Below are 52,753 nucleotides of genomic sequence, written 5' to 3'. Positions count from 1 at the left end.
CCGGAATCCCACCGGCTTGACTACACACCCTTAGCTGGGCGCACAACTGGAATTTTCAAATTAGTCTTTGCAAATAACCTTTGAACCTTCACCGTCAATTACAATTCCCTGACGGTTGTTAATTGGGCATAGATTCAAATCCGAAAACTCAGTCATTATTTTCTCGGTAACTTTCTTAAATGGTGCTGTAAGATAATGCGGAAGAACATAGAAATCAATCAAATCAAGCCCTGCATCATCTTCTTGTGAGTAGTCCTCCGGCTTTTCATCCATTTGCTGGATATATTGGATGCTTGGAGCGCATATAATTGCGCCTGCCGACTCGCCGATCATCAATTTTCCATTTGCCAATTCCTTTTTCAGCAGCCCATCAGTTCCCGTTTTACGGAGTCGGTCCATAAGAAAAAAAGAATTTCCGCCGGTAAAATATATCACATCTGCATCTTCAAAAACAGACTGTATCGTTGAATAAGCCTCCGTTGAAATATCAATTTCAGTTACGATTGCTCCCAACTTTTTGAATAATTTTCGAGCCGAGCCGACATAACCGGTGTAGCCTTCACGCAGCGAAGCTGTTGGAATAAATGCGACTTTCTTATTTTCAATTTCTTCCTTTATCAGACTTCCTACACTTGAAAAATGCGAACATAAAAATAGTTTCATCAATATTCTCCTTTATAAATTCCGATTTGATGCTCCCATTATACCATCTCCCTACATCTCCTTCAACGTAAAACTAACCGTCCACAATCCCTTATAACTGGTATCCTTTTTCAGCTTCGCCTTATACCCCGTCACATACATCTCTGCCAGTTTCAGTTCCGCTGTCTCCACATCAAAATACTGCACACTGATCTTATCCTTCTTCGCATACCCTGACAGCTTCACATCCCCGGTCAGGTTCGTCATGATGGAACGCATGGAAGTACCGGCCTGGGAAGCCTTGATACCGGCATTGCCCATCAGACCGATTGCTTCTGCCGTATCCTCAACCGAAAATCCCAGCGCCCCCGCAACCGGCGCACAATACTTGAACGTCTCGCCCATCATGGACACATTGGTATTGGCATTACTGGAAGCAGCCGCCAGCACATCTGCAAAATGTCCCGAATCCGCTGCAGTCAGCCCAAAAGCTGTCAGCGCATCCGTCACAATATCAGAAGTCGTTGCCAGATCTTCCCCGGATGCCGCAGCCAGGTACATGACACCCTCAATACCGGACAGCATATCCTCCGTCTTCCATCCGGCCATTGCCATATAATTCATGGCATCTGCCGCCTCAGTCGCAGAGAACTTTGTCTTGGCACCCATCTCCCTGGCCTTGTCCCGGAGGCTGTCAAAATCAGATCCCGTTGCCCCGGACACAGCCGCCACCTTACTCATTGCAGAGTCAAAATCAGCGGCAGTTTTCACCGCCGCCGTTCCAAGCCCTGTCACCACTCCCGTCACTGGAAGCAGCTTCTGTCCCACAGAAGAAATCTTGTTTCCAACTGTCTGCAGCTTCTCACCGGTCGCCCCGATTTTCTGCAAAGCAGTCGCAGACTGGTTCGCCTGCTCTTCCAGACTCCGTAGTCTCTGTTCCGTCTCAACGATTTCCCTCTGCAGGGCATCATACTGATCCTGGGAAATCGTTCCGTTCCGCAGTGCCTCATCCGCCTGCTGCTGTGCAGTCTTCAAAGTTTCTAGCTTCTCCCTGGTCTCAGAAACCGCCTGTGCCAGCAGCCTGTGCTTCTGTGCGATCAGCTCCGTATTCCCCGGATCCAGCTTCAGAAGCTTCTCCACATCTTTCAGCTGGCTCTGCGTATTCCTGATCTCCGTATTAACCCCTTTCAGGGCAGTCTGCAATTTCGTGGTATCGCCGCCAATCTCGACAGTGATCCCCCTGATTCTGTTCCCTGCCATACGGCTCACCCCCTAAGTCCCATAAAAAAGGCACAAAAATACCCGGATCACTCCGGGCACAAAAAAAGCACCTGCCATCCCTGACAAATGCTTTCATTATCGTCTTCATTTTTTTATCAACAAAACTGGAAGTTTACAATTTCTTTATAGGATGCCTAATGACCGTTTTCCATTTTTCTGGGGCAACCTTTCTTGCATCAGACAGATATATTTCATGATGTAATCTTTCCATATTCATATCATTAACATATCCATTCTGCTCCAAATAAGCATCCATAAGTGCAACAGTTGCAGGTTCATCATCAAATGCCCCCAAGTGCATTATTTGAACACACAATCCCTCATTAATAGTCAAAAACTCTGCCGATGAACAGTCTATTTTTTTCTTTTTAGCTGCTGTTTCAACAGCCCATTCAAAATCTTTTTGATTCACAAAATCAGGCAGGCGGATAACTGAAATCCAATTAAATGAATCTTTATCTGCATAATTTACACCATGTATATTTTCCTGCCACCAGAATCCTTCAAGTGGTGGAACTACATATTCAAAAAATCCTGCAATTTTATAATCTGTCTTGTAACTCATTCTCAAAGTATATGCAACCGCATATAATACACTAATTGCCTGCTGATATGCCCCGCCTTCTTCGTTTGGATTACCCTTTCCTCTGACTGCAATATAATTTGCTTTTGGGACTGTTACAATCGCTGGTTTATTTTTAGGCATATAAAACTCTTTATATTCTTTCTTAAAATCAAAAGCCATAACTACCTCCTTAAACTTAAGTTGTTACTTTCTGCATAGCGTATTTCCCAAAATGATAATCACCACGACATCAACCATAATGATTCCCACTGCAATATATATAAAAAATGCAGAAAGAAAGTTTTCAAACAAACCCATAATTAACATAAGAATTGCTATAATAGACATTCCAATTCCCGTTGTTCTGCATAACTTCTTTTCATCATACTTTTCCTTTTCTTCTTTTGAAGCCATATTGTATCCAGAAATAAACCAACTTCCGTGCCCAGAAAGTAAAATTATAGAAAGTACAGCAAATACCACAAAGACAGTCCATATTATCCAGTCTGGACCCGTAGCTAAATCTGCTAATTTCATATAAATGCCCTCCTTAACTTCCGATTTGAGGAAAAGCCCAAGGGACTTTAATGTCCCTTATGCTTTTCTCTTTTCTTTTGCTGTTTCAATTCAAACATTCGCTGTTCTTCCGCCTCTTTTTTCTTGCGGCTTCTCTCTTTATGCTCCTGTTTGTTCTGTTCCTGCTGTAATTTCAATACCTGCTGCGATTTTGTACCAATGCCGGTTTCCAGCATCTGCTTTTTTGCTTCTCGCTGCATCCGTTTCGGATTTCTTTTGATATCCTTTACAATAGTTTCAACAGCCGGACTGAATTTCAAACTGAAATAGTATTTTTGAATATATTCCTGTACTTCGTAATCTTTTGGTTCTGCACCAAATGTTGCCTTCGCCACAGATAGTTTACCATCTTCAATACGCTCAAATACGCCTACCCAAAATGGTTCTTCAAAATATACCGTCAGTTTTCCATTTACTTTGTCCATAAGAATCCCTCCTAAAATAAAATGAACAAAGAATGGACAACCCGGAGGGGCAGGTTACTTACCCTATTTACATAGGACGGCTGGGCTACCTACCAGCTCTAATACATTTTTAATGTACATTGCGTTTTTATCTTTGTATTTATAATCAAGCCATATGGCACGATTAACTTAATTCAGTAAATATTGATTTGATAAAACCCATTATACCCTTTCTGAATCATCCTGTCACCACATTTCATCAGATCAGAACCTGTCGAAATCCTCCTGTGTGGCAACCTTTCTCCACCCTTTGTACTCATCGTTCCTGCTCTCCACAAATATATCATTCACCATCCCGATAGTCAGCAGATCCAGATCCCGGATGGAAATCCCCAGCTGCACACACCGGAGAAGAAACAGGGGAGTTGTCATTTCACGGTCTGTTGCATGAAGTTTTTTTTAGCCTCAACATCTGTCTTAATGTTCATTCCCCACAGTTCAATCAGCTTCGGCAGAACCTGATAAATACTGAATGTATTAAATTCATCCAGCCATTCCTCCGGATTATCCGGAATAGACGGATCCGCATGCTTCGCCATCACATACGCAATGTTCTCAAACATCTCAAGGGAAAACAGATCCAGGGAAGACTTTTCCGGATCCCCGTCCCCGATACTCTTTTCCAGCACAGATAAATCCTTTTTCCCATCTCGCCAGTGAATAAGCCAGGTTCCAGGAGCTGGCAGTCTTGCCAACTCCCCCTTTAAATGATCCGCACATGATAATTCTTGCCATACTTTCTCCCCCTCTCATGCTTTCTTTCCATAACAGCCGGTACTCTGCTTTGCCACATATTTTGCAGTAATTTCTTCTTTTTCATTCTGGTATCTGATTTTCAGTTTCTTAATCTTCTCATCCATAAATGCTGTCTTTGCTTCCTGCTCCTGTGCTTTATTCACATCCGGCGTGATAATCAGCTGATCATTTTCACATTTCACCTGCACATAATCCCCAAGATGAAAGCCCAGTTCTTCCAGCCACTTTCCTTTTAATGTAATCGCCGGAACTGTCTCATATTTATAACCGCTCTGTCCACAAACCTTCATATTTCTTACATTTTTCTTTGCCATAGAATTGACTCCTTTCAGACTTGACTAATAGATTTTTAGATAAAAAGAAAAAGCCGCTGACACGTTATCTTCTAACGCATCAACAGCTTCTGTCTTGCTTTGTTTCAGTGTATTATTCGGTTTTATTTAGGCTCTTTACCATCTTTAATACGGTAGTAATCATCCATATCCACGCTGAGTTTTACCGTGGTATCTGGTTTTCGGTTGCTCAAGAGGCACACAGTTTCCACATGGGCGGTGCAAGAGAACAAATCCATAATTATGGAAAGAAAACTTTTAATTTTGAAGTGTAGTAGTCACCTGGTAGAACCAGATTAACGATTATCAGCAAGGGGTGCATACAATATATACCCGATTAACGATTGCCCCTACATTCCCGAATTTAAAGTCGTTTATTTGTAGTCTCCTGGTAGTCTCACCCCCGGCGGACGCCAAATTATGCCCCAGTTTGCCCCATTATTCCGAGGATTGCGAGTAGTCATGGAGTTCTGCCGTGGCAGATGAAAAATATTTTTATCATTGTTTTATTTCTCCTTGATTTGCCCGGAAATGCCCTGTTTTGCAATGGATTTCGGGGATTTGTGAAATGTGTGTTTTAGCTGCCAGCTTGGCAAAATGGGGCAATATTAAGCAAGTTATTGCAAACTGCGTGCTCTTATCATTTCCAAGCAGAATACCAAACAAAGCATATCCCAGCATTCCAGCCTCATATCCTGTCAGTGTAAAGGGAAAATAGACATCTTTTTCTTTTACAAGTTTACAAAGCAGCCTTCCTGCAAAAATCCCACCTGCGGTCACTACGAAGAAGGTAACCGGAAATATCACAGTATCTGCTTTAATACTTGCCCGATAAAAAGTATAAAACAATGAGATTGGAAGTGTAAAATTCATAACCAATGCCTGAAGTCCTTCAATTCCCTCTGGGCGGATCAGTTTTTTCTCTCTGCAGATCATCCCAATAATAAGCATTATGATCACAGGTAAAATTACTTGTAATAAACTTACTATTGTTCAGCCTCCCGTACCTGTTTCTCAGCATTCCACTGCTACTTTAATCACACCATCTCTCTTATTTTCGAACAATTCATATGCCTCTTCAATCCTGTTTAACGGATAGGTATGCGTAATCAGCGGTTCCGTGTTGATCTTACCTTCTGATATCAGCTTCAGAGTTTCTTCGCAATCGCAGCCATCCACTCCACCTGTTTTAAAAGTAAGATTTTTACCATACATATCTGGGAGTGGTAACATCTGCGCTTTATCGTAAAGCGCAACCACTGTCACGATTGCATTTGGTCGGGCACATTCCCACGCCAGTTTAAATGTCGATTCTGCTCCGGCAACTTCAAGGACTGCATCAGCTCCACCATGCTCACTATTAGTCTTAACAAACTCTTTACAGTCTTCCGGTGAAACAGTAAGAGTCTCCGGATAATGCTCATTAATAAAGCGAATACGTGTCTCGTCCTTTTCACATATAATGATCTTCGCTGGATTTTTCAGCATAACACTAAGTAAAGTACATATTCCTGTTGGACCGGCTCCAATGATCAGTACAGTATCTTCCTCTGTGATTTCAGAAATACGTGCTGCCCAATAACCAGTAGCAAGAACATCTCCTACCAGTAAAGCCTGTCTGTCCGTAACACCTTCCGGGATTTTATTCAATCCCTGATCTGCAAAAGGAACCCGGACATATTCTGCCTGTCCCCCATCGATACGACAGCCAAGTGCCCAGCCACCATTCTTGTCGGTACAATTGTTTACATATCCTTTCTTACAGAAAAAACACTCTCCGCAAAAGGTTTCTACATTTACAGTCACCCGGTCTCCCGGTTTTACATGCGTCACCTTAGAACCGACTGCCTCAACAATACCTACCATCTCATGGCCAACTGTAATTCCCGGGACTGCACGCGGAACACTTCCGTGTTTAATATGCAGGTCACTGGAACAGATGCTGGCCAGTGTCACCTTTACAATGGCATCTCGTTCATGCATGAGCACTGGTTTCGGTTTTTCCATCAGTTCAAATTTTCCCTTTGAAACATATGTATAAGTCAGCATTATTTTGCCCCCATCTATTAGAATATATGCTAGTAAAATATCCGGTACGGAACACATCTGTTCTTATACCGGATATTTCTAATTCTATTTTGTATACACTGTTTTACCTCTTGCTATTACCTCAACAAGCTGCAGGTCCTGATCCAGGATACAAAGATCCGCATCATAGCCCTCTTCAATCTTTCCTTTTCCATTAAGGCGAAGGATTTCTGCCGGATTGGATGTTATTGTTGAAAGTGCAATTTCCAACGGGATATCCGCTTTAAACACACACTCTTTAACTTCCTTCAGAAGGCAGCTGGACTGTCCAACGCCCATTCCAAGGAATTCGCCATCACTACTGTACATCGGAAGGCTTCCCTGTCCATCAGAAGAAATTGTCATGCGGTTAGGATTTACTCCTGCATCTAACATCCGTTTGATACCATTACATACTCGTACCTCATCACAGATAGTTTCCCAATAGTCAATATCTTCATTTCCGGTAAAATCTACTGCTCCGCCTTTCAGCGCATATTCCATTGACTTGCAGAAAAGCAGCTCATTTCGATTGATATGTGTTGGCAGTATTTGAGAAGTCGGTATCTCTGTCTCATCTACCACCCGTTCAATAAGATCTAAGCATCTCGGACTGTCACCAAGATGAACATTTACAATACCAGCTTTCCCGGAAAGAACACCACCAAGTCTTGTATCCGCAACGACACGTACAAATTCCTCAAAAGTCGGCTGTGAAGACCGATGATCAGAGATTGCGATTTCTCCAGTTCCAATGATTTCCTGAATCATCATAATATCTTTCACAATACTGTCAGTCAACGTACGAACCGGAATCTGATAACTGCCTGTATAACAGTATGCAGATATTCCCTGCTCATTCAATCCTTTTGTCTTTGCAACCAGTGCACATATATCACGACCGATTCCATCTGTTCCAAGGCAGCCAACAACTGTTGTTACTCCAAACTTCGTAAGTCCTTCCATAGTTGCTTCCGGAGTACGATTGGCGAATCCACCTTCGCCACCGCCTCCGAGTACATGAACATGACTATCAATGAATCCCGGAGTTAAAAGTAACCCCTCTCCATTGATCATTTCTGCCTCAGAAAGAAATCCGTCTGCGGATATAGAACCTGCATCTTTAATCTTAACAATCTTATCATTGATCATAAGTACATCTTTTTTCCCCAGATGCTGTGGAGCATAAACATCAATATTCTGAATTAATTTCATCATAAATCACTCCCAATTATCCAATGCATGTTTTAGAATCCAATCCCAACTGCAATAAGAACTGTAATGATTGCACCAATCATTAAGACGCCAAGGAATTTCCACATGAATTTAATCCAGTTAGACCACTCGATCTTTGCAATTGCAAGAGATCCGATCAGACATCCGGATGTAGGAACAATCAGATTTGTAAATGCATCACCAAGCTGGAATGCAACTACAGCTGTCTGTCGTGAAACACCTAACAGGTCTGACAGTGGAGCCATGATCGGCATTGTGATCGCAGCCTGTCCTGTTCCGGATACAACAAAGAAGTTAAATACGGACTGGAACAGATACATAAGTACTGCTGCAACCGCTCCGGAAACTCCAGACAATGCATTTGAAATATTATACATAATTGTATTGATAACTGTAGGTGTGGTCGGATCAGATCCACCAAGAACCTGCATAATACCCTGTGCCATAGCAACAACAAGTGCAGCACCAATCAGATCTTTTGCTCCATCTTTGAATGATATTGCAATATCATTTAGTTTCATATCGTTCAGTTTAAAGATAACTCCGATCACACCGGAAACAATTCCCATAATAAAGAACTGTGTAGCAATCTCCGGCATGTAGTATCCTTGAGTCATAACTCCCCAAACTACCCATACTACTGTAGCAGCCAGTGTCAGAAGAACTAAAATGTGTCCAAGACCAAATGAATGTCCTTCGTCAATTCCTGTTTTTTCATTCTGCTCACGGAAATATGAATCAGTCTTATATGCGATTGAGATTGTCGGAGTCTTTTTGATCTTTGATGCATAGAACATAGTCATTCCACAGCCGAGTGCTGTAAATACTACCCACATTACCATACGGAATCCTGCTCCGGAGAATACGTCAATACCTGCAATACCCTGTGCAATACCTACAGAGAATGGATTCATCCAAGATGAACCAAAACCAATCTGTGTTGCAACATAAGTAACAAGAACTGCGATAACTGAATCATATCCAACTGCTACAAACAACGGACAAAGAATCATAGTAAACGGAAGCGCTTCTTCTCCCATCCCGAAAACTGCTCCACCAAGAGAAAACAGTACGAAAAGTATCGGAATCAGTAGTTTTTCTGCTCCCTCTGCCTTACGGATCAATCCGATCAATCCGGATTCAATCGCACCTGTACGGATCATGATACCGAATGCACCACCTACTACCATAAGAAATGCGATAATCTCGATTGCAGAACTATTTACGATTCCGTTATACATATAGTTAAAAAATCCTGTTCCACCATCTCCACTAAAGAGTGCTACTCCTTCTGTTACTACATTTCCTGTATCATCTGTCAGATACTGGAAACTTCCGTCTTTGATTACTGTACGGGTTTTCTCAACACCATTGATCATATATGAAATATCCTGTGTTTCGTAAAATCCCTTTGGTACAAGAAATGTCATAAGTGCTGCGAAAACAACTACAAAAAAGATGATAATGTAGGTATCAGGCACTTGGAATCCCTTGTTAAAAGACTTTAACCCTTTTCCTTCGTTTTTGCTCATTTTTGAATCTCCCTCCCATTTTTCATTAAACCTGTCAATATTATTTTTCAAAAAAACTGCTCTTATTTCCTGCAGCGTCCAAGTCTGCCTTTAAAATCTTCATACCCAAAATCAGTAAGACGTTCCATGGTTTTATCGCCATGTCTCAGCCATATATCAGGCAAAGGCATTCCATTAAAGGTATTGTTCTTGCAGGTTGTATAAATGGCCATATCACCAAACATGAGAATGTCTCCATACTTCAACGGCTCTGAAAAGCTGTAATCTCCTATGATATCTCCTGACAGGCAGGTTGGTCCTCCGAGCCGGATTGTGACTGCATTTTCTCCCGGTTCATCTGCTCCAAGAAGAGGAGGACGATAAGGCATTTCCAGAACATCCGGCATATGACAGGCAGCACTTCCATCCAAAATTGCAAGCCGGGTATCACCATTTTGCAGCACATCCAGAACAGTTGTCAAAAAAAATCCTGCATTTAAGGCCCATGCCTCTCCGGGCTCCAGATAAACATCTACTTTCCATTCTTCCTTTGCTGCGCTGATGCACTTCTCAAGCCGTGCAATATCATAGCCTGGTCTTGTAATATGATGTCCACCTCCCAGGTTCAGCCATTTCATCTGAGAAATCAGATCTCCGAATTTCGTCTTTACTGCTGTAAGAGTAGTTTCCAGATCAGAAGAGTCCTGCTCACAAAGGGTGTGAAAATGAATACCATCCAATAATCCGATCAGCTCCGGATGCTTTCTCACAGCAGTCTCCCACTGTGCCCTTGTGGTACCCATGCGGCTGCCTGGGGCACAGGGATCATAAATAGCATGTCCCTCCTGGGTAGAGCATTCCGGATTGATCCGAAGCCCTGCACTTTTCCCGGCCTCCTTCACTCTTTTTCCAAAGCGAAGAAGCTGAGAAGGAGAGTTAAACACTATATGATCTGCAAAGCTAAGCAGCTCCTCAAATTCATCCTCACGATATCCGGCGCAAAATACATGTACCTCTTTTCCGGGCATCTCCTGGGCACCAAGCCTGGCTTCGTACAGTCCGCTTGCTTCTGTTCCTGTCAAATATGGTTCCAAAAGATGATAGCAGTCATAATTACTGAAAGCCTTCTGTGCCAGGAGCATTTTGCAGCCTGTTCTCTTGGCAATATTCCCCATTAATTCTGCATTTTTTATAAGCGCCGCTTCGTCGAGAACATAACAAGGTGTTTTGATCTTCCGCAGCTCCGGCGGAATAATTCCGCCGGACGCTGCAAAGGGTGGTCTTGTATCTGTTCTTTCCATTAATCCACCAGCTCCGGATCATGATTTTCGCTGCGTGGAAGTCCATATTTGTCAAGTGCTTCCAGGAACGGATCCGGGTCAAATTCTTCTACTGTGTACACTCCCGGGCGGATCCATTTTCCGGTAAGCATCATTAATGCTCCGCACATAGCCGGAACGCCTGTCGTATAGCTGATTGCCTGACTTCCAACCTCTTTATAACATTCCTGGTGGTCACAAACATTGTAAATATAATAGGTTTTCTCTTTTCCATCCTTTACCCCGGTGAAAATGCAGCCAATATTAGTTTTTCCCTTAGTACGTGGACCCAGGCTGGCCGGATCCGGGAGAAGAGCCTTCAAAAACTGGATAGGAACGATTTCCTGTCCATTATAGTTGATCGGAGTAGTAGAAAGCATTCCCACATCCTCCAGACAGCGCATGTGATCCAGATAGCTCTGTCCGAAGGTCATAAAGAAACGAATTCTCTTTACACCCGGAATTGTCTGGGCAAGGGACTCGATCTCCTCATGATGCAGAAGATACATATCTTTATCGCCGACCTGATCAAAATCATATTCCCGCTTGATCGCCATCGGAGGAATTTCCACCCAGTGTCCATTCTCCCAGTAGCTTCCGGGCGCACTTACCTCACGAAGATTGATTTCCGGATTAAAGTTGGTTGCAAATGCATATCCGTGGTCTCCTCCATTGCAGTCCAGAATATCAATGGTATCGATCTGGTCAAACTCATGCTTTAATGCATATGCACAATATGCCTGGGTAACACCCGGGTCAAAGCCGCAGCCAAGAAGTGCTGTAAGTCCTGCCTCTTCAAATTTCTTCCGGTATGCCCACTGCCAGGAATAATCAAAATATGCGGAAAATCCCGCTTCCTTGCAGCGTTTTTCGTAAATAGCACGCCATTTGGGATCATCCGTATCCTCCGGCTCATAGTTTGCCGTATCCATATAGTTTACACCACATGCCAGACATGCATCCATGATGGTCAGATCCTGGTACGGAAGCGCAATGTTCATTACCAGATCCGGTTTGTAACTATTGATCAGCTGGATCAGCTGGTTTACATCATCCGCATCCACCTTTGCGGTGGTAATAACTGTTTTTGTTTTTCCTTCCAGTTTCCGGGCAAGTGCATCACATTTTTCTTTTGTCCTGCTTGCTATACACAGTTCTGTAAATACAGTATCTGCCTGACAACACTTCTGAATTGCTACACTGGCTACTCCGCCGCAGCCGATTACAAGTACTCTGCTCATGTTTTTTGTCTCCTTTTTTATACTCAATTCTCGTAACTGTTTTTATTTTGCCACCGCCAGCAGCAGTTCCCTGACCACTTTACATGCTGTAGCTGTGGAAACACCGCTTGGATCCAGCATAGGTGCCAGCTCATTGACATCTGCTCCCACAATATTTAATTCTGATACCTTCCGGATAGCAGCGAGCAATTCAAGGAAGCTTACGCCTCCTGCCTCCGGTGTACCGGTTCCCGGAAATACAGATGGATCCAGACAGTCCAGATCAATGGTAAAATATACCGGAACCTGCTTCCTGGCCAATTCCTGTACGGTTTCTTCCAGGCCTTCAAAAGTAAAGGGATGAAAATCTGTATGCTCTTTTGCAAACCGGAATTCTTCTCTTTCCCCGCTTCGGATACAAAACTGATGTATCCGCCCATCTCCCAGAATATCATAGCATCTGCGGATAACACACGCATGACTTAAATGGGCTCCAAGATAATCGTCTCTTAAATCTGCGTGCGCATCAAAATGAATAATATGAAGTCCCGGATATCTCCCGGCGACAGCTCTCACAGCAGCCAGTGTCACCAGATGCTCTCCCCCCAGAAGCAGCGGCATTTTTCCCTCTTTCAGGATTTCCTCTGCACGATCCTGTATATCAGCAAGCGCCTTTTCACTGCTGCCGAAGCAAAGCTCTAGATCTCCACTGTCAAATACCCGGATATCCATAAGGTCACGATCCTGATAAGGGCTGTAGGTTTCCAGTCCAAAGCTTTCATGACGAATGGCAGAAGGACCGAACCTGGCTCCCGGACGAAAGCTTGTGGTCGAATCAAAGGGAGCTCCGTAAAGAACAATTTCTGCTTCCTCAAAGCTGCTGTCACAACCGATAAAATTTTCAATATTTGGTAAGATCATAAATCAGTCCTCCACCTCCTGAAGCATTTCCTCCAGAAAAGCCGGAAGATAAAATGCACCTTTGTGAAGCCTTGTAGTATAGTAACGGGTGCGAAGATTCAGTGAATTCCATGCCTTCGAATCCAGGTCATCCACAGGATGATATTTTTTACTTGCAAAGCCAAACAGCCAGTAGCCGGCAGCAAAGGTAGGAATATGAGCCTGGTAAACACGGCTGATCTGGAAAGTACTGGCAATTCTTTTGTGACTGCGCTGCATGGCATGCGCATCCTCGGAATAAAAAGGACTTCCCTGCTGATTAACCATGATTCCATCCGCCTTCAGCGCATTATAGCAGTTTCCGTAAAATTCACGGGTAAATAATCCCTCCGATGGGCCAAAGGGATCCGAGGAATCTACAATAATAAGATCATATTTATTTTCGCAGCGGCGTATATATTTCAACGCATTTTCGTAATGAAGGTGCACTCTCCTGTCATCCAGCCTGCAGGCATTTCCCGGAAGATATGCGCGACAGGCTTCTACTACCATAGGATCCATCTCTACCAGATCAATATGGCTGACACGGTCATACCTGGTCAGTTCACGTACAACTCCGCCGTCTCCTGCTCCGATCACAAGAATATCTTTAGCTTCTTTGTGAATAGCCATAGGTACATGCGTGATCATTTCGTCATAAATAAATTCGTCACGCTCTGTGAGCATTACATTACCGTCCAGTGTGAGCACCCTGCCAAATTCCGGTGTCTCAAAAATATCAATTCTCTGATAGTCACTCTGCTTTGAATAAAGCTGACGGTTTACCCGGATACTATGCTTCACATCCGGTGTATGAAATTCCGAAAACCACATTTCCATTTTCTTTACCTCCCTGCCAGTACATTTAAACGCAATATATCCGGATCTTCAGGGCCTGTCATATTGCATCCTTTTGCCTTAGCATATTCAATATAATCCAGGATTTCCGGAGTGATTCGTTCCCCCGGAGCCAAAATCGGGATTCCCGGAGGATAACACATTACAAACTCGCTGCATACTTTGCCTTCGGTTTCTCTGAGAGGAAGGCTGCATTTTTCTGCATAAAAAGCTTCCTGAGGACTTGTCACTACCTGAGGATCGATATATTCCTGATCCAGCAATCCTGATTTATCCTTCTGGAATCGCCTGCGGATCTCCGCAAGAGCACTTACCAGCCGCTCTATTTCCTGGACACGATCTCCGATCGACAGATAGGCCAGAATATTTCCGATATCACCAAATTCGATCTGAATATCATATTCATCTCTCAGTATATCGTAAACCTCAATCCCTGCAAGTCCGATATCCAGGGTATGTACACTTAATTTCGTAATGTCAAAATCAAAAACCGAATCTCCATTCACCAGTTCTTTTCCAAATGCGTAATAGCCGCCAATAGCATTGATCTCTTCCCTTGCATACTCTGCCATATCTGCTACCTGATGAAAAATCTGGCGTCCTCGCTGTGCAAGATTCCGGCGCGAAATGTCAAGACTTGACATCAGAAGATAGCTGCCTGAAGTAGTCTGAGTCAGATTGATGATCTGACGGACATAACCGGCATGAACACCTGGTCCTGTAAGAAGAAGGCTGGACTGGGTCAGGCTTCCGCCGCTTTTATGCATAGATACAGACGCCATATCTGCACCAGCTGCCATTGCCGAAACCGGCAGACCTCCGCCAAAATAAAAATGGGTTCCATGTGCCTCATCTGCCAGACACAGCATTCCTGCTTCATGAGCCATGCGTACAATTGCGCGAAGATCACTGCAGATTCCATAATAGGTGGGATTGTTCACCAGCACAGCCACCGCATTTGGGTGCTCCTTAATTGCCTTTGCCACCTGTTCACGTCGCATTCCAAGAGAAATTCCAAGTCTCTGATCCACCTCCGGATTCACATAGACCGGGATTGCTCCGCACAGAACCAGCGCATTCAGCACACTTCTGTGGACATTTCGTGGAAGAATGATCTCATCTCCCCTCTTACAGGCAGTTAGCACCATAGTCTGCACTGAGCTTGTAGTTCCTCCAACCATAAGAAATGCATGAGCTGCTCCAAAGGCATCTGCTGCCAGCTCTTCCGCCTCACGGATCACAGATACGGGATGACAGAGATTATCAAGCGGCTTCATGCTGTTTACATCCACACCTACACATTTTTGTCCCAGAAATTCTGTAAGCTCCGGATTTCCTCTTCCTCTTTTATGTCCCGGCACATCGAAAGGTACTACTCTCATACGCAGGAATTTTTCCAGAGCTTCATGAATTGGCGCATGATTCTGGTCCAGTTTAAAACGACTTCTGTTCATTGCTTCTCCATTTCCAGTTCCTTTATCCGCACAAAAAAAGCAGGCCGATACAAAACCGTAAACCTGCTTAGATCATTCTTCCTGATTTTATTTTCATCGCATATAAATATGAGAATCCCCATATTTACATGAGATCAGAATCCGGATGATATATGTCAGAGTCTATATAGCAATCATACTTTTACTACTCTTATTGACCGTTTCACAAGTCTGCGCAACAGGCGCATGACGGTTATCAAAGGAACCAACTTATAAAATTTGAGCTTCTAACTCAATCAATAAGGCAACCAAAGTTACCATCAGCGGCAGTGGACCCGGCTGTCCGTATGGCCTTGACCCCAAAATGGAGTGGTCCAAAATAATTGCTTTGAAAAGACTCTTTCTTGTCCTTCAAAATCTCCATAAGCATAGCATATCTGAAAATTCATGTCAACTATCAAAATCGTTTAAATACTTATAGTATGAACCATTTATAATAATGTCAGAAGGATATTCTTTTCTTGAATCCCTCATATTTTCATGCTAATATGTATAATTAGGTCAAAAACTACAAAATACAAAATGGAGGAAATATGAATCAAAAAAGTACATCTGCTCCCATAGCAGAAAACAAAATGGGGACCATGCCCGTAGGAAGGCTTGTACTAAACATGTCTCTGCCAATGATGATCTCCATGCTGGTGCAGGCATTGTACAATATTGTAGACAGTGTTTTCGTTGCCATGCTTTCCGAAAATGCTCTGACGGCAGTTTCCATGGCTTTTCCACTGCAGACACTTCTGATCGCAGTAGGTGCAGGTACCGGTGTGGGTATGAACGCACTGCTTTCCAAATCCCTTGGAGAAAAGAATTTTGAAAAAGCTGATCGGACAGCCAGCAATGCTGCTTTCCTGTATGGCTTAAGCTATCTGGTTTTCCTGATCCTTGGATTTACAGTAGTAAAACCATTTTATGCCAGCCAGGTACATAACGCAGACCCTGAGATCCTTAAATTTGGGATTGAATATCTGAGCACAGTTATGATATTCTCCTTTGGTCTGCTTGGACAGTTTTTCTTTGAACGTCTGCTCACATCCACAGGAAAAACCATATTCAGCATGACTTCTCAGCTGTGCGGTGCCATCACCAACATCATCCTTGACCCGATCCTGATCTTTGGTCTGTTCGGTGCTCCGAAAATGGGTGTTACCGGAGCTGCTGTAGCTACTGTGATCGGACAGTGTGTAGCCTGCATCGTTGCAGGAATCTGCAACCATAAATTTAATCATGAAGTCCGGCTCAGCTTCAGGGGCTTCCGTCCTGACCTTAAGATCATCGGCCATATTTATGCAGTAGGTATTCCATCGATCATCATGCAGTCCATCAGTTCTATCATGACCTACTGCATGAATCTGATCCTGGTACAGTTTACAGTCACTGCAACTGCAGTATTTGGTGTTTACTTCAAATTGCAGAGTTTTTTCTTCATGCCTGTATTTGGACTTAACAACGGCATTACACCGATCATTGCCTATAATTATGGTGCACGCCACAGAAAGCGTATGCTTAAAACTGTCAAAGTCAGCATGTTCATCGCATTCTGTTTTACATTCATTGGTTTTCTTGCCTTTGAATTTATTCCGAAAACACTGCTGGGGCTGTTCAGTGCTTCCGAAGATATGCTTACCATCGGAATCCCTGCACTTCGTATCATAGGAATCCACTATCTGATCGCATGGTTCTGTATCATTGCGGGAACTGTATTCCAGGCACTCGGAAAAGCTGTATTCAGTATGATCGTATCTATCATGCGTCAGCTGTTTGTCCTGGTACCTGCTGCTTATATCCTTGCTTCCATCGGCGGACTTCACGCAGTATGGTGGTCTTTCCCCATTGCGGAGATCATTTCTCTGATCGTGTCCGTAGCTTTCCTGGTTGTCATAAACAGAACGATCATTCAAAAAATTCCGGAAGCCTAAGGACATCAAAGCTTCCCATTCCAATTTATACAAAAAGAAGACAGAAGATTTCCTTTTTTCTCTTCAGGATATCTTCTGTCTTTTTTATTGTTATTTATAGATCCGGTAGCCATCCCTTCCGGAGCGTTTTACCTGATAAAGGGCAAAATCTGCTTTTTGATACAGTTCCATAAAGGTATCTCCATCCTGTGGTGCAAAAGCAATTCCTGCACTAAAAGTAAATGTATGCTCTCCCATGCCTTCCATACGGATCTCCCTGAGCTTTTCATGAAGTTTTTTTATTCTGCTCTCCATATTTTCCCGTGAACCGATATTACAGAGCAGGATCACAAACTCATCCCCGCCGATACGCCCGATCACATCCTGTTCCCGGAACTGCTCTTTAAGAAAACCTCCCAGCATTTTTAATACATTATCTCCCATGACATGTCCGTAAACATCATTCACTTCTTTAAAATGATCCATATCCAGGATCAGGAAGCCATGAAAGCCTTCCGGAGCTTTTTCTCTCAGAATAGCATCGATCACCTTCTGCGTATTCTCTCTGTTATAAACGCCTGTAAGCGCATCCTTCTGGGCAGAACGTACCAATTCCGCTTTCTCCTGATTATTTCTTACAACAATATACAGGAGCAGGAGCAGCACCAGAATACAGAAGCTTCCCATAAATAGGATTTCATAACCAGAAATGAATTCATAAGCCTGCTGTGCACTTTTTACAGGAATTGCATAACAGATCATCCAGTCATTGTATCCAAGAGGCATATATGCCAGATACCGGTCCTCTTCTTTTCTCTCTTTGAGACTAAACTTCACCAGACCACTTTCGCCAACTTTAAAATCTTCCTGAATATCCTGAAGAGCATGCTTTCCTTTGAGATTTTTTTCTCCGTAATATTTAAAAAGATTGATTCCATATGTGATCTCCGTACCAGACGCCGAACCACTGTCAAAGGCAATGATCTCTCCATCACTTGTGGCCAGAAGACTGTTTCCCGCTCCATCAAAAAGATCATTAAAAAGCATATGGCTCAGCGCTGTAACATTACAGGATCCGCCCAACACACCGATCACTTTATGGTCTTTGTATACCGGCACACCTAAAACCACCCGCACCTTATTGTCCACACTGCTTTCCAGGGGATCGCTGATGGTCTGCTCTCCACTGATAGCCTCCTGAAAATATCTGCGATGAGAAACATTCTTGGTTACTCCATTGTCGTAGTATGCATCTCCATTCTTATCAATAAGAGCAGCCCTCTCCAGGTCTGTCTTTTCATAAATAGATATCAGTTGTTCTTTATTTTCTTCTGAAAAAAGTTCTTCTGATTTTCCCATTGCAGAGGCAATCTCATTCAGATATTGATAATTAATATCCAGTATCGTCCGCAAATGTTCACTTTGTCTCTGCACATTTATCTTCAATGTATTCTGAGAATTCACCTGTACAGCCCTCTGCACACACTCGAAAAAAATAAGAATCCCTGCTATAACCGCCAAGATAAAAACGCCGGTTGCCATAACATAATTTTTTAATTCAAAGTGATTCTTTTTCATACGTTTTCTCCTGATCTAACCTTTTTTGTCCTGCATTTTTATTTTACCATGATTTTTGTTTTTTCTCTATAACAAAAAATCTGCAGATTCCAATCATAAGATTGAAAAATGCAGATTTTTTACAACGATATCTGATTATTATGCCTTATTATGCCGCCTTCCGCTACTCACGTCCGGCTTATATTGCTGCAATAAGAACAACGTTATTTATTTTTCTTTGTGTTTACGATCAGCGGAACAATTTCTCCTTTTTTTACATCCACCAGTCCCTTATCAGTCAGCTTCAGTGCCGGGCTTACCGGTAATCCAAGTGTTGCCACTGACATGATCGGATTATTATGCACATATCCCAGATCTGTAAGGCTTTTTCTTACCGCCTTCAATGCAAGGCCATTCTCCCTGATTGATTTTTCGGATAAAAGCCCACATACCGGAAGTGCAAGTTCAGAAAGGATCCTTCCATCTTTTACTGTCAGAAATCCCCCCTGCAGTTCCCGGATCCTGTTTACAGCAAATAACATATCATCCGGAGAGCTTCCTGCCACAAAGAGATTATGATGATCATGAAAATATGTTGTTGCCACAGTTCCCTTTTTCAAGCAGGAGCCTGTAAGAAATCCATAGCCGATATTTCCGTTCTTCCCATGACGTTCCACCACCATAGCCAGAAGACATCCGCTGTTTTCCCAGCAGATCTTTCCGGCTTTCACCGGCATTTCCACCAGTTTTTCAGTAGTATGGGTACGATCCGGATTGATCTCTATCACACGAACCGTTGCATATCCTTCCTGAAAAGGAGCATTCACCTGAAAATCCTTCAGAAAAATATCCGGAAGCTGTACACTCCGGTAAAAATCTGCCGGAAATTCATATGTGGAAGCAGACAGCGGCAACTGCGGTTCATCCTTTGCATAAATCGGAACACCATTTTTGAATACAGCTTCCGGTTTAAGAACGGACGGATCTTTAAGCAGCATAAAGTCCGCAAGTTTTCCCGGTGCGATAGCTCCTCTGTCATAAAAATGCATCCGCTGACACGGTGTATATGTGGCACAGTAGATTGCCTGTTCCATCGGAAATCCCATATCGATCGCTTTCTGTACCACTGCATTCAGCGGTCCCTGCTCATACAAAACATCTGCCATAGTATCATCTGTTACAAAGGAACAATACTCGTAGAGCTGGTTCTGGCAGATATATTCCAGGATTTCCGGTTTCAGCATTTTATCCTGGATCTCAAAAAACATTCCGTTTTCGATCCGCTGCTTTACTTCCTCAAGAGTATGTTCTGTATGATCACCATTAATACCCAGATAAAGAAACTTTGCAAGATCCAGATCCAGTAATGACGGACAGTGTCCCTCGATCACATATCCCGGATGATCTTTTTTCAGATATTCCAGAAACCGGCTGATCTCCAGATCATTTTCCCGGATGATCTGCCGGTAATTCATGATTTCGCCTACACATACCACATCTTTTTCTTCCAGCAGATGCTTCATTGCACTGCAGTCAATGATCCCGCCTGTTGTTTCCAGCTTTTCACTGGTTGACGGAACGCTGCTTGGAATCCCGTAAAAAATATCAATAGGTGCATTCTTTGCCGCCGAGATCATTTCCAGAATCCCTCGGATCCCTTTGACATTGGCCATTTCGTGAGGCTCTGAAACCACCGTCGTCACACCATTTTCTCCTGCACATTTTCCAAAAAAAGCCGGTGTGGCCATAGAACTCTCAATATGCATGTGAATATCTGTCAGTCCTGGAATCATGTATGATCCCTTTGCATCGATCACATTGTCAGTCTGAAGATCCGTATCCTGTTTTCTGTCTATGTAATAAAATTTTCCATCTTTCACCGCAACATTGGCAGATATGAATTTCTTAAGATAGGAATTAAATACCTTTGCGTTTTTGATCAGCAGATGAACCTGCTCCATACCATTTCACCATCCTTAGATAATTGAATAAAAATACAACAGACAGACTGCTACCAGTACATACATGACCGGTTCAACCTTTTTGATCTTTCCTGCTGCGATCTTCATAACGAGATAAGCCGGAAGCGCCACGCAGATACCATTTGCGATATTATTTGCAAAAATCGTAAAGGTTACACATAAAAATGCCGGAATATACTCTGTAATATCCGAATAATCAATATTTCTCATAGCACCAAGCATATTGATGCCGATATAGATCAGCACCGGACCGGTTGCCGCAGATGGGATCACAAGAGCCAGTGGTGCCAGAAACAGCGAAAGTCCGAAGAAAATGCTTGTAAAAATAACCGTAAGTCCCGTTTTTCCTCCTGCTTCTACGCCTGCAGATGACTCCAGATAAGTAGTAAGACTCGGCATTCCAAACAATGCTCCAAAGCTTGTTGCAATCGCATCTACCTTAAAGCATTTATCAATACCCGGAAGATTTCCATCCTTATCCAGATAGCCTGCCTTTGCTCCCACTCCCAGAACTGTTCCGAATGTAGAAAAGAAATCCGGTACAAACAGAGCGATCAGAAATGGAATATAAGCAAAATTCAGCGCTCCCATAAAATCAACTTTCAGGAACTGATGGCCGATACCTGCCGGAAATGCAAAAATGGATTCCGGAGCATGTGTAACACCGAAAGGAATTCCTGCCAGAGTGGTCAGCAGGATCGCAAGAATCATACCACCCGGTATATTTCGTACCTTGATCACCAGAAGGATCAGAAATCCGATCACTGCTACGATCACAGATGGAGATGCAAGATCTCCAAAGGAAAGACAGTTTTTTGCATCATTTGCCACGATCAATCCACAGTTTTTTGCACCAAGAAGTGCGATAAACAGACCAATACCGGCACTAACCGCTTGTTTCAGGCTTACCGGGATCACACGTACCACGGCTTCTCTCAGACCAAAGAATGAAATTATGATAAAAAGAACACCACTCCAGAATATCACACCTGCTGCGATCGGCATACTTACGCCTTCATTGGTAATCATAGACGCAATAATTCCAACGCTTCCAAGTCCCGGAGCCAGAGCAAACGGTCGATTGGTAACCAATGCCATTGCACAGCTGGTCACAATGATCAGAATGATCATAGCTGTCAGAGTCGTGTGTTTATCATAACCGGCGCCTGCCAGAATATTTGGGATCGTGGCAAGCACATATGCCATAGTTACAAAAGTTGTCAGTCCTGCCAGAAGTTCTGTTTTTATATTTGTATTGAACTCAGACAGTCTGAACTGTTTTTCCAGCCAGTTTTTCATTTATTTTTTCCCCCTTGATATGATGATAGGATGTATTGTAAAATATGCATATCAGGAAGTCAAATTCATATTATACATAAAAATTATGCCAAAATGGAATAATTGGAGGAAAACATGAACTATCATGAACTGAAGTACATTCTCTGCATTGCCAAATATCAGAATCTTACAAAAGCCGCACAGGAGCTTTATATTTCCCAGCCAACCCTGACCAAGCATCTCCAGAAACTGGAACGAGAAATGGGGACCAAGCTGTTCAGCCGCAGCGGAAACAGCTATACACCTACCTTTGCGGGCCGCAAATATATGGAGTATACCCGAAAGATCCTGCAGATACAACAGGACTGGGAAAAAGAGCTGAAAGATCTTACAGAAAATAATGAAGGAGAACTGAACGTTGCTTTCCCACTGATGAGGAGTACCTGTATGGTTCCTCAGATCATGACCTCTTTTTTTCAAAAATATCCTAAAGTAAAGGTCAATATCCTGGAAGAGGCATATTCTATCCAGGAAAAACTTCTGCTCAATGATCAGCTTGATTTTGGCATTTTCAATGAAGTACATAAACACCCCAAGCTGGAATACGAACTGCTGAAAAAAGAAGAAATCCTTCTGATCATGCCTCCGGAGCACCCATTGGCTGCTGCCGGCAGTGTATCCACTCACGGCATATACCCGAAGCTTGATCTCTCACTTCTGGCAGAAGAGCCTTTTATCCTGCATTTTCCAGAACAGACTACCGGACAGCTTTCGCTGGAAGCACTGAAAGCTGCCCATATCAAGCCTTATGTGCCAATACAGAGCCGCAACACAGAAACCTGTGTCAAACTCTGCATGCAAGGACTTGGTATGTGTTTCACCCCGGAAACCTATGTCCAAAATATGGACCTCCCTGTAAAACCAGCCTGTTTTTCCATTGGGGAAGATGGCGTCTTCAGCACACTGACAATTGCATACCGAAGAGGCACCTATCTCCCACAGTACGCCCGGGATTTTATATGTACTGCGAGGAAGGTCCTGTAGAATTTTGATCAACATATATTGAAGCAAAAAATCTTCTGTTCAGAGGGAATATTTTTGTTGCATTATTCTGAATATTCCTGTATAATTAGCACAATAATCAAAACTTAAGAGCGTAACGTACAAGGGCGTACAGCACATATTTCCTGTGTCTGTACGCCTTTGTGTTATTTCTGCAGTCCTGCGGATATTTCGCTTTGAGAAAGGGAGGAGATTTCTATGATGAATGCAATCGGAAGTGTGATAAACCAGATCGACAGTCTGGTGTGGGGCTGGTGGATGATCATTTTACTTCTGGGCACCCATATTTTCATGACCATCCGTACCGGTGTGATCCAGCGTAAGATTGGTACCGCCATTCGCCTGTCTATCACCAAAGATACCAATGCGGAAGGTGAAGTCAGCCAGTTTGGCGCCCTGACAACAGCCCTTGCTTCCACTATTGGAACCGGAAATATCATCGGTGTCGGTACTGCCATTGCTCTTGGCGGTCCCGGTGCAGTCCTCTGGTGCTGGCTTACCGGTGTCTTCGGAATCGCCACCAAATACAGTGAGTCTCTCATCGCTGTAAAATACCGCGTCAAAACCAAAGACGGCCGTATGCAGGGTGGTGCTATGTATGCCCTAGAGCGCGGATTAAATATGCGCTGGCTTGGTCTGATCTTTGCCTTTTTCGGTGGCTTTGCTTCCTTTGGAATCGGATGTGCTACCCAGGTCAATGCCATTGCAACGGTATGTAATGAGAACCTTCATATTTCGCCGGCAGCGATCGGCATTGCTGTGGCAGTTCTTACTGCCCTTGTTATTTTCGGCGGGATCAAATCCATCGCCAATGTATGTGAACGTCTTGTTCCGTTTATGGCATTTTTCTATGTGATCGGATGTATCATCATCCTGGGGATCAATTTCGATTTTATCATTCCCGCAGTAAAAACCATCTGCAAATTTGCTTTTACCCCTGGTGCTGCTGCAGGAGGTCTTGTAGGACGTGGTATCATGATGGCCATGCAGTATGGAATCGCAAGAGGACTTTTTTCCAATGAATCCGGTATGGGTTCTGCCCCCATCGCCGCTGCTGCCGCACAGACAAGAAATCCGGTTCGTCAGGCTCTCGTTTCCAGCACCGGTACATTCTGGGATACCGTTGTGGTATGTCTGATGACCGGTCTTGTTCTGGTAACCAGTATTATGAAAAATCCTTCGATCGACATGGGAAATATCACTGATGGCGGTGTTCTTACTACACTGGCTTTTCAGCAGATCCCGGTTCTTGGTCCTGTGATCCTTGTAGTGGGTATCATTTCCTTCGCATATTCTACAGTCCTTGGATGGGCATATTATGGCGAGCGGTGCGTGGAGTATTTCTCCGGCAAAAAGGGACTCATCCCCTATCGTGTGCTGTATATTGCGGTAGCTGCCATCTCCCCTGTTATTTCTCTGAACCTGGTATGGACCGTAGCGGATATCCTGAATGCACTGATGGCTATTCCAAACCTGATCGCAGTACTACTGCTTTCCAATGTGATCGTAAAAGAGACCAAAAAATATATCAACGATCTGGATGCACGGGATGACACACCGGTGGAAGTGATCGATAAATAAAAAAACGATAAATATAAGCATTTTATATAACAAAGTTACAGCTCCGACTGCTTCTCATATTACAAAGCAGTCGGAGCTGTCCGTTTACAAATGTCTTCTTCACTTTTTTATAATACATCCTGTGCTTTCATCTCTTCGGACACAGCAAGATATTCTTTGCTGTTTTCCACGATACCAAGCTTCTCTTCCCAGGTAAGATTTCGTTTGATCCTGGCCGGACTTCCCATTACCAGAGAACCATCCGGGATCACCGCATTTTTAGTCACAAGACTGCCGGCTCCTATGATACAGTCGTTTCCGATCTTTGCACCATCCAGGATCACGGCTCCCATTCCGATCAATGTCCGGTCTCCGATGGTACATCCATGGATCACCGCATTATGTCCCACAGTAACGTTGTTTCCGATATGGACCGGCATGTTGTGGCTCACATGAATGGTACAGTTTTCCTGGATATTTGTTTCTTCTCCGATCACTACCGGCGCATCATCCCCGCGGATCACCGCATAATATAATACACAGCTGTCACGGCCGATCGTTACATTTCCAAGGATCACAGACTGCTTTGCGATCCTGGCACCTTCTGCGATCTTTACATTTTTATAATTCATTTTTCCTCCTGAATCTGCTTTCCCTGTACAGGATTCTGCCATATGATATTTCTGATCATGGGTTCTATACGCAACAGCAATTCCTTTTTAACCCATATTATATTTCGTCCGGATCACAATATCTGTATACTGGTATTCCTTTTCCGGTGCCTTGCTGTCAAAGAGAAGCTGGAACAAAATAATCACCGGAGAATGTCCCTGTACAGCCGCATCCTGACCGATAAGGAAATTGATCGTCCCCTCTTTCAGCCATTTCAGATTTTCTTCCAGGAAATCATTGGCGATCACATGCATGGTTTTATCCTTTCCAAGCTTCTGCAAGGTCTGGCAGACACCCTTTACGCCATGACCCGTAATATAGATCCCGGTCAGCTCCGGATATAGCTCCAGAAATTCTTCCACGATCTTGGATGCCACCCATTCGTCATCATAAGAATACCTTATATCCACGATCTCGATTCCCGGAAAGCTTTCTTTAATCTCTGTCGTAAATCCTTTCTGCCTGCTGATCAGACCAGGATTGGCAACCTGTCCGGAAATTATGGCAACCTGCCCGTTTCCGCCTGTCATCTCCCCCATCAGGCCTGCTGCCGTACGACCGGCCTGAAAGGTATCCTGTCCCACAAAGCATAACCTTTTTGTATCTTCCAGATCCGCATTAAAGGTAACTACCGGAATTCCATACTCTTCCTGATACTGATTGATCCTCGCTCTCAAAAGCTGATCTTCTGATGGAGTCAGCGCGATTCCATTAAAGCCCTCTTCCCGGAGTTCTTCCATTGCAGCCATTACTTTTTCTGGTTCCACGCCCTCGATCTCATAGATCTTTACTGTTCCGCCAAAGCTCTCCACTTCTTCTTTTGCTTCCAGGACCCCATTTAAAACCTGCTGCATAAAAGGAGTCTCCATATACTGAAGGATCACACCGATACGGATTTTCCTCTTTGCCATGGCAAGGGCACGACCGGCACGGCTGGGCTGATATCCCATCTCCCGGGCGATCCTTTTGATCCTTTCCTCTACTTCCGGGCGGATACGGCCTCTGTTGTTCAGTGCCCTGTCCACAGTGCCTCTTGAAACTCCTGCTGCTTCCGCAATCTGTTGTAATGTTACTGCCATATTTTACCCTCCAAAACCTCTCCTGTGTGCTTTGTGTTCACGTGCACGCTCTTTTATCCCATTATACACATTTACACTTTCTCAGGCAATCCCTGATTTCATTATTTTTATAATTTTCCTTTACGATCAGACAGGCCCGGCATAAACAGGTGCATTCCCTCAGCCAAAAATGCTTCCGAAAAAATCTCCGGAAGCATTTTTATCATTGCAAAACAGATCCCTTTGTCAGTCCAGAAGCTCCTGTACCATCTCGGGGGTAAAGGTTACAGCCTTCACATGATCCACCTCGATCTGATACAGGGCATTGGCCGCAATATGCTCCGCAGCCTGCTCCAGATCACGGATTCCTGTGGTATCTTCAAATTTCTTAATTACTGCGTCCAGCGCCTCATCCGTTACGATACATTCTTCCTGTTTCAGACTCATACGTTTCAGAACCTTGGGAAGCGCAAATCTGGAAAAGATGATCTTCTTTTCCTCCGGTGTGTAATCCGGAATATCGATCACTGCAAAACGTGACATCAGAGGTGCGCTGATCTGTGCCTTATCATTGGCTGTGGCAATAGGATAGACACCAACTGTCGGAACCATACATTCCATATAGTTATCTGTAAAACCAAGGTTATCCAGCAGTGTCAGAAGCACATCTGCCGGATTTCCGTTTCCTTTACCTGATGCAGCCTTGTCAAGCTCATTGATGATAAATACCAGATTGGATTCTCCTGCCATGGAAAAAGCCTCCATGATGATTCCAGGCTTGGCATTTGCATAAACACGAGAGCTTCCTGTAAGCTGTTCCGGATCATTGATCGAACTCATATCCAAGGTTGTCCACGGCATTTTCAGGATTCTTGCAACTGCATAAGCGATCTGAGATTTACCGGTACCTGCAGGTCCTACAAGAAGCAGTCCGTAGGCAGGAAGTGTATGAGTACGATTAATCTGAATGATCGTCTCAATGATCCTCTGTTTTACACGCTCCATTCCATAAAGCTCCTCATCCAGGATACGACGTGCTTCCTTCGGATCAATAGACTCAAAATAATTATGCTTCCACTGAATATTCATCATGATGGAAAGTGCTCTCTGGGCATGGCGTCTTTCCTCCTGAGAAACCTCATGAGAACGGGCAACTGCCAGATTTCTTCTTGCCCAGAGACGGATATTATCCGGCATAGTCTTTCCGGCACAGTTCATAAAGTCGGTGATACTCTGAATACTGGTAAGCTTCATATCGTCACCGTCTTCTTCCTCCTCATCGTTCTCATTTTCTTCTGCCGGCGCACTGCTTGCAAACAGACGCTCGATCATAAACTGAAGAAATCCGTCCTCAGCAGAAAGCTTGGTGCCTCCGCCAAAAGCGATCTCACGGATTTTGTAAACAGCATATCCTTCCTCTGTATTCTGTCCTGAAAGACGGATGTTGATATGATTTTCTCCGAGCCATTTGATCAGGCTTGTAAAACGGGAATCGATCTTCAGGATGTCTGCCGGAAAAACACCGTCCTCTTCCTTAAACTCAAATGCAGTCTGCTTCGCAGGATTGGAAAAATATCCGCAGGAATGATGTTTCCACTCTCTTTTGCTGTTATCCAGGATCAGCATCGGTTTCTCCGGTGTGGCTTTTGTTTCATTAGAACGAAATGTTGTATATGTGCACTGGCTTTTTGTCTCTTTTTTATCTGCCGGCGCTGCGCTGAAATCAAAAACTGGCATATTTTTTACTCCTCTTTCTCTGAAAAATATCTTCATTCAGTTTATCATGGATTGGAAATCTCAACAACTGCTGATATAATTTTTTATGCATTTTTTGTATTCGTCATTTTTCCGTAAGTTGTTTAAACAATTTTGCAGTTTGCCGATTGACACTGCCTGTAAACTATGTTATCGTGCAATCATGTCTGCTTTCACTTTTACGAAAGCTGACACAGTTACCATGTATGTGATTTACTGTTTTTCACGTCATTGTAATTGTATTTTTTTGGAGGAGGAAATGAGAAATCAACTTTCACAGCAGGATGATTTTTATCCACAGATCGTTAAGCTTGTCATCCCCATCATCATTCAGAATCTGCTAAGTGCAGCGGTCAATTCCGCCGATGTTATCATGCTGAACTTTGTAGGTCAGTCATCCATCTCCGCAGTATCCCTGGCAGCGAATTATTCCAATGTCCTGTTTATGGTTTATTACGGTCTTGGTACGGGAGCCACCCTGCTTTGTGCCCAGTATTATGGAAAGGGAGATTACAAAGCCATTCAGATCATCGAGGGAATCGCTCTTCGTTTTTCCATGATCATCTCTGTTCTCGTGGCACTCGTTGCATTTACCATGCCACAGATGATGATGAGACTGTTCACCAACGATCCGGAGCTTCTGGCCATTGGTTCTTCCTATATCCGCATTATGGGTATCACCTATATCTGCTGGGGTATGACGGAGGTTTATCTGGCTGTCCTTCGAAGCATTGGCCGGGTAACTACCAGCATGGCGATGAATATGCTGGCATTTGGACTGAATATCCTTTTGAATGCGACTTTTATCTTCGGATTGTTCGGAGCACCCAAGCTTGGTGCTACCGGTGTGGCTATTGCTACTGCACTTTCCAGAATGATCGAGCTGATTGCCTGTTTTATTATTTCTGCTTTCAGCAAAAATGTCCGACTGGATCTCCGATGTATGTTCACAAAAAACAAACTGCTGTTCAGTGATTTCGTGCGGCTTTCCCTGCCGGCTCTTGGCAATGATATTTCCTGGAGTATTGGTTTTTCCATGTACTCTGTGATCCTGGGGCATCTTGGTACGGATGCGGTTGCTGCCAATTCTCTGGTTGTAGTAGTCCGTAATATCGGCTCTGTTTTCTGTTTCGGTATTGCCAGTGCAGGAGGTATCCTTCTAGGCAATGTTATGGGGCAGGGCGATCTGGAACGTTCCAGGCGTTATGCTTCCAAAACACTGAAGCTTACTGTTATTGCAGGTTTTTTGGGCGGACTTATCGTTCTTGCCATCACACCGTTCGTAATGAGATTTGCGTCCCTGACACCCACTGCCATGCATTATCTGAAATATATGCTTCTGATCAACAGCTATTATATTATGGGGTCTGCCGTAAATACAACCCTGATCGCCGGTGTGTTCCGGGCAGGTGGTGATACAAAGTTTGGTCTGATCTGTGATACCATTGATATGTGGGTATATGCAGTACCCCTTGGATTCTTCGCTGCTTTTGTACTGAAGCTGCCGGTTATGTGGGTGTATTTTCTGCTCTGTACGGATGAATTTGTGAAGTGGCCATGGGTGATCAAAAGGTATCTTAGTGGGAAGTGGGCTAAGAATATTACCCGCGAGAATATATTTGAAAATAAATAGAATACAGAAACATTTTAGACGGCTGGAATCTGCGTTATTTTTCAAAAATTCGCTGTTTGAGCGAAGAAAGTCTCGGACTTTTGGAAAATAACTTTAGCAGGTTCCAGCCGTTCGTTACTCAACTACCGCTGCAGTCCTTCTATCACCATCTCCGTCAGACGCACAACACTTCCCTGTACCTCCCGGATCTCTTTCTCCGAAATACCATCCTTATGAAATCCCCCGGTGCAAACCACTCTCTTTCCCAGCTCTTTCGAAACCTTCTCCGCCATCCACCGGCAGATCACCTCGTCCTTATGTCCCGGAAAATTCAAAACTGAAGAAGTCGCACTCACAGAACCATCCCCTGTCAGAGACACTCTCGGTTCCGTCTGCACCACACATCCCAGATGAGGTCTCTCTCCGCCTTTCAGACAGATAAGCACATCCTCTCCGACAAATGCAGCACTGACCTCCAGCTTACAGCCTGCAGTCTCCACACACTCTTTTACAATCCATTCCATCTGCGATACTCCTTTGCTTCGATCCCAAACGGTTCCAAAAGCTTTGCCGCAATATGATACACCATATCATCAATGCTCTCCGGTTTATGATAAAACGTCAGCATCGGCGGAATGATCCGTACTCCCGGAAGCATGGATAGCTCATAAAGATTTCGGAGATGAATCCCGCTTAACGGTGTTTCTCTGGCTGCCAGCACCAGTGTTCTCTGTTCCTTGACCGTCACATCTGCCGCACGCAGAATAAGATTATCCGCATAGCCACTGTGGATCCCCGCGATCGTCTTCATGCTGCAGGGCACGATCAGCATCCCCTCTGTTTTGAAAGAACCACTGGCCGGTTTTGCCCCGATCTCTCCCGGTGCACATACATGATCTGCCAATCGTTTCACATCCTCCGGTTCCAGCTCCGTCTCCTGGCGAAGAGTCAGCTCTGCACTGGAGCTCATGATCAGATAAGACTCAAAATCCGGATTCTCCCGGATGATCTCCAGACATTTTACAAGGAGCGGCAGGCCGCTTGCACCTGTCGCACCAACTATAATTCTCTTTTTCATTTTTTCAGCCATTTCTCCGGATCCAGTTCCATAAAATGGGCTCTGTGAAAATCTTCCTTCAGATCATAAGGCACCGTACAGTCAAAAATAGTCTTGCATGCAATTCCATGATCACGGATACTTGGAGAAAATGCAGGATCATTGGACGGATCAAGAGGATGACAACGGACACCCGGAATGGTGATCACATCCACATCCCCCTGGAATCTCGTATTCATCGCCCAAAGTACGTCATTCATATCAAAGCAGTCCACATCTTCATCTACCAGAAATACATTTTTCAGCTCACTGAAGGCGGAAAATGCAAGAAGTGCAGCCTGACGCTGTCTTCCCTCATCACTTTGAGAAAGCTTTTTAAACTGAAGGACAGCCATATACTTTCCACCTCCGGCACTGTTGCAGTATACGTTCTGAAGTCTTCCTGGCATTGCTTTTTCCACCATGCCATAGATGCTGGCTTCTGTAGGGATTCCCGCCATGGATACGTGCTCCTCACTTGGCCCGATACAGGTCTGCATGATCGGATTTTCACGATGTGTCACTGCTGTAACCTTGATCAGCCAACACTGATCACTTGCAGGCCCTGTATATCCCGGAAACTCCGGCATGGCGTATCCGGTATTGCTATTCTGATCTTCCTTTACACGCACACCCGGGATCACTTCTCCCTCGATCACGTATTCCGCATTGGCGATGGCACGCTCGTTAACGGTTAAACATTTACAGAGTTCCACCGGCTCTTTGCGCAGTGCACCGGCTACAGACAGCTCATCATACCCCAGTGGTGTTGTAGGCGGCTCAAAACAGGAACCGATCTCAATAGCAGGATCAACTCCGATACTGATAGAAATCGGCAGCCTTTGTCCCAGCTCCTCAGCACGCTCTGCCATTGCTCCGATATGTCTGGCACCAGGTGTAAAGAAAATGGAAAGCTCATCTTTTCCCTGAATGCAAAGACGATGAATGGTCACATCGTGAACTCCAGTATCCGGGTGTGTGGCGTAGCACATGCCAAGTGTGATATACGGGCCCGCATCATCCGGTGTGTTCGTTGGCGCAGGAACCAGCTTATAGAGGTCAAAATCCGGATCTGCTGCCTTATGCACCACCTGCTGACACGGTGCATCACCTTCAAGATCGACCGGTGGAATTGGATTCTCCACGCTTTTGCAGAACATCTTTCCAAGATTTTCCGGCTGAGTGTCAAGTAAAGCAGCAACTCTTTTTCTGCTTGCCAGAAGACCGATAGCTACCCTTGCATCCGGGTGTCCTTTTATACGATTAAAGATCATGGCAGGTCCTTCCTTTGTGGGACGCTTCACCGTTCCACCGGCTCCTACATAACGATATACCCCTGCAAGCTCTGCCATCGGATCAACTTCCACCTCTGTTTCGATCAGCTGATCTGGCATCTGCTCCAGAAGTGCCAGAGCACTTCTCAGATCTCTTACTTTTTCTGCCATAAAAAACCTCCTGCGTTATCTTTATATTACTGTTCACTCCGTTCTCAGTAACATCTTTATTTTCTTATGTTATTTTATCTCTTTTTTACATGGTGAATCAATTCTTTCTATGATATAATTGTTTCCAATATGGAATGATTCGTCACTATTTTCTAAAAGGCAGGTGTTACCATGACTCTTGAACAGATCGACTATTTTATCTGTGCAGCTCAATCCCGGACTTTTTTTGATGCTGCAGAAGCTATGCATATCTCCCAGTCCTCCCTTTCCAAGCAGATCATGAAACTGGAAAAAGAACTGGAGCTTACCTTATGGGACCGCAGCAAGCGTACTGCTGTGCTTACTCCTGAAGGAGAGTTTTTTTACAAAGAAGCACTTAAGATTTCCAGACAGTATCATCGTTCTCTGGAAGCAGTGTACCATTTTAAGGACAGTAAGCTCCAGGCACTTCATATTGGAACACTTCCTTTTCTTTCTCAGTACCATCTTACTTCTGTGATACACAGTTTTTGTGATACACACCCGGAGCTTTCTTTTTCTCTGAAGGAGGTAGAAGACGAAGAACTTCTTTCCGGTCTTGAAAAAGACTTTTTTAATCTGATCTTTGTACGAAAACACATGATAGACCCGGAGCTCTATACTTTTCATGCTCTCACAGCAGACCGTCTGGTTGCTGTTTTTCCTGAAGCTCATCCCTCTGCGTCCAAAAAATCGGTCTCTCTTTCCGAACTGAAAAAAGAATCTTTTATCCTGATGCCTCCGCACACCTCCATTTACCGTTTCTGTATGCAAAGTTTTCATAATGCAGGGATCCACCCTCAGCTTCTGCGTACTGCCCGCGCAGAATCTATTGTCAGCGCAGTGGAAATTGGCGAAGGGATCAGCCTTCTTACAGAAAGCAGCTTTCAGTTCTTTCGTCAGCCTTCGCTTGTTGCTGTCCCGGTTAATGGACTGAAAAAGCTATCTGTTGGAATTGCCCATAAAAAAAATATGGCTCTCACAACCTCTGCAGAATGTTTTCTGCAGTTTGTGAAAAGCCATATGTAAGGTATTTTTTCTATAATCCAAGCATCATTCCCACACCATGTACCGCAAACGCAACGATCCATGCAGTGGCACACTGTACTGCTACAATACCGGCGGCAGCTCTTACAGTTCCCATCTCCCGACGCACAGTTGCAATAGCTGCAACACAGGGTGTATAGAGCAAGGTAAAGATCAAAAATACGTAAGCAGTAAACGGTGTAAATAAAGTCTGAAGCAATGCCGTATTTCCGCCCAGAAGGACTGTCAGCGTAGACACAACGCTCTCTTTTGCCATAAAGCCCGTGATCAATGCGGTGGATACTCTCCAGTCACCAAAGCCCAGCGGAGCAAAAAGTGGTGCCACGATGCTTCCGATCTTTGCCAGAAGGCTCTGATCTGTGCTGGTAACAAGGTTAAGACCTGCATCAAAGTTCTGCAGGAACCACACGATCAGCGTTGCCGCAAAAATAATTGTAAACGCTTTCTGTATAAAGTCCTTCGCCTTTTCCCAGATCAGCTGTCCTACACTTTTTGCAGAAGGAAGCCGGTAATTGGGAAGCTCCATGACAAACGGAACCGGCTCTCCCTTATATTTCGTCTTTTTCAGGATCAGCGCATACAGGATCCCGCAGAGAATTCCTGCAAAATAAAGGCTGATCATCACAACTCCTCTCCACTGCTTCGGGAAAAATGCACTGGTGAGAAGTCCGTAGATTGGAAGCTTGGCACTGCAGCTCATAAACGGAGTAATCAGGATCGTCATTTTCCGGTCACGTTCACTGGATAATGTTCTGGTTGCCATAATGGCCGGCACCGAACAGCCGAATCCGATCAACATCGGCACAAAGCTTCTTCCGGAAAGTCCGATCTTTCGAAGGAGCTTGTCCATAACAAAGGCTACACGAGCCATATATCCGGTATCTTCCAGGATTGACAGGAAGAAAAACAAAGTAACGATCGTAGGAAGAAATCCAATCACGCTTCCGATACCGCTTAAAATTCCATCCACAACCAGTGACTGCAGTACTGAGCTGACACCTGCCACCTCCAGTCCCCTGCCAATAAGTGCAATTACCCAGTTCACGACCATAGTCATTCCGTCTGAAAGCCAGGCTCCCAGATAATTAAACGTCATCACAAATACAATTGCCATAATTCCCACAAAACAGGGAATTGCTGTATATTTTCCGGTAAGGATACGATCTATGGCGACACTTCGTTTATGTTCACGGCTTTCTGCCGGTTTTACCACAGTTTTCTCACAAAGCTTTTCAATAAAATTGAAGCGCATGTTCGCAAGAGCTGCCTCACGGTCCAGACCGCCATCCTTCTCCATAACATGTACCAGCCCATCAAGAACCTTTTTTTCACCTTCAGGCAAAGCCAGACGTTTTTCGATCAGAGAATCTTTCTCTACGATCTTCGTAGCTGCAAAACGTACAGGAAGTCCTGCTTTTTTTGCATAAGGTTCGATCAAATGAACGGCTGCATGGATACATCTGTGAAGTGCGCCTACCGGATCCTTCGGTGACTGATTGTCAGTACAGAAATCAATTCTTCCCGGTGCTTCTCTGTATCTTGCAACATGGACTGCATGATCGATCAGCTCATCAATTCCTTCATTCTTCGCTGCTGAAATAGGTACAACCGGAATTCCTAAAATCTCCTCCAGTTCATTGATCCGAACAGAGCCTCCATTTGCCCTTACCTCATCCATCATATTTAAGGCCAGCACCATTGGGATTCCAAGCTCCATCAGCTGCATGGTAAGATAAAGATTTCTCTCAATATTGGAAGCATCTACAATATTAATGATTCCTGTCGGCTTCTCATTCAGCAGAAAATCTCTTGTTACGATCTCCTCGCTGGAATACGGGGAAAGTGAATAGATTCCAGGAAGATCCGTTACCGTTGCCTCCGGATGCCTCCGGATGCTTCCTTCTTTCTTGTCAACAGTTACACCTGGAAAGTTACCAACATGCTGATTGGAACCTGTCAGCTGATTAAAAAGAGTTGTCTTTCCACAGTTCTGATTACCTGCCAGTGCAAACGTGATCGGTTCCCCTTTGGGAATCGTATCACCGATCCGGTTCTTACGATAATCTCGAGCCTTTCCAAGTTCTCCCACACCAGGATGAGCAATCGGCTGATGCCGTTCATTTTCTTTCTTCGTTTCCGTCATGGATTCGATCGATACGATCTCAATCTTTGCAGCTTCCGCCAGCCGCAATGTCAGCTCATATCCGCGCAGCACAAGCTGTACCGGATCTCCCATAGGAGCTGTTTTACGAAGAGACACTTCTGTCCCCGGTGTAAGCCCCATATCCAGAAGATGATGTCTCAGCTCCCCCTCGCCACGAACACTGATGATTCTGCCACATTCTCCAGTCTTTAATTTGTCCAGTGTCATATTGTCACCTCATCATAAGTACAATTTACATGGTCAATACATATATCTGTATTATCCACTGGTACATCGTTTCGTAAATAACTATATCAATCGGATTCACAGACAAGTGAATGGTATAGTTATTTCAAAAACGATGCACTAATATAAATGTAACACAATTTAAGTTATTTGACAATAACTGATTAATCTGATAAGTTTCGTACAAATAATACCAATTCAAAAGTTATTTATCATTAACATTTATATTTTTTCTCACTTTAGCACAATTCCTGTTTGATAAACAAACACCTTCATATTTTTTGCAGACATACAATAACATCCATGTATATTCCCGCAATAAAAAAGCGCAAACGACATATTATCTGTCGTCTGCGCCTTTTTATTGCGAGAACCGCTTCGGTGAATCCTTACTCACCAATTAACCAATTGTACATTTCCTCATACTGACGTGCGGAATTGTTCCAGGAAAAATCTGCAGCCATCGCGCGATCTACCATTTTATTCCATTCACGTTTCTTGTCATAATATACACTCTCTGCATAACGGATCGTAGCAAGCATTTCATGTGCATTGTAATTTACGAAGGAGAATCCTGTTCCGGTTCCCTCGAATTCATTGTACGGGACAACTGTATCCTTCAGACCACCGGTCTCTCTGACGATCGGAAGAGTTCCATAACGAAGGCTCATCAGCTGGCTTAAGCCACATGGCTCAAACAGTGACGGCATCAGAAATGCGTCAGATGCTGCATAAATTCTGTGAGACATTGCCTCATCATAGTAGATCTGTGCAGATACCTTGCCATGATACTTCCAGTCAAAATGACGGAACATATTCTCATAACGTTCCTCACCGGTACCAAGAGCAACGATCTGAACCGCATCCTGACACAGTTCGTCCATGATATAAGCGATCAGATCAAATCCCTTCTGATCTGTCAGGCGGGATACAATACCGATCATCATAGCTTTCGGATCCTGCTCAAGTCCAAGATCTTTCTGAAGCTGGATCTTGTTCTTGATCTTCTCCTTGCGGAAGTTCTTTGCATTGTAATTCTTGGTGATATTCGGATCTGTCTCCGGATTGAATTCATTGTAATCAATACCATTTACAATACCACGCAGGCTGTTGGCTCTCGCATTGAGAAGTCCGTCCAGCTTCTCACCATAAAACGGTGTCTTGATCTCTTCTGCATAGGTATTACTTACTGTGGTAATGGCATCTGCAAATACCATACCGCCCTTCAGGAAGTTTGCGTCCTTGTATGCTTCCAGTTTATCCGGCGCAAAGTAGTAATCGGAAAGGCCTGTGATATCCTTAACAGTCTTAACATCCCATACACCCTGAAATTTCAGGTTATGTATTGTCATAACAGTCTTGATTCCACGGAAGAATTCATTCTCCTGGAAAGAATCGTGAAGGTAAACCGGAACAAGTCCTGTCTGCCAGTCATGACAATGGATGATATCCGGTCTGAATCCGATCACCGGAAGAACCGATAACACAGCTTTGGAAAAGAAAGCAAATTTCTCAAGATCCCATGGTGCACTGTCATATGGTTTCGGACCGCTGAAATAATATTCATTGTCAATGAAGTAAAACTGGATCCCGTCATACTGCATCTGCATAATGCCTACATAGCAGTTCTTAAATCCCAGATCCATATAAAAATGGGTCACATACTCCATTTTGTCTTTCCATTCCTGTTTCATGCAGGCATATTTCGGCAAGATCACGCGTATATCAAAATATTTTTTGTCAAAGCACTTAGGCAGTGAGCCGGCAACATCAGCGAGTCCTCCTGTTTTGATAAAAGGTACTGCTTCTGATGTAGCAAACAGAATTTTTTTCATCTGTATTCCCCTCCCTGGGTACACCCGTTTTTATTTATGATTATACTCCAAAATTCATCTAATTTAAAGACCGATTTTTATATTCTAGTCTGATTTTATCTGCGATCAGTGCTATAAATTCAGAATTCGTGGGTTTCCCTTTTCCGGTGCTTACAGTATATCCAAACAATTCATCAATGGTATCCATCTTTCCCCGGCTCCATGCCACCTCGATCGCATGTCGGATCGCCCGCTCCACTCTGCTCGGTGTTGTCTGATGGCGTTTCGCAATGGTTGGATATAATACCTTAGTAATGGAATTGAGCATTTCCATGTCATTGACAGACAAAATGATCGCATCCCTTAAATACTGATACCCCTTGATGTGTGCCGGAACTCCGATCTCATGAATGATATTCGTCACATCGGTTTCCAGATTCCTCTCCGGCTGAGGCTTTTTGGTTTCTGTGATACCTGGCCTTGCAATCTCCCGCACTCTTCTGTCCCCAATCTTCCGAATATGTTTGATCCGGTTTAAAAGTGTGGTGTTGTCAAAAGGCTTCAAAACATAATAGTCTGCTCCAAGACTGAATGCATCCTCTGTAATCCTCTCCTGTCCAATTGCAGATAATACGATAAACACTGGAACTTTTTTGACATTTGCGTTATGGGAAAATTTCTCCATAACGGAAAGGCCGTCCATCTTCGGCATAATGATGTCGAGAATCACCACATCCGGCTCCTTATCTTTGATTATGTTACAGATTTCTTCTCCGTTGTGTGCTTTTCCGACCAGTTCAAGGTCTTTATCTTCTTCGATCATCTGACCGAGCATGTCTGTCATTTTCGCGTTATCATCAGCAATTGCAACATTTAATTTGTCCATGAGGACCCTCCTAACTTCTATCTCCTTGGGTTTCCAGACATACCCCCTGTCACCACGGCAGTAACCGACACTGTTAGCTGCCTGCGCTTTCCCCTTGCTGGCGACAAAATTATTATAGTGGAAATCCTGTAGTAAAATCAAGATAAAAGTAGTTATTTTATCACACTTTCGTACGATATTTTTCGACATTTTTTCTCTTATATATCACAAAATTCACCAAAATGTAGGTATTTCAATCTGTATCCGGCATTTTTCCCCATATAAAAAAGAGGCACTTTTCCCGGACTTTTTCCATGTTTTTGTGCCTCTTTCCTCAACTGCAGATTATGCATTGCCTGTCATATTTTCAATAAAAATCCCATATCCGCCGGTAGAATCCTGCACAAATACATGAGTCACGGCACCAAAGAGTTTTCCGTTCTGAAGCACAGGACTTCCAGACATTCCCTGAACGATCCCACCTGTTTTTTCCAGGAGTTCTTTATCTGTGATCTGGATCACGAAGCTCTTATTAGAATCCTCATGGTTCATATCGATCCTGGTGATCTCCGCGGCATATTCTTTTACTTCGCCGTCTGTGCAGCAGAGAACAGATGCGGGTCCAATTTTCAGATCCTGTTTGTAACCCACAGGAATCTTCTTCAGATCCAGATTTTTCACCTGATCAGCATCCACAGTTCCAAAAATGCCGTTTTTACTGTTTTCGGAAATCTCACCCAGGATATTGTCAGCTTCGTATCGGATCAGACCAGATAGTTCTCCAGGATTTCCTTTTTCTCCTTTCTGGATCCCCAGAATCTGGGCGTTGTAAAGATTTCCATCTGCGATACTTAAAAGTTCGCCGGTATCCACATCGCTGATCCCGTGACCAAGAGCACCGAACCCTCCATTTTCGTCCACATAAGTCAGGGTTCCGATTCCCTGTGTATCGTCCCTCACCCAGATGCCAAGCTTATAGTTTCCTTTCTCATCTTTCACCGGCGTCAGGGACAGGGGAATCGTCTCTTTTCCCCGGCGGACCTTCAGTGTTACAGATTCTCCGCAAAGATCTGCAAGATCCTCCAGAAGATCCTGCTTGCACTGGATCCGGTTCTGATCAAAAGCCACAATATAATCTCCCGGCTTTACAATGTCCCGGGCCGGTTCTTCCATCTCACCACTTTCCGAAAGGATCTCGCCTGTATCAATGATCAGAACTCCTTTCGTCTGCATATAAATACCTACTGCATCTCCGCTTGCATATACTTCTTTTGCAGTTATATTTTTTACCTTCACATCCTTAAAAGGGATCACTCCCAAGAGTCTGCAGTGCAACTTATAGCTGTCTTTTCCTGAAACGGTGATCGCATCATCAAAGCTGATAAAAGGGCGTTTAAGAAGATTGGCTACTTCCCGGCTGTCCTCATGATCCACCAGGATCTGATCCGGGATCTTTCTGTCCAGAAGCCGGTAGCCCAGCCATCCCATCAGAATCAGATCCAGCGCAAGAAATACAAGGAGCCAACATCGGTATTTTCTTTTTCTGTTCATCTTACGTCACATCCTTTGTAATTTTCTGATACAAGCAAATCCCCACCCACTGCTTATTGCTTTTCGCAACTGAAGCAGGAAACTGACTTGATTCGGTTAAAAAAGAGGACTGACCTTTCGGTCGTCCTCTCTTAGTATGTAACGTATAAATTATTTCAGTCTTGTATTTTTTTGTTGCTGTGCCAATTCCTTCATCTCTCTTGCATTTCCAAGAACAGCCGGCGTGATCTGGGCACCGCCCAGAAGTCTGGCAAGCTCACGAACAGATTCCTCTCCTTCCAGAGGATGGATCTGGGTGATGGTTTCTGTTCCTTCTACATGTTTCTCAATCTCAAAATGGGTATCTGCCATTGCTGCGATCTGTGGAAGATGTGTGATACAAAGCACCTGCCTGTGCTGTCCGATCACTGCCATTTTTTCAGAGACCTTCTGTGCAGTACGCCCACTGATCCCTGTATCGATCTCATCAAAGATCAATGTATCGATCTGATCTTTATCTGCAAGGATCGCTTTGATGGCAAGCATAATCCTGGAAAGCTCACCACCGGATACGATCTGTCCCAGCGGTTTTCTGCTCTCACCTGGATTTGTGGAAATCTCATATTCCACCGCATCATAACCATTATCTGTATAATTTTTTCTGCGGTCAAAACGGATAGAAAAATCCACATCCTCAAAATTCAGTTCCTTCAATCCTTCGATAATCTTTTCATCCAGCTGTTTACTGTATTTTTTCCGGATCTCTGAAAGTTCATGCGAAGCTTCCTCAAGAATCTTTTCTGCCTGCATAAGTTTTTCTTTCAGTAACCGGAAATTTTCTTCGAATCTTTGAAGTTTTTCTAATTTTTCCTGCTGTTCCTTCTGATAAGACAAAATTTCATGGATCGTCTGTCCATACTTTGCCTTCAGACTATTGATCAGATCCAGTCTTTTTTCTGTTTCAAAAAAAGTTTCTTCGTCAAAAGTCAAACTATCCATATAAGAGGACAGATCACGGCAGAAGTCACTGAGAAGTGAATCGATTTCCATAAGAGCTTCCTGTAAAGGTGCAAGATCCTTATCGTAATCTGCAATTCTTGAAAACTCTTTCAGGGCATTTCCGGTCATATCTGCGGCGCCCTGTTCATATCCGGTCATCCCACGAACCATTTGTGCTGTTTCCATGATCCTTCTGGCATTGCTCAGCTTCCGGTAGCGATCCTCCAGTGTTTCGTCCTCTCCCGGAATAAGAGCTGCCTCCTCGATCTCATTGATCTCAAATTCCAGAAAGGCTTTTTCACGGTTGCGCTGTTCCTCATCCATATCCAGTGCTTTCAGCTGATCCACACAGTCCCGATACTCCTGATAAGCTTTCCGGACCTTCTCCCTGGCAGGAAGGATCTGTTCCTTTCCATATACATCCAAAATAGCCAGCTGGCGGTCTCCATAAAGAAGTGACTGATGCTCATGCTGTCCGTGAATGTCCAGAAGACAGGCTGCTGCTGCTTTCATCTGGCTGACAGTACTTGTCTCTCCGTTGATCTTGTTGATACTTCTGCCGTCCATGATCTTGCGGGACATCAGCACCTGTCCGTCTTCCGGATAGATGTCAAGCGCCGCAAGGGACTCTCTGGCTTTCGTGTTTTCAACCTGAAACAGCAACTCTACCAGGGCATAGGAAGCATTTTCACGAATCATGCTTCTGGAAGTTTTTCCACCCAGGATGAGCTGTATAGATCCTAACAGAATGGATTTTCCGGCTCCGGTCTCACCAGTTAAGATATTTAAGCCTGGTCCGAATTCCACCTCTGATTCCTCTATCAGTGCAAGATTTTTTACATGCAGATGTACTAACATTGATTTCCTTTCTGGCATAAAGCATTTACATATTCTGTCATTTTATTTTCCTCTGGATAAGATCCCGCCAAGCTTCTGAACTACACCCGGTGCCTGTTCAGAGGTTTTCACCACACACATAATGGTATCATCTCCGGCAATACATCCCAGGATTTCCGGCCATTTCATGGCATCAAGAGCTGCTGCTGCCGCCATGGCCATTCCCGGAATTGTTTTTACCACTACGATATTCTGTCCGATGTTCATAGCGATCACTGCATCTTTCAGAACTCTGGAATATTTATCACTTAACACATCCGGTGTATGTTCTTCCAGGATCGCATATCTGGACTTTCCGTTGCTGCCTGCAACCTTTGTCATTTTCAGAGCACGGATATCTCTGGATACGGTAGCCTGCGTAACCTTAAAACCGGCCTCATTCAGTCTTGCCGCAAGTTCTTCCTGTGTATCGATCTCGTACTGACGGATCAGTTCGATAATTTTTTCATGTCTTGCTACTTTCAAAATTGAACCTCCTGCATCAGCTGTTACTCATTTTCTGTCTCAGAACCTCCACAAAGCTCAGATGGTTCAGCTTGAGGATTTTTGTCCTGACTGTGGCTTTCCGGATCACGATCCGATCACCGGTGACCATGGATATCTGGGTATCCCCGTCGAAAGAGGCCACCGCTTTCTCAATAGTATTATGTCTTCCCTCACCGATCTCTACTGTAACTGCCTCTTCCCCGGAAAGAATGATACTTCGGGTGTTCATGGTATGGGGAGCGATGGGGGTCATGATCATCATACTGGCACTGGGAGAAACCACGGGACCTCCCGCTGACAGACTATATCCTGTAGAACCGGTCGGAGTGGAAATGATGATACCATCTGCATTGTATGAATTCATATATGCATCATTAACATAATTCTTGAAACGGATCACACGGAGATGTCCTTCTCTTCCGATCACAATATCATTTAATGCGATATCTTTTCCAATAAGTTCCTCTCCACGATAGATCTTTCCTTCCAGCATCATACGATCTTCCAGCTCATAGTCATCTGACAGAAGCCGATCCAGAGCCGGATACACGGAATTTTTATCCACCTCGGCAAGAAATCCCAGAGTTCCCAGATTGATTCCAAGAAGAGGGATATCCAGATGCACCACATCCCTTGCAGCCTGCAGAAGTGTTCCATCTCCCCCCAGTACAATAATGCACTGTGTATCCTGCGGAATCCCATCCGGGTCCGTATAATGATACGGTCCTTCCATTTTTTCGGTGATCTTCTGCACATGACACCTGGCACCATGCTTCTCCAGATAGGCAATGATCCTATTAGAAAATGTCAGTTCCGGATCCTTGGCACTGTTTGGAATTATATAAAATCTGTCCATATTGCTTCAGTCCTTTCCAAACATCAGTCCAGCTGTCCGTGGGCTTCCTTTACCACATCCTCTACGGATACGTCAAGACTCACAGGTACTTCTGTTCCTTCCGGATGTTTTTTCAGATGAAGGAGATATTCAATATTTCCCTCAGGTCCCTTGATGGGAGAAAAGGAAAGATGACAGGGCTCCATAGAAATACTCATGGCATAATCTCTGACTTTCTCAATGACTTCTTCATGGACCTTCGGATCACGGACAACACCTTTTTTTCCGACTTTTTCTCTGCCGGCCTCAAACTGAGGTTTGATGAGACATACGATCTCTCCGTCCTCTGTGAGAAGGTTTCTTACAGGAAGAAGCACTTTTGTAAGGGAGATAAAAGAAACATCGATCGAAGAAAATGCTGCCGGACCTTCCAGATCTTCCGGTACCACATAGCGGATATTTGTTTTTTCCATGCATACAACTCTTGGATCATTCCTGAGTTTCCAGTCCAGCTGTCCATATCCCACATCAATGGAATAGACTTTGACCGCTCCGTTCTGAAGCATACAATCTGTGAAACCGCCGGTGGATGCGCCTACATCCATGCACACCTTATCCTTCAGCGTCACGCCAAAATTTTTCATGGCTTTTTCCAGCTTCAGTCCGCCTCTGCTGACATAAGGAAGAGTCTTTCCTCTTACCTCCAGCTTGGCAGTCTCAGCAAACATGGAGCCAGCCTTGTCTTCCTTCTGACCGTTGACATATACTTCCCCGGCCATGATATACGCTTTTGCTTTTTCGCGTGACGGTGCAAGTCCCTGTTCCACCATCATGATATCCAGTCTTTTTTTCATATTATCCTCCAACAGCCCGGCTCTTTATGTGCCGGGCTGTAAAATGCCTCACAGCTTCGTATTCTTCTGCAAAGGCTATGTCCTTTATTTTCTGTTATTCACAAGATTTTCCCAACTCTGTTCTACCGCATCCAGGATTCCCTGTACATTTAAACCTATTTTCATTCGCTGACGGTCCACCGTTCCATGCTCAATAAAATGATCCGGTATTGCCAGTGGAAGAACTCTTACTTCCGGATGACAGGCTTCCATATAAGCAGATACATGTTCTCCGAACCCACCGCTTTTTACATTCTCCTCCACAGTGACCAAAAGACTGTGGTTCTGCGAAAGCCGATCAAGAAGCTCTGTATCCAGAGGCTTTACAAAACGGACATTGACAAACGTAGCTCCTGCTATTTTGTGATCTCTTATCTCTTCACAGACCTTCTGACAGACAGAAACCATGCTGCCAACCCCGAGAACTGCAATCTCACTGCCTGGAGTGATCACTTCACTTCTTCCCTTCTTAAGTGGCTCATGACATTCTTCCATATCGGTACATGCCGATCCTTTCGGATATCGGATCGCACAGGGACCATCCAGCTCTTCTACTGCAAATTTCAACATCTCCTCAAGCTCTTTTCCATTCTTGGGAGCCATAACTGTCATATTGGGAATCATGGACAGATAGGAAAAATCAAAGCATCCATGATGTGTTTCACCATCTGCTCCGACAAATCCTGCCCTGTCAATGGCAAAGATCACATGAAGATCCTGCATACATACATCGTGAAGGATCTGATCGATCCCTCTCTGCAGGAACGAAGAATATACCGCAAAAACCGGGATCATTCCCCCAAGTGCCATGCCTGCCGCAAAGGTTACTGCATGTTCTTCCGCAATACCCACATCAAAAAAACGCTCCGGGAATTTCTTCCGGAATCGGTTCAGTCCGGTTCCATCTGGCATAGCAGCTGTAATAGCAACTACTTTTTTGTTCTTCTCTGCCAAAGAACATATTGCACCGGAAAAATGATCCGTATATGTCGGCGCTGTTTTTGCTGCAAGAGGTCTGCCACTCTGGATGTCAAAAGGACCTGTTCCGTGAAAACGCTCCGGATGGGAAGATGCCGGTCCATAGCCTCTGCCTTTTTCTGTAAGGACATGGACAACAACCGGTCCCTCCACTCTCTTTGCCTCATTAAAAAGCTTCATCATCTGGCGCATATTATGGCCATCTACCGGTCCCAGATAAGTCAGCCCCATATTTTCAAAAAGCATTCCGGGAATGATCAGCTGCTTGATGCTGCTCTTGGTCTTTCGGACCGTATCTACCACGGCGGTTCCAACATGGGGAATCTTTTTGAGTGTTTTTGTCACGCCGATCTTCATTCCTGTATAAGTCTCAGCTGTACGCAGAGCGCTTAAATAGGTGGACATTCCTCCTACGTTCTTGGAAATAGACATGTTATTATCATTGATGATAATAATAAAATTAGTCTTCAGCTCAGCCGCATTGTTCAATGCTTCATAAGCCATCCCACCGGTAAGCGCACCATCTCCGATCACGGAAACCACATGGTATTTCTCTCCCATCAGGTCTCTGGCACGGACATAGCCAAGTCCTGCGGAAATGGAATTGGAACTGTGTCCGGTATCAAACGAATCACAGTTACTTTCATTCCTTTTTGGAAAACCGCTTAAACCTCCTTCTTTACGAAGATCCTTAAAGCCGTCTTTTCTTCCTGTAAGGATTTTATGTGTATAAGCCTGATGTCCCACATCCCAGATCAGCTTATCCTGTGGAAGATCAAGCACATTATGCAGAGCAAGAGTCAGCTCCACCACACCCAGATTGGATGCCAGATGGCCACCTGTCTCACTTACACTCTGGATCAAAAAGCTCCTGATTTCCTCAGCAAGGCGCGGAAAATCCTCCAATGAAACTTTATGAATATCATTTGGCTTTTTAATTTTTTCCAGAATCATTTGTACCCTTCCTTTGTTCTTTCTATTTCCTGCGGCTGACAAGACTTTCCACAAGAAGATCCAGAAATCCGTTCTTCCTGTCAAGGTCGTCTAAAAGTTCTACCGCATGGTCAGAAAGTTCTTTAACCCTGCTGGCTGCTGCCGGGGCTCCAACAAGGCTTACATAGGTAACCTTGTTGTTTTTTTCATCACTGTGGATCGGTTTTCCCAGTTCCTCCTGGGTACTGGTCACATCAAGGATATCATCCTGGATCTGAAAAGCCAGCCCGATGTTTTCTGCAGCCTGCTCCACAACCTTAAGTTCTTTCTCAGATGCCCCTGCCAGCACAGCACCGGTCATCATGGAAGCCTCGATCAATGCGGAGGTCTTGTTTTTGTAAATATAATCCAGCATCTTGTGTTCCAGAGGTTTCCCATCATTCTCCACATCAACACTCTGTCCACCAAGCATACCGTTGATGCCGGTCTTATCTGCAATAATCCGCATAGCGGCTATCACACGGTCTTTATCCTCGGTCAGATCAAAGGCGGAAAGCATCACTTCATAAGCTCTGTTAAGGAGTGCCACACCGCTTAAAACGCCCATGGCCTCTCCGTATACTTTATGTGTGGTCAGCCTTCCCCTTCGGTAATCATCGTTATCCAGTGCAGGGAGATCATCATGGATCAACGAATGTGTATGGATCATCTCCATAGCCGCCATAAAAGGCTCACAAAGCTTATCCTTTCCTCCAAACAGCTCGTAGGTTTCCCTGATCAGGATCGGGCGGAGTCTCTTTCCACCTGCCGTCATACTGTAATTCATGGCCTCTGCCATGGTTTTTGCAAAACCGGATTCTTCCGGAAGATATTCCCGGATCACATGTTCTGCTTCTTCTGTTCTTCTTTTCAGTTCTTCTTTAAAATTCACGAAATGTCCCATCCTCATTCATCTGAAGCATCTTTTTTTCTACAGTATCCAGTCTTCCGTTCAGATCCTTTAGGAGCTCCATTCCCTGTCTGTAGAGGCGGAAAGACTCCTCAAGAGGTGTTTCTTTATCCTCCAGCTTCCGGGCAAGCAGATCAAGCTCCCCAAAAGTATCTTCTATGGATTTCTCTTCTTTCTTTGCTTCTGCCATTATCGCTCTTCCTTCCTGATGCGATCCGCAACTGCTTCTATGACTCCATCGGTTACTGCAATGGAGATCCTGTCACCTTTTTTTATCTGACTGATCTCTGTCACCGCATGTCCGCCTAAGTCGGACACAAATGCATATCCTCCATTTAGTTTTCTTAATGGAGAAAGTCCCTCAAACCGCTGGATCCATATTGCCAGTTCATGTCTTTTCTCTGTAAGCTTTTGTTCCATGGAAGAACGCAGGCATTCCTCCAGCTCCGATGCATACTGACGTTTTTCACGTAACATGGACTCCGGGCTCAGATACTGGAATCTGTTCTCATAGGCCTTAAGTTTTGCGGCAAAAAGTTCTGTCTTACTGTTCATGGCACGCTGCAGACGGTCTCCGTACATATGAAAGCTCTCCAGAACACTGCGAAAATCATCCACTGCCAGCTCTGCTGCAGCAGATGGTGTAGGTGCCCGCAGATCTGCTACAAAATCCGCAATGGTAAAATCCGTCTCATGTCCCACTGCCGAGATCACCGGTGTCCTGCACTCAAAAATAGCACGGGCAACGCTCTCCTCGTTAAAGGCCCAGAGATCTTCAATAGAGCCACCTCCACGGCCGACGATGATCACGTCCACCCCTGCTTCATCCAGCATCCGGATTCCCTTTACGATACTCTGCGCCGCTCCCTCTCCCTGCACAAGTGCCGGATAAAGGATCACCTGCAGATATGGATTCCTTCTGCCTGCAATATTGCGGATATCCTGTACTGCTGCACCAGTAGGTGCTGTCACCACGCCAAGGGTATGAATAAAATGAGGAATGGGCTGCTTATATTCCTGTGCAAACATCCCCATATCCTCAAGTTCCTGTTTCAGTGCCAGATACCGTTCATAGAGGGCACCAGCACCTTCCAGTGTGATCTCTTTTGCATAAAGCTGATAACGCCCGTCTCTCTCATATACGTCTACAATTCCGCCTGCAACTACCTTATCCCCGTCCTTCATGCGAAAAGCAAGACCCCTACGGTGTCCCGCAAACATCACACAGCTTAATGTGCCTGTTTCATCCTTCAGGGAAAAATAAATATGTCCGCTGGTATGGTATTTACAGTTGGATACCTCTCCCTTTACATAGACTTTTCGGAGAAAGTAATCCTGGGTAAACATATTTTTGACATAATGGTTTACCTGACCGACAGAATAGACATTTCTCATGCGTTCTCTTCCGGGGCTTCTGCTGCCTTCTCTTCTGTGTCAGCAGTCTCCTCCTCGTTTTTCTTCTCATCCTTCTCAGATGCGATCTTACCCAGTACTCCATTTACAAAGGAGCCGGAAGCATCTCCGCCAAATCTTTTGGCAAGTTCTACCGCTTCGTTGATAGCTACTCCTGTCGGTACGTCTGCATCATATTCCATCTCATATACTGCCAGACGAAGTGCCGCAAGATCCACACGGCTCATACGCTTTGTCTTCCATCCACGGCTTGCACTGTTCAGCTGTGCATCGATCTCTTCCAGATGTTCTTTCACATGTGCGTACTTCTTCTTCATATATTCCTGGTCCTGTTCTGAAAGTTCTCCAAGACCTTCAAAATAAAGAGAGAGCTGTTCTGTCATCTCTTCTTCTGAATTAAACTCTGTCATAAACATAAGTTTAAATACATGTTCTCTCTGTTCTCTTCTTCTCATAATTTCCTCCTAAGACGGAAAAAAGGAAAGGTTTACTTTCCTTTTTCGTTCTCCATATCCACGCTGGCAATATGAATATTTACATCTGCAACCTCAAGCCCTGTCATATTCTCAATAGCGGATTTAACCTTCTCCTGAACCTTCTTGCTTGTCTCAAGAATGTTTCTGCCATACTCGATATTCAATGACAGATCCACGGTAACGACTCCTTCCAGAATGGTTACTCTCACGCCCTTGGACAGATTCTTCTTTCCAAGTTTACTTACCAGCTCATTGGTGATATTTCCTGCCATGGAAGCAACTCCATCCACATCTGTTGCTGCAAGTCCTGCAACGATTGCAACAACTTCATCTGCAATGTGAACTTCACCGATTCCGCCCAAATCCTGTATCTTATATGTTGTTCTTTTTTCTGCCATGGGAAACCCTCCTACGGATATAATATTTTTGTTCGTAATTTTATACTATTATATCAAAAAAAGTTATGAAATAAAAGGGCTTATTTACTGAATTCTGTCAGTACCAGATCAGGGTTTCTGTCCTCAACCATGCCAACACTCCATGCATTGACAAAGAGCAGCAACGGATTTCCCTTAAGGTCTGTGACTTTCTTCATATCAGAAGTTCCCACGATCTTGTCTACTTTTACAGTCTCCTTGTTGGCAATCCAGCGGATATGCTCATATGGAAGTGTTTCCAGGCGGATATCTACATTATACTCATTCTCCAGACGGTATTTCAGGACATCAAATTGCAGGATACCTACAACACCCACAATAATCTCCTCCATACCGGTGTTAAACTCCTGGAATATCTGGATTGCACCTTCCTGAGCGATCTGGTTGATACCTTTTACAAACTGTTTTCTCTTCATGGTATCGATCTGACGCACACGTGCGAAATGCTCCGGCGCGAAGGTCGGGATCCCCTCAAAGGCAAATTTCTTTCCAGGTGCGCAGATGGTATCTCCAATAGAAAAAATACCCGGGTCAAAGACACCGATGATATCACCTGCATAAGCCTCCTCCACAACATGACGGGATTCTGCCATCATCTGCTGCGGCTGAAGAAGTCGCATCTTCTTGTCTCCCTGCACATGATAAACCTCTTTGGTCGCATCAAACTTGCCTGAACAGATCCTCATAAATGCGATACGGTCTCTGTGAGCCTTGTTCATATTCGCCTGGATCTTAAATACAAAGGCTGAAAAATCATCACTCATAGGATCTACCGGTCCGCAGTCTGCAGTTCTCGGAAGCGGAGAAGTGGTCATCTTCAGGAAATGCTCCAGAAATGTTTCCACACCAAAGTTGGTAAGAGCAGAACCGAAAAATACCGGTGTCAGCTGTCCTTTGCTGACCTCTTCCTGAGAAAACTCCGCACTTGCGCCATCCAGAAGCTCGATTTCTTCCATCAGCTGCTCTTTCTGCTCAGGATCCATGACCTCATCTGCACGGGGATCATTAATATCAATCTCTTCTATCACACCTTCCTTGGTGCCCTTCTGTGTATCGGAGAAGGTAAGGATCTTCTTTGTATTACGATCAAACACACCCCGGAATTTCTTACCGGAGCCGATTGGCCAGTTGATCGGACAGGTTGCAATACCAAGCTCTTTTTCGATCTCATCCAGAAGATCAAAAGTATCGTTGGCATCTCTGTCCATCTTATTGATAAAAGTAAAGATCGGAATGTGTCTCATAACACAGACCTTGAAAAGCTTACGGGTCTGTGCCTCAACACCCTTGGATCCATCGATGACCATAACTGCTGAATCCGCAGCCATCAATGTACGGTAGGTATCCTCGGAGAAATCCTGATGTCCAGGTGTATCCAGAATGTTTATACAATATCCGTCATAATGGAACTGAAGAACGGATGAAGTAACGGAAATACCTCTTTCCTTCTCGATCTCCATCCAGTCTGATACTGCATGGCGGGCCGTAGCCTTACCCTTTACACTTCCGGCCAGATTGATGGCCCCTCCATACAGCAGAAATTTTTCTGTTAATGTTGTTTTACCAGCATCCGGATGAGAGATGATGGCAAATGTTCTTCTTTTTTCTATTTCTTTCGTATACTTCGACACGTGAGCCTCCTGTATATTCTCTGATATCTCTATTTTACTATAACCTTTCCTATTCTAGTATAGACAAGGCTTTGCTGTCAAGGCAATTCAGTCGTAAATTCCCTCTGTATCAATAGTCTGATCGTTCTGGATATCTGCAGACGTCTCTGCGTCCTCAGATGTTTGATCCGCCGGATCGCTTTCCACAGATGCAGCGGTATCCTGCACCTCCTCACCTGTACTTTCCGCATTATCCTCTGCACCTCCCGTATTTTTTTCAGCTTCATCTGCAGTATTTATGACATCCGATGCATTTTTACTTTGACTTAGAGGCGTGATCACAATGCTCTCTGCTGCCACACCGGTTTTCCTCTTTACAATATCCTCGATCTGTGCACGTTTTGCATCCTCCAGATCTGCATCCGGCACCACAACATCCGCAGTTTCACCCGTCAGATTTACGATCACATTTTCAAAGCCCTTCGCCTCCAGAAGAAGCTCTGCAGCCGCCTCTTTTTCTGTAAGATCTGTCATGGAAACCATTGTGTTAATAGCATTCTGTTTTTCCTCATCGCTGATGTCTTTATTACTGATGATCGTCTGCAGGTCCGCTTTGTTCTGGGAACGCACCTGCTCCCTGCTGACTTTTGCCTGTGCTGCAAAATCCGAAGCACCGGTAAGTACGGCCTCGCCCGGGGATGCGGTATCCATCACCTCCGACTGGGTTGTGCCATCTGCCCCGTTCTCATCCAGAAGGGCTGTTTCATCGGTCAGATCATAATCCACATCGTCCAGGATACTGCTGCTGTCTGTACTCGTCTCCTTATCCTTAAATCCCAGATCCACATCTGCGAAATTCAGATATCCGGCCACAGCAATGAGAATGGCCAGCGAGGTGATGATTACCTGATTTTTCTTCATGATCTTTTTCACTTCTACTCTCCTCATTTCATTTTCATTATTCTAATTTTATTAGCGTCGATCTGAAATAATGCCATAATTGCCTGCTGAATATTCTGGACTGTCACTGCGCTGCCTGCTCCCTGAGCCGCCACCAGCACACCGGTAACTTCATTTTTGCTGCTTATGGAAAAGTTTTCCGTATTTCCCTCATCCCCGGTCATAATGATCACTTCCACTTCTCCGACTCCTTCCACATTGGAAAGCAGTTCCTCAAGGCGGCTCTCCAGGCGGGTTTTCTCCGCATTCTGATCCTCTGCTGTTTTACTGTTCTTTCGGGTTACCGGAAGTCCTGCCACCAGAAGAAGGATTCCCAGAAGAAGGAAAACTCCCCACTCCTTCCATCCCATCCTCAGAAGCCAGGATCTGATACTGTCCTTTCCTGAGTCCGCAGATTCTTTCGAGCTCATTTTTCACCGCCTCCCTCTGTTTTTCTGTGACTGTTCCATAAAGTGTTATGGTCAGCTGAAGCTCTTTTTCCATATCTACTTCTGTTTTTGCCGAAAAAATCCCTTCTTTCCTGAGGATACCCTGAACCTGATCCTTCAGTTCCTGTTCATATGCTCCTTTAAGAAATGTTTCCCTTATTCCTTCTGCTTCTGTCTCCATACGTACCTGTTCTTCTCTCCCATAATTATTGCTGAATCCGGACAGAAGTTCTTCACTTTTTCCCACTACGGCAAATATAGGTGTACAGATCAAAAGCACCAACAGAAGCCCCATAAACAGCCGTATATACTGCTCATAACGCTTATCAGGCAGAATATGCAGAAGTGCTGTAGTAAGTACATGAAAAAAAGCCAGGCTTTTCATCCACTGATAAAGTTCTGTTCTCATCCCAAGCCTCCTCCTGCCATCAGGATCAGAAATGTAAGCATACATAAAATTTCCGCAGTAAACAGGATTCTCATCAGAAGTGCACATCCCTCTGCCATGGTGCCAAAGGCTTCTACCAGCCGTTTGTCTGATACAGGCTGCGCCGCAGCCGCC

49 protein-coding genes and 1 pseudogene (1 of these 50 running past the window's edge) are annotated in these 52,753 nt (G+C 44.4%); 5 read left to right on the top strand and 45 right to left on the bottom strand.

Annotated elements, in window-relative coordinates:
• Window positions 1-60 precede the first annotated feature (60 nt).
• The 17 genes and pseudogenes from NE638_RS09440 to NE638_RS09360 all read right to left on the bottom strand — a co-directional run bounded on the left by NE638_RS09440 (window position 61) and on the right by NE638_RS09360 (window position 15,220).
• Window positions 61-663 (bottom strand): Type 1 glutamine amidotransferase-like domain-containing protein, encoded by a 603-nt coding sequence (locus NE638_RS09440; RefSeq protein WP_021651673.1) that lies wholly within the window; start codon window positions 661-663, stop codon window positions 61-63.
• Window positions 664-867: 204 nt separating this feature from the next.
• Window positions 868-1,902, bottom strand: a pseudogene (locus NE638_RS09435) (phage tail tape measure protein); the annotation flags it as partial.
• Between the two features lie 133 nt (window positions 1,903-2,035).
• A complete protein-coding gene (locus NE638_RS09430; protein WP_021651671.1) occupies window positions 2,036-2,668 on the bottom strand; it encodes a GyrI-like domain-containing protein in 633 nt (210 codons plus the stop codon).
• A gap of 24 nt (window positions 2,669-2,692) precedes the next feature.
• Complete coding sequence (locus NE638_RS09425; protein WP_021651670.1) at window positions 2,693-3,025, bottom strand: DUF3784 domain-containing protein; 333 nt, start codon at window positions 3,023-3,025, stop codon at window positions 2,693-2,695.
• Window positions 3,026-3,072: 47 nt separating this feature from the next.
• Entirely contained in the window at window positions 3,073-3,489 is a 417-nt protein-coding gene (locus NE638_RS09420) for a YjdF family protein (RefSeq protein ID WP_173733890.1), read from the bottom strand.
• Window positions 3,490-3,732: 243 nt separating this feature from the next.
• The gene (locus NE638_RS09415; RefSeq protein ID WP_173733889.1) at window positions 3,733-3,900 is read right to left on the bottom strand and encodes a hypothetical protein; all 168 of its coding nucleotides are present in this window, start codon (window positions 3,898-3,900) and stop codon (window positions 3,733-3,735) included.
• Window positions 3,897-4,223: a hypothetical protein gene (locus NE638_RS09410; protein ID WP_244094820.1), complete on the bottom strand. Its 327-nt coding sequence runs from the start codon at window positions 4,221-4,223 to the stop codon at window positions 3,897-3,899. Before NE638_RS09410 ends, NE638_RS09415 begins: the two co-directional genes overlap by 4 nt.
• 54 nt (window positions 4,224-4,277) lie before the next feature.
• Window positions 4,278-4,598 (bottom strand): SymE family type I addiction module toxin, encoded by a 321-nt coding sequence (locus NE638_RS09405; protein WP_173746079.1) that lies wholly within the window; start codon window positions 4,596-4,598, stop codon window positions 4,278-4,280.
• Window positions 4,599-5,114: 516 nt separating this feature from the next.
• The gene (locus NE638_RS09400) at window positions 5,115-5,576 is read right to left on the bottom strand and encodes a hypothetical protein (protein WP_330603428.1); all 462 of its coding nucleotides are present in this window, start codon (window positions 5,574-5,576) and stop codon (window positions 5,115-5,117) included.
• Between the two features lie 54 nt (window positions 5,577-5,630).
• Window positions 5,631-6,665: an alcohol dehydrogenase gene (locus NE638_RS09395; RefSeq protein WP_202031297.1), complete on the bottom strand. Its 1,035-nt coding sequence runs from the start codon at window positions 6,663-6,665 to the stop codon at window positions 5,631-5,633.
• A gap of 84 nt (window positions 6,666-6,749) precedes the next feature.
• Window positions 6,750-7,898, bottom strand: a complete 1,149-nt coding sequence (iadA, locus tag NE638_RS09390; protein ID WP_173746081.1) for a beta-aspartyl-peptidase — start codon at window positions 7,896-7,898, stop codon at window positions 6,750-6,752.
• Between the two features lie 32 nt (window positions 7,899-7,930).
• Window positions 7,931-9,451 (bottom strand): putative basic amino acid antiporter YfcC, encoded by a 1,521-nt coding sequence (gene yfcC, locus NE638_RS09385; RefSeq protein WP_021650661.1) that lies wholly within the window; start codon window positions 9,449-9,451, stop codon window positions 7,931-7,933.
• 62 nt (window positions 9,452-9,513) lie between these two features.
• Entirely contained in the window at window positions 9,514-10,731 is a 1,218-nt protein-coding gene (locus NE638_RS09380) for a carboxynorspermidine decarboxylase (RefSeq protein WP_021650662.1), read from the bottom strand.
• The gene (locus NE638_RS09375) at window positions 10,731-11,990 is read right to left on the bottom strand and encodes a saccharopine dehydrogenase family protein (RefSeq protein ID WP_022426348.1); all 1,260 of its coding nucleotides are present in this window, start codon (window positions 11,988-11,990) and stop codon (window positions 10,731-10,733) included. Before NE638_RS09375 ends, NE638_RS09380 begins: the two co-directional genes overlap by 1 nt.
• A 42-nt stretch (window positions 11,991-12,032) precedes the next feature.
• Window positions 12,033-12,890 carry an agmatinase gene (gene speB, locus NE638_RS09370; RefSeq protein ID WP_015524486.1) on the bottom strand — a complete coding sequence of 286 codons (858 nt, stop codon included), beginning with the start codon at window positions 12,888-12,890 and terminating at the stop codon, window positions 12,033-12,035.
• A gap of 3 nt (window positions 12,891-12,893) precedes the next feature.
• The gene (speE, locus tag NE638_RS09365; protein WP_015524485.1) at window positions 12,894-13,748 is read right to left on the bottom strand and encodes a polyamine aminopropyltransferase; all 855 of its coding nucleotides are present in this window, start codon (window positions 13,746-13,748) and stop codon (window positions 12,894-12,896) included.
• Between the two features lie 5 nt (window positions 13,749-13,753).
• The gene (locus NE638_RS09360) at window positions 13,754-15,220 is read right to left on the bottom strand and encodes an aminotransferase class I/II-fold pyridoxal phosphate-dependent enzyme (RefSeq protein ID WP_021650664.1); all 1,467 of its coding nucleotides are present in this window, start codon (window positions 15,218-15,220) and stop codon (window positions 13,754-13,756) included.
• Window positions 15,221-15,792: 572 nt separating this feature from the next.
• Between NE638_RS09360 and NE638_RS09355 the strand changes: the two genes are divergently transcribed.
• Window positions 15,793-17,178: an MATE family efflux transporter gene (locus NE638_RS09355; protein WP_092070385.1), complete on the top strand. Its 1,386-nt coding sequence runs from the start codon at window positions 15,793-15,795 to the stop codon at window positions 17,176-17,178.
• Window positions 17,179-17,268: 90 nt separating this feature from the next.
• Here NE638_RS09355 and NE638_RS09350 read toward each other — a convergent pair whose 3' ends face one another.
• From NE638_RS09350 to NE638_RS09340, 3 genes are all read right to left on the bottom strand, one after another.
• The gene (locus NE638_RS09350; RefSeq protein ID WP_173746076.1) at window positions 17,269-18,735 is read right to left on the bottom strand and encodes a sensor domain-containing diguanylate cyclase; all 1,467 of its coding nucleotides are present in this window, start codon (window positions 18,733-18,735) and stop codon (window positions 17,269-17,271) included.
• A 203-nt stretch (window positions 18,736-18,938) separates the two neighbouring features.
• Window positions 18,939-20,675, bottom strand: coding sequence for an adenine deaminase C-terminal domain-containing protein (locus tag NE638_RS09345; RefSeq protein WP_173746075.1), 1,737 nt, complete (start codon window positions 20,673-20,675; stop codon window positions 18,939-18,941).
• Between the two features lie 15 nt (window positions 20,676-20,690).
• Window positions 20,691-21,995: an NCS2 family permease gene (locus tag NE638_RS09340; protein ID WP_021650670.1), complete on the bottom strand. Its 1,305-nt coding sequence runs from the start codon at window positions 21,993-21,995 to the stop codon at window positions 20,691-20,693.
• Window positions 21,996-22,109: 114 nt separating this feature from the next.
• On the opposite strand from NE638_RS09340, the gene NE638_RS09335 reads away from it, so the two are divergent.
• Window positions 22,110-23,018, top strand: coding sequence for a LysR family transcriptional regulator (locus tag NE638_RS09335; RefSeq protein WP_022426354.1), 909 nt, complete (start codon window positions 22,110-22,112; stop codon window positions 23,016-23,018).
• 216 nt (window positions 23,019-23,234) lie between these two features.
• The gene (locus NE638_RS09330; RefSeq protein WP_173746074.1) at window positions 23,235-24,617 is read left to right on the top strand and encodes an alanine/glycine:cation symporter family protein; all 1,383 of its coding nucleotides are present in this window, start codon (window positions 23,235-23,237) and stop codon (window positions 24,615-24,617) included.
• A 107-nt stretch (window positions 24,618-24,724) separates the two neighbouring features.
• Here NE638_RS09330 and NE638_RS09325 read toward each other — a convergent pair whose 3' ends face one another.
• The 3 genes from NE638_RS09325 to NE638_RS09315 all read right to left on the bottom strand — a co-directional run bounded on the left by NE638_RS09325 (window position 24,725) and on the right by NE638_RS09315 (window position 28,063).
• The gene (locus NE638_RS09325) at window positions 24,725-25,228 is read right to left on the bottom strand and encodes a gamma carbonic anhydrase family protein (RefSeq protein ID WP_059086860.1); all 504 of its coding nucleotides are present in this window, start codon (window positions 25,226-25,228) and stop codon (window positions 24,725-24,727) included.
• Between the two features lie 87 nt (window positions 25,229-25,315).
• On the bottom strand, window positions 25,316-26,347 hold the full coding sequence (locus tag NE638_RS09320; RefSeq protein WP_110102991.1) for a LacI family DNA-binding transcriptional regulator: 1,032 nt from the start codon (window positions 26,345-26,347) through the stop codon (window positions 25,316-25,318).
• 225 nt (window positions 26,348-26,572) lie between these two features.
• The gene (locus NE638_RS09315) at window positions 26,573-28,063 is read right to left on the bottom strand and encodes an AAA family ATPase (RefSeq protein WP_110102992.1); all 1,491 of its coding nucleotides are present in this window, start codon (window positions 28,061-28,063) and stop codon (window positions 26,573-26,575) included.
• Window positions 28,064-28,340: 277 nt separating this feature from the next.
• On the opposite strand from NE638_RS09315, the gene NE638_RS09310 reads away from it, so the two are divergent.
• Window positions 28,341-29,714, top strand: a complete 1,374-nt coding sequence (locus NE638_RS09310; RefSeq protein ID WP_092070399.1) for an MATE family efflux transporter — start codon at window positions 28,341-28,343, stop codon at window positions 29,712-29,714.
• 122 nt (window positions 29,715-29,836) lie between these two features.
• On the opposite strand, the gene NE638_RS09305 is transcribed toward NE638_RS09310, so the two are convergent.
• From NE638_RS09305 to NE638_RS09295, 3 genes are read right to left on the bottom strand one after another with little or no spacing between them, the layout of a single operon-like run.
• Window positions 29,837-30,217, bottom strand: coding sequence for a prenylated flavin chaperone LpdD (locus NE638_RS09305; protein WP_110102993.1), 381 nt, complete (start codon window positions 30,215-30,217; stop codon window positions 29,837-29,839).
• A complete protein-coding gene (locus NE638_RS09300) occupies window positions 30,202-30,771 on the bottom strand; it encodes a UbiX family flavin prenyltransferase (protein ID WP_044960990.1) in 570 nt (189 codons plus the stop codon). The genes NE638_RS09305 and NE638_RS09300 overlap by 16 nt, the downstream gene beginning before the upstream one ends.
• Window positions 30,768-32,234: a UbiD family decarboxylase gene (locus NE638_RS09295; protein ID WP_173746073.1), complete on the bottom strand. Its 1,467-nt coding sequence runs from the start codon at window positions 32,232-32,234 to the stop codon at window positions 30,768-30,770. Before NE638_RS09295 ends, NE638_RS09300 begins: the two co-directional genes overlap by 4 nt.
• 171 nt (window positions 32,235-32,405) lie before the next feature.
• Here NE638_RS09295 and NE638_RS09290 point away from each other — a divergent pair, with 171 nt between their 5' ends.
• Entirely contained in the window at window positions 32,406-33,281 is an 876-nt protein-coding gene (locus NE638_RS09290) for a LysR family transcriptional regulator (RefSeq protein WP_118608921.1), read from the top strand.
• 10 nt (window positions 33,282-33,291) lie between these two features.
• On the opposite strand, the gene feoB is transcribed toward NE638_RS09290, so the two are convergent.
• The 19 genes from feoB to NE638_RS09195 form a co-directional block, all read right to left on the bottom strand.
• The gene (gene feoB / locus NE638_RS09285; protein ID WP_173739524.1) at window positions 33,292-35,670 is read right to left on the bottom strand and encodes a ferrous iron transport protein B; all 2,379 of its coding nucleotides are present in this window, start codon (window positions 35,668-35,670) and stop codon (window positions 33,292-33,294) included.
• A gap of 407 nt (window positions 35,671-36,077) precedes the next feature.
• The gene (gene glgA / locus NE638_RS09280) at window positions 36,078-37,523 is read right to left on the bottom strand and encodes a glycogen synthase GlgA (protein WP_015524465.1); all 1,446 of its coding nucleotides are present in this window, start codon (window positions 37,521-37,523) and stop codon (window positions 36,078-36,080) included.
• 58 nt (window positions 37,524-37,581) lie between these two features.
• Window positions 37,582-38,388, bottom strand: coding sequence for a sporulation transcription factor Spo0A (spo0A, locus tag NE638_RS09275; protein WP_015524464.1), 807 nt, complete (start codon window positions 38,386-38,388; stop codon window positions 37,582-37,584).
• Between the two features lie 324 nt (window positions 38,389-38,712).
• On the bottom strand, window positions 38,713-39,918 hold the full coding sequence (gene spoIVB / locus NE638_RS09270) for a SpoIVB peptidase (RefSeq protein WP_118752528.1): 1,206 nt from the start codon (window positions 39,916-39,918) through the stop codon (window positions 38,713-38,715).
• A 150-nt stretch (window positions 39,919-40,068) separates the two neighbouring features.
• Complete coding sequence (gene recN / locus NE638_RS09265; protein ID WP_110102999.1) at window positions 40,069-41,754, bottom strand: DNA repair protein RecN; 1,686 nt, start codon at window positions 41,752-41,754, stop codon at window positions 40,069-40,071.
• Between the two features lie 42 nt (window positions 41,755-41,796).
• A complete protein-coding gene (argR, locus tag NE638_RS09260) occupies window positions 41,797-42,258 on the bottom strand; it encodes an arginine repressor (protein WP_021650687.1) in 462 nt (153 codons plus the stop codon).
• Between the two features lie 16 nt (window positions 42,259-42,274).
• Window positions 42,275-43,135: an NAD(+)/NADH kinase gene (locus NE638_RS09255; protein WP_015524460.1), complete on the bottom strand. Its 861-nt coding sequence runs from the start codon at window positions 43,133-43,135 to the stop codon at window positions 42,275-42,277.
• Window positions 43,136-43,158: 23 nt separating this feature from the next.
• Entirely contained in the window at window positions 43,159-43,968 is an 810-nt protein-coding gene (locus NE638_RS09250; RefSeq protein WP_114001763.1) for a TlyA family RNA methyltransferase, read from the bottom strand.
• 84 nt (window positions 43,969-44,052) lie between these two features.
• Window positions 44,053-45,939, bottom strand: coding sequence for a 1-deoxy-D-xylulose-5-phosphate synthase (gene dxs / locus NE638_RS09245; protein ID WP_173746072.1), 1,887 nt, complete (start codon window positions 45,937-45,939; stop codon window positions 44,053-44,055).
• Window positions 45,940-45,961: 22 nt separating this feature from the next.
• Window positions 45,962-46,849: a polyprenyl synthetase family protein gene (locus tag NE638_RS09240; RefSeq protein WP_044960972.1), complete on the bottom strand. Its 888-nt coding sequence runs from the start codon at window positions 46,847-46,849 to the stop codon at window positions 45,962-45,964.
• A complete protein-coding gene (xseB, locus tag NE638_RS09235) occupies window positions 46,839-47,057 on the bottom strand; it encodes an exodeoxyribonuclease VII small subunit (protein WP_021650691.1) in 219 nt (72 codons plus the stop codon). Before xseB ends, NE638_RS09240 begins: the two co-directional genes overlap by 11 nt.
• Complete coding sequence (gene xseA / locus NE638_RS09230; protein WP_059085482.1) at window positions 47,057-48,262, bottom strand: exodeoxyribonuclease VII large subunit; 1,206 nt, start codon at window positions 48,260-48,262, stop codon at window positions 47,057-47,059. Before xseA ends, xseB begins: the two co-directional genes overlap by 1 nt.
• Window positions 48,259-48,735, bottom strand: coding sequence for a transcription antitermination factor NusB (gene nusB, locus NE638_RS09225; protein WP_015524454.1), 477 nt, complete (start codon window positions 48,733-48,735; stop codon window positions 48,259-48,261). Before nusB ends, xseA begins: the two co-directional genes overlap by 4 nt.
• A 32-nt stretch (window positions 48,736-48,767) precedes the next feature.
• Complete coding sequence (locus tag NE638_RS09220; RefSeq protein WP_015524453.1) at window positions 48,768-49,154, bottom strand: Asp23/Gls24 family envelope stress response protein; 387 nt, start codon at window positions 49,152-49,154, stop codon at window positions 48,768-48,770.
• An 80-nt stretch (window positions 49,155-49,234) separates the two neighbouring features.
• Window positions 49,235-50,824 carry a peptide chain release factor 3 gene (locus NE638_RS09215; RefSeq protein ID WP_022426368.1) on the bottom strand — a complete coding sequence of 530 codons (1,590 nt, stop codon included), beginning with the start codon at window positions 50,822-50,824 and terminating at the stop codon, window positions 49,235-49,237.
• 87 nt (window positions 50,825-50,911) lie between these two features.
• Window positions 50,912-51,736 carry a SpoIIIAH-like family protein gene (locus tag NE638_RS09210; RefSeq protein WP_173746071.1) on the bottom strand — a complete coding sequence of 275 codons (825 nt, stop codon included), beginning with the start codon at window positions 51,734-51,736 and terminating at the stop codon, window positions 50,912-50,914.
• Window positions 51,737-51,747: 11 nt separating this feature from the next.
• Window positions 51,748-52,062: a stage III sporulation protein AG gene (locus NE638_RS09205; protein WP_021650696.1), complete on the bottom strand. Its 315-nt coding sequence runs from the start codon at window positions 52,060-52,062 to the stop codon at window positions 51,748-51,750.
• On the bottom strand, window positions 52,028-52,600 hold the full coding sequence (locus tag NE638_RS09200) for a stage III sporulation protein AF (protein ID WP_173746070.1): 573 nt from the start codon (window positions 52,598-52,600) through the stop codon (window positions 52,028-52,030). The genes NE638_RS09205 and NE638_RS09200 overlap by 35 nt, the downstream gene beginning before the upstream one ends.
• Window positions 52,597-52,753, bottom strand: the 3' portion of a protein-coding gene (locus NE638_RS09195; RefSeq protein WP_173746069.1) for a stage III sporulation protein AE. The gene runs 986 nt beyond the window's last position; only the last 157 of its 1,143 coding nucleotides appear in the window; the start codon falls outside the window, past its right edge; the stop codon is at window positions 52,597-52,599. The genes NE638_RS09200 and NE638_RS09195 overlap by 4 nt, the downstream gene beginning before the upstream one ends.

The sequence above is a fragment of the Blautia sp. MSK.18.38 genome, assembly GCF_024460535.1.
Lineage (GTDB): Bacteria > Bacillota > Clostridia > Lachnospirales > Lachnospiraceae > Blautia_A > Blautia_A fusiformis.
The sequence above is the reverse complement of the archived record's forward strand: the minus strand, read 5'-3'. Positions and strand labels throughout refer to the sequence as shown.

Coding starts and splice junctions, on each gene's coding strand:
- NE638_RS09440 (WP_021651673.1), bottom strand. CDS start 663: ATGAAACTATTTTTATGTTCGCATTTTTCAAGTGTAGGAAGTCTGATA.
- NE638_RS09430 (WP_021651671.1), bottom strand. CDS start 2,668: ATGGCTTTTGATTTTAAGAAAGAATATAAAGAGTTTTATATGCCTAAA.
- NE638_RS09425 (WP_021651670.1), bottom strand. CDS start 3,025: ATGAAATTAGCAGATTTAGCTACGGGTCCAGACTGGATAATATGGACT.
- NE638_RS09420 (WP_173733890.1), bottom strand. CDS start 3,489: ATGGACAAAGTAAATGGAAAACTGACGGTATATTTTGAAGAACCATTT.
- NE638_RS09415 (WP_173733889.1), bottom strand. CDS start 3,900: ATGACAACTCCCCTGTTTCTTCTCCGGTGTGTGCAGCTGGGGATTTCC.
- NE638_RS09405 (WP_173746079.1), bottom strand. CDS start 4,598: ATGGCAAAGAAAAATGTAAGAAATATGAAGGTTTGTGGACAGAGCGGT.
- NE638_RS09395 (WP_202031297.1), bottom strand. CDS start 6,665: ATGCTGACTTATACATATGTTTCAAAGGGAAAATTTGAACTGATGGAA.
- iadA (WP_173746081.1), bottom strand. CDS start 7,898: ATGAAATTAATTCAGAATATTGATGTTTATGCTCCACAGCATCTGGGG.
- yfcC (WP_021650661.1), bottom strand. CDS start 9,451: ATGAGCAAAAACGAAGGAAAAGGGTTAAAGTCTTTTAACAAGGGATTC.
- NE638_RS09380 (WP_021650662.1), bottom strand. CDS start 10,731: ATGGAAAGAACAGATACAAGACCACCCTTTGCAGCGTCCGGCGGAATT.
- NE638_RS09375 (WP_022426348.1), bottom strand. CDS start 11,990: ATGAGCAGAGTACTTGTAATCGGCTGCGGCGGAGTAGCCAGTGTAGCA.
- speB (WP_015524486.1), bottom strand. CDS start 12,890: ATGATCTTACCAAATATTGAAAATTTTATCGGTTGTGACAGCAGCTTT.
- speE (WP_015524485.1), bottom strand. CDS start 13,748: ATGGAAATGTGGTTTTCGGAATTTCATACACCGGATGTGAAGCATAGT.
- NE638_RS09360 (WP_021650664.1), bottom strand. CDS start 15,220: ATGAACAGAAGTCGTTTTAAACTGGACCAGAATCATGCGCCAATTCAT.
- NE638_RS09355 (WP_092070385.1), top strand. CDS start 15,793: ATGAATCAAAAAAGTACATCTGCTCCCATAGCAGAAAACAAAATGGGG.
- NE638_RS09350 (WP_173746076.1), bottom strand. CDS start 18,735: ATGAAAAAGAATCACTTTGAATTAAAAAATTATGTTATGGCAACCGGC.
- NE638_RS09345 (WP_173746075.1), bottom strand. CDS start 20,675: ATGGAGCAGGTTCATCTGCTGATCAAAAACGCAAAGGTATTTAATTCC.
- NE638_RS09340 (WP_021650670.1), bottom strand. CDS start 21,995: ATGAAAAACTGGCTGGAAAAACAGTTCAGACTGTCTGAGTTCAATACA.
- NE638_RS09335 (WP_022426354.1), top strand. CDS start 22,110: ATGAACTATCATGAACTGAAGTACATTCTCTGCATTGCCAAATATCAG.
- NE638_RS09330 (WP_173746074.1), top strand. CDS start 23,235: ATGATGAATGCAATCGGAAGTGTGATAAACCAGATCGACAGTCTGGTG.
- NE638_RS09325 (WP_059086860.1), bottom strand. CDS start 25,228: ATGAATTATAAAAATGTAAAGATCGCAGAAGGTGCCAGGATCGCAAAG.
- NE638_RS09320 (WP_110102991.1), bottom strand. CDS start 26,347: ATGGCAGTAACATTACAACAGATTGCGGAAGCAGCAGGAGTTTCAAGA.
- NE638_RS09315 (WP_110102992.1), bottom strand. CDS start 28,063: ATGCCAGTTTTTGATTTCAGCGCAGCGCCGGCAGATAAAAAAGAGACA.
- NE638_RS09310 (WP_092070399.1), top strand. CDS start 28,341: ATGAGAAATCAACTTTCACAGCAGGATGATTTTTATCCACAGATCGTT.
- NE638_RS09305 (WP_110102993.1), bottom strand. CDS start 30,217: ATGGAATGGATTGTAAAAGAGTGTGTGGAGACTGCAGGCTGTAAGCTG.
- NE638_RS09300 (WP_044960990.1), bottom strand. CDS start 30,771: ATGAAAAAGAGAATTATAGTTGGTGCGACAGGTGCAAGCGGCCTGCCG.
- NE638_RS09295 (WP_173746073.1), bottom strand. CDS start 32,234: ATGGCAGAAAAAGTAAGAGATCTGAGAAGTGCTCTGGCACTTCTGGAG.
- NE638_RS09290 (WP_118608921.1), top strand. CDS start 32,406: ATGACTCTTGAACAGATCGACTATTTTATCTGTGCAGCTCAATCCCGG.
- feoB (WP_173739524.1), bottom strand. CDS start 35,670: ATGACACTGGACAAATTAAAGACTGGAGAATGTGGCAGAATCATCAGT.
- glgA (WP_015524465.1), bottom strand. CDS start 37,523: ATGAAAAAAATTCTGTTTGCTACATCAGAAGCAGTACCTTTTATCAAA.
- spo0A (WP_015524464.1), bottom strand. CDS start 38,388: ATGGACAAATTAAATGTTGCAATTGCTGATGATAACGCGAAAATGACA.
- spoIVB (WP_118752528.1), bottom strand. CDS start 39,918: ATGAACAGAAAAAGAAAATACCGATGTTGGCTCCTTGTATTTCTTGCG.
- recN (WP_110102999.1), bottom strand. CDS start 41,754: ATGTTAGTACATCTGCATGTAAAAAATCTTGCACTGATAGAGGAATCA.
- NE638_RS09255 (WP_015524460.1), bottom strand. CDS start 43,135: ATGGACAGATTTTATATAATTCCAAACAGTGCCAAGGATCCGGAACTG.
- NE638_RS09250 (WP_114001763.1), bottom strand. CDS start 43,968: ATGAAAAAAAGACTGGATATCATGATGGTGGAACAGGGACTTGCACCG.
- dxs (WP_173746072.1), bottom strand. CDS start 45,939: ATGATTCTGGAAAAAATTAAAAAGCCAAATGATATTCATAAAGTTTCA.
- xseB (WP_021650691.1), bottom strand. CDS start 47,057: ATGGCAGAAGCAAAGAAAGAAGAGAAATCCATAGAAGATACTTTTGGG.
- xseA (WP_059085482.1), bottom strand. CDS start 48,262: ATGAGAAATGTCTATTCTGTCGGTCAGGTAAACCATTATGTCAAAAAT.
- nusB (WP_015524454.1), bottom strand. CDS start 48,735: ATGAGAAGAAGAGAACAGAGAGAACATGTATTTAAACTTATGTTTATG.
- NE638_RS09220 (WP_015524453.1), bottom strand. CDS start 49,154: ATGGCAGAAAAAAGAACAACATATAAGATACAGGATTTGGGCGGAATC.
- NE638_RS09200 (WP_173746070.1), bottom strand. CDS start 52,600: ATGAGAACAGAACTTTATCAGTGGATGAAAAGCCTGGCTTTTTTTCAT.